Source organism: Crenobacter sp. CS_VA4 (assembly GCF_055597485.1).
Genome location: NZ_JBVMAE010000005.1, coordinates 1 through 56,206, shown reverse-complemented (window position 1 = coordinate 56,206; position 56,206 = coordinate 1). Strand labels below are relative to the sequence as shown.

Genomic DNA, 56,206 nt, shown 5'->3' with positions numbered 1-56,206 from the left:
ATCGCCGAGCGGGCCGGCGCCGAGGTGCGCCGGTTCGCCTGGTGTAACGATTTCGCCGCCGCGCGCAACGCGGCGCTCGACGCGGTGGCCGATTACGACTGGGTGCTGGTGCTCGACGCCGACGAAACGCTGATCGCCGGCGGCGAGACGCTGCGCCGCTTCATCACCGACAGTGCGCCCTGCCTGGGCCAGGTGGCGATTCACAGCACCTTCCGGCAGGACAACGGCGAGGTGCAGACCAGCGTCAGCCGCATCAGCCGCTTGTTGCCGCACGGGGTGCGCTACCGCGGGCGCATCCACGAGCAAGTCGTGGCCGAGCTGCCCTACCGCGACAGCGGCCTAGTGGTCCGCCATGCCGGCTACCTCGACACCGACAAGAGCGCGCGCAATATTCCGCTGCTGCAGGCCGAACTGGCCGCCGCGCCGCAAGATGCCGCCCTGCACTACCTGCTGGGGCGCGAATGGCAGGCGATCCGCCGACACGACGAGGCGCGCCGTCACTATGCCGACAGCTACCGCCTACGCCCCGGCCGTTATACCTGGGAGTCCGACCTGGTAGTGCGTTTCCTGCAAACCCTGAAAGCCTGCGAGGCGTTTGACGAAGCCTTGGTCCTCGCCGGCGCCGAGCAGGAGCGTCAACAGCACAGTGCCGATTTCTTCTTCGTGCTGGCCGACACCTTGCTTGAGCTGTTCATTCGCCAACCACCCGACAACCCTGCCGACGTGGCGACGGTCGAACAGTGCTGGCAGCGCTGCCTGGAGCTCGGCGACGGCTGCGCCGAGGTGCAGGGACGCGGCAGCTATCTGGCCGCCTACAATCTGGGGGTGTTTGCCGAGGTGTGGAACGATGCGAGCAAGGCTAGGCATTGGTACGGTGTGGCCGCGGCGCAGGGCTATGCGCCGGCCAGCGCGCGGCTGGCGGGGCTGACGGCCGCCGGCTGAGCGCGACGTCGGCAAAGCGATGGCCCTGTCCTTGCCCTTCATCGCCGGTATCATGACGGTATGAACGGCGCGCGTCCTACCGGCTGGTGCTACCCCGCCTCGGCTGGTAACGCGATCGGCCACCCGACGACCGCTCCGGGAACCCGCACATGAACTACCTCGCCCACCTGCACCTGGCTCCCGACGACGCCGAAGCGCGCGTCGGCAACCTGCTGGGCGACTTCGTCAAGCCGGCCAACGCGGGTCACCTGCCGCCGGGCATCGTCGCCGGGATGACGCTGCACCGCCAGATCGACCGCTATACCGACGCGCACCCGCTGTTTCGGGCGAGCAAGACCCATATCGCCGCCGAGCGGCACCGTTACGCCGGCATCCTGGTCGACATCTTCTACGACCATTTCCTCGCACGGCATTGGGACGAGTTTGCCGACCGGCCGCTGGCCGAGTTCACCCACCAGGTGTACGCCGAACTCGCCGCCCGCCACGCGCTGCTGCCACCACGACTGCTGGGCATCCTGCCGCGAATGACGGCGGACGACTGGCTGCTCAGTTACCGCGAGCTCGACGGCATCGCCGCGACCCTGCGGGGCTTCTCGCAGACCCGATTGTCGCGCCCCAACTCGGTGGCCGGCGGCATCGACGACCTGGTCGCCGCCTACCGGCAGCTCGACGCCGAATTTCTGGCGTTCTACCCGCAGCTGCAGGCCGACGTCGCACGCTTCCTTGCCGCTGCGGCCAACGATCCGGTTAACCACTGACACATCCCACAAAACGAACAAAGGCGGCACCGGGCCGCCTCTGCTCGCTCAACACCGCTCGCCTCAGCGCGGCACTAGGCTCTTCAGCTCGCCAACATGCAAGCGGTGCAACACCGCCGGTGCCGACAATGGGGCGGCACGCAACTGCAGGCGATTCCACGGCGCATGGTCGAGCGCGACCTTTAGGTCGTGCGCGCCGGCCTCGCGGCGGCGGGCGATCGACGAGCGCGAGAACTCGGCGTCGCTGAACGAGCTTTCCTCGGCGGTGGGCTGGTAGATGATGTGCACGATGTCGATCCGGCGCGGCGGCACGGCCAGCGCCTTGCCTTCCACCGCCTCGGTGGCGGCATCGGGCTCGATCGCGAGACCGTGCTGCACCAGGGTATGGCGCAGGTTGTGCACCCGGCACAGCGTTTCGACCTGACGGCTGCGGCTGGCGTACTGGATCTGCTTCTGGCGCCAGGCGACCTCGTCCATCGAGGTCGGCAGCGGGCCCTCGGCGTTCCACAGATCGATCATGAACACCAACAGGTCATCGCTGCCCTGGTCGTCGAGGATGGCGTTGAGCGGCGTGTTGGCCACGCAACCGCCGTCCCAGTAGTAGTGGCCGTCGACCTGGGTGGCCGGAAAGCCCGGCGGCAGCGAGCCGCTAGCCAGCACATGCTCGGGGCCGATTGCCTGCTCGGCCGAATCGAAAAACTCCAGCTCGCCGGTGTCGACCCGGGTAGCGCCTACGGACAGCCGGCCGTGGCCGGTTTTACTGAGGCCCTCGAAATTGACGTGGGTACGCAAGGTTTCCAGCATCGGCGAGGTATCGTAGAAGCTCGCCTGATCGGTCGGACTGGAGGACAGAACCAGCGGGCTGGGGAGGCGTGGACGCCAGAAATTGGGCTGACCGAGGGTCATCGCTTCGGCGACGCTGTACTGGTTGTACCAGCGCAGTAGCGAACCATACAGCACGCGACCGGTTTCGTCCGGGCGGGAAATCGCGTCCCAGAGATTATCGAGTGCGGCCAGTCGTTCGTCCGCCTTGTTGCCAGCGATCACCGCGGCGTTGATCGCGCCGATCGAAATGCCGGTCACCCAGTCCGGCTCGAAGCCGGCCTCGTGCAGCGCCTGATAGGCGCCGATGTGATAGGCCCCCAAGGCCCCACCGCCCTGCAACACCAGCACTACCTTGCGCTGGCTGCTGTGATCCGTTCCGTTCTTCTGTTGTCCCGCCATCGCTCGTCTCCTGTGGTCGACTGCAAGCGGCGCTGCTGCGCCGCAATATATTCATACAACATACAACATAGATGGCGAATGGTGGCTTGGCTTGAAATTTTCGTGACGGAGATGATGGACAGTCATATTCCAAATGATTTTCCCTATCCCCTCTTGCAAGCAAACGTCCTCGTCATTACATGTGGAGATATCAACCACCGTGACCATGAAAGTTAGAACCAATGAGCACACCCACCTCCCCGTCCCTGAATGACGTATTGGTACAGCACACCAGCACCCGCTCCTACCACAGCGATCCGATCTCGGCCGCGGTGCTCGAGCGCATCATCGAGGCCGGCTGGCGCGGCCCGACCTCAGTCAACGGCCAGCAGGTCTCGCTGGTGGTAGTGCAGGACCCGGCACGCCGCGCCGAGATCGCCAAAATCGCCGGCGGCCAGCCCTGGATCGCCCAGGGCCGGTGTTCATCACGATAGTGATGGACTTCAGCAAGACCGCCTTGGGGGTCGAGGCCGCCGGCAAGCAGCAGGTGATCCACGACAGCGTCGAAGGCGCGATGGTGGGCGCGGTGGATGCCGGTATCACGCTGGGGCGGCTGATGGCCGCGGCGCAGACAGAAGGCCTGGGGGTAGTGCCGATCGGCGGCATCCGCCGCGACCCGCGCGCGCTGATCGAACTGCTCGACCTGCCGCCGCTGACCTTCCCGCTGGTCGGCATGGCGCTCGGCTACCCGGCGGCCACGGCACCGCGCAAGCCGCGCCTGCCGCTGTCCACCTTCCGCCACGACGAGCGCTATCAGGCCGAAGGCATGGCCGCGGCGATCGCCGATTACGACCGTGAACTGCTCGACTACTGGCAGAGCATCGGCCGTACCGACGGCCAGCCGTGGGGCCAGAATACGGCCGAGTACTATCAGTCGGTGTACTTCCCGGATGTAGCGCCGGCGCTACGCGCCCAGGGCTTCGGCTTCGAGCGCTGAACGAGCTCGTATCGGTAAAGACAAGGGGCACCTGTATGAACAGGTGCCCCTTGTGCATGACGAACCGCCGCCGCCAAGCGTACCGCGTCGGCCTGTCCGCCTTACTTGGCCATCATCATATTGTTGATGACGTATTTCACCCCCGGCACCTTCTCGGCGATGAGCCCGGCCTTCAACATCTGCTGATCGTCGGTCATGTTGCCGTCGATGGTCACTTCGCTCTGCTTGCTGGTCACCTTCAGACCGAGCTTGCTCAGTTCCGGATCGCTGTCGAGCGCCGCTTTGACCTTGGCGGCCAGCTCCGCATCGGTAGTCTGCACGGCGGCAGCCTGATCAGCATGGACGAGCGGGCTGGTCAGCAGCGCCGGCGAGAGCAGCGCCATCAGGAATACGGCACGGGTGGTGAACGACTTCATGTGTTTCTCCATTCATTTTTACGAGCGACAACGATTCGGCCAACGTGACGGGCCATTCTGTACGGCCCGCCCCCCATCGTTTCGATATCTGTCGAATTGTATTGACCTCAGTCTTCAATTCGATAAACATGGAAATATGGAAACTAAGACCGCCGTCACATTATTGTCCGCCCTGGCGCAAGAAACGCGCCTGGCGATTTACCGTCTGCTGGTCGAGCAAGGTCCGGCGGGACTGCCGGTCGGCCGGATCGGCGAGCGACTCGACGTCGCCCCGGCCACCTTGTCCTTCCACTTGAAAGAACTGGCTCATGCCGGACTGATCACCGCCCGGCAGGAGGGTCGGTTTATTTTCTACTCGGCAAATTACAAGGAGATGAACGAGCTGCTCAGTTTTCTCACCGAGAACTGTTGCGGCGGCGAAACCTGCCTGCCCGCCGGCACGGCGACGGCTTGCGATGGTGGCTGCCGCTAACGATTGAACATCGGAGATCTAACGATGAAACGCTTTCACGTCCATGTCGCCGTCGACAACCTCAACGCCAGCATCCGCTTCTATTCGGCGCTGTTCAATGCCCAGCCCGCGGTGCTCAAGCCTGATTACGCCAAGTGGATGCTGGACGACCCGCGGCTGAATTTCGCGATCTCCAGTCGCGGCGCGCAAGCCGGGCTCGATCATCTGGGTTTTCAGGTCGACAGCGACGAAGAGCTGGCGCAGCTGCAAGGCCAGCTCCAGGCGGCCGACATCAGCATGGTCACGCAGACCGGGACCGCCTGCTGCTATGCCGAATCCAACAAGCACTGGGTGACCGACCCCTCTGGCATCGCCTGGGAGAGCTACCACACGCTGGCGTCGGTGCCGACCTTTAACGGCGGCGAGCCCGCTGCTGCGCCCGAAAGCAGCGTGTGCTGTGCGCCGGCAGCCCCTCGCATCAGGATCACGCCTAAGAACACCTGCACACCCGGCAGCGGCTGCTGCTGAACACATTCCAATGGGGAGCTTCATGAGCAAGAAGGTATTCAACGTCCTGTTTCTCTGCACCGCCAACTCGGCGCGCAGCGTGATGTCCGAAGGTTGGCTGAACACGCTGGGCCAGGGGCGTTTTCACGCGTTCAGCGCCGGCAGCCACCCGTCCGGACGCGTCAATCCGCATGCCATCGCCTTGCTGGACTCGATCGGTTACGACACGAGTAGCCTGCATTCGAAGTCGTGGGACGAGTTCGAGGGCCCGGATGCGCCGAAGATGGACATCGTGATCACCGTTTGCGACAACGCCAAGGGCGAGGCCTGCCCGATCTGGCCGGGCCATCCGCTGACCGCGCACTGGAGCTACGAAGATCCGCACGGCGACACCGAGGAAGCGCTGCAGGCGTCGTTCCGCAAGATCTTTACCCAGATCAAGCACCGTATCGAGCTGTTGGTCAGCCTGCCGGACGACAAGCTGGAACCACTGAGCCTCAAGACGACGCTGCAGGAAATCGGCGACACCAGGGTGGACTGAACCACCGAACCCGATCGCCCGCTCGATGTCGAGCGGGCTTGTGCATTGATAACGGAGCAATAAGCAATGGATTTGCGTCGTCGTTTGGTGGCGGAGTGGCTGGGCACAGCCTTGCTGCTGGCCACGGTAGTCGGTTCGGGCATCATGGCCGAGCGCTTGTCGGGCGGGAATGTCGGCCTGGCGTTGCTGGCCAACGCCATCGCCACCGGGGGCGGCCTGGTCGCGCTGATCCTGACCTTCGGCGGCATCTCGGGCGCCCACTTCAACCCGGCCGTGTCGTTGGCCGCGGCGATCCGCCGCGAGCTATCCGGCAGGGAGGCGACGCTGTACGTGCTGGTGCAGATCCTGGGAGCCTTCTGCGGCGTGGCGGCGGCCCACGGCATGTTCGGCGAGCCGCTGTTCTTCGCCTCGCAGCACATCCGTACCGGCCCGTCGCAATGGTGGAGCGAGTTTGTCGCCACCTTCGGCCTGCTGGCGGTGATCTTCGGCTGCTCGCGCAGCCGTCCCGAGACGGTGCCCTTTGCGGTGGCATCGTATATCGTCGGCGCCTACTGGTTCACCGCCTCGACCTCGTTTGCCAACCCGGCGGTCACGCTGGCGCGGGCGGCTACCGACACCTTCGCCGGGATCCGGCCGAGCGACACGCCCGGCTTCATCGTCGCGCAACTGCTCGGTGCGGTGACGGCGACGGTGCTATTCGGCTGGCTGCTGCGTGACAAGGCGCCGTTGTCGCTCGACTTGCTGGCCAGCGCCGGCGAGGACCGCGCGTTCAAGCCGCTACGCGACTAGGCTGCGCAGGCACGTTGGATTCAGTGCAGCTTGCCGAGCAGTGCGGCATTGTCGCGCACCAGCTCGCCGACCAGCGCGCTCGCCCCGTTCCACATGATCTGGATGCCCATGCACAGCAGGATGAACGCGGTCAGGCGCAGGAACACCACCGTGCCGGTGGAGCCGAGGTAGCGCAGCACCTTGTCCGAATGGCGATAGCACAGGTAGACGACGTAGCTGAGCGTCGCCACCGCCGCCAGGCTGGCCCCCGGCGCCACCGCCAGCTTCATCAGGCCCTTTTCGGTGCTGCTCAGCGAGGCGCCGATGGTGATCGCCACCGAGATCGAGCCCGGCCCCACCGTCAGCGGGAAGGTCAGCGGGAAGAACGCGCGCTGCTTCAACAGGTCACGCCCCACCGCCACCACTTCCATCGCCTCTTCGGCCGACGGCGGGTTGCTCTCGGCCGGGTTGTCGTTGAGCATCCGCCAGGCGGCGAAGGTCAGCAGCAGGCCGCCGCCCACCTGCACCACCGGCAGCGACACGCCGAAGATCTCCAGCACGAAGCTGCCGACGTACATGCTGGCGAGCAGCAGCACGAAGCAGTAAATGGCGATGCGGCGCGCCAGATAGGCGCGGTCGGCGGTGCTGTTCTGGCAGGTGAACGAATAGAAGATCGGCACCATGCCGGGCGGGTTCATGATCGGCAGCAGGCCGGCCACGATGAACAAGTACTTGCTGGTGAAATGCGTCAACAGTTCCGCCATGAAACGCTCCGGGCGCGGCCAGATGAATGGAGCGACGAGTTTACCATTGCCTCTGGAATATAGGCTTGCCTAACTGGATACAAGCTACGTTCTACGCGACCGCTATCCACGTCATCACCGATGCCCAATCCCCCTTGGCGTCTTTATGGCCTTTTTACGCGCCCCGCCAACATTTCTGCGGTTTCTTTACGGCGTGTTTCCTAGCATCAGGTGGCCGCCCACTCGGGCCAAGCCAACGCTACTGGAGTCGTCATGCCCCTGCTCGTCCCGCGCCACGTCCTTGTCTCCGCCCCTCGACAGCCGTACAGCCGGCAGCGTCACACCCTGGGCCATTATGTCCGGACCCTTCGCCGCCGGCTGATGCGGCTTAGCTACTGGCTCACCAAACTGGGCCACCCTTCCGGCCCGCCGCTGCGTTGCTGGGTGAACCGCCGCTGCCTGTCGCTGCAAAACGACTGCCGTTGCGGGCAGAAGCGCTAGCCGCGCGGATGATCGAATCGGGACCGACGCGACCGTGGACCACGCCTATGCTTGATCTGTCGGTTCACCGTGGCAAGGAGAAGAAGATGGTCAACTACGCGCTGTTCGTCCGACTGGAAGCCAAGCCGGGCAAGGAAAACGACGTCGCAGCGTTTCTCGCGACGGGCTTGACGTTGGCCGAACAGGAGCCGGCCACGCCGGTCTGGTTTGCGTTGCGGTTGGGGCCGAGCACCTTTGCGGTGTTCGACGCCTTCGCCGACGAAGCCGGCCGGCAGGCACACCTGAACGGCAAGATCGCTGCGGCGCTGATGGCGCAGGCGGACACGCTGTTCGCCACGCCGCCGGTGATTGAACGCATCGATGTGCTGGGGGCGAAGCTGCCGGGCTAGCCTAGCCGGGTGGGCGCTGACGAACGTCCGCCCAACACCGGCACCGCCCGGACAGCAGGGAAGGCTATCCAGCCAACCGGACCGGGACGTCGGCCGCAAGACCGCCCGCCCGGTTGCCCCCACTGTCGCACAGCTTGACTGAGCATGATTCGCCGGGAAGAGATGCCGCTCGATCAGCTGGTGGACTACCGCGCCTCACTTCCATGCCATCAACCACAGCCCCACCATGCTCAACACGACTCCGCCCATCCTGGCAAGCGACGGTTGTTCGCGAAACAGCAGATAGCCGAGCGGGAGTAGCACCAGGGTCGTCAGCAGGTTCGAGCTGAGTGCCGCCAGGCCAACGTTCCAGCCCGCCCGATAGGCCAGCAGAAAGCCCAGCTCAATCCCCAGAATCCCGACAGCCACTCCGGCTGTGCTCCAGTTCAGCGACGACACGCTCTTGCTACCCTCCGGATGCAGCGCGGTACCGACAAGGCAGAGCAGCAGCGCCGCACCATAACTCATCGCGAGCGAGAAAAAAGGGTTCAACGAAGAGGGCACCTGCTTGATCGACAGGTGGTAGACCACCGAGCCGGCCACCGCCAACAAAATCGCTGCGAGATACATGATGGTTTCCTTGTTGTCGTGCAGTGACATCATCGTAGCGACCGGTCTTGGCTATAGGTAGACTGACAATTACTATTCTTGTCATATGAATTGCTTATAACCATGGATCTGGACACCACTTTGCTACGGGCCTTTGTGACCGTGGTGCGCTCGGGCAGCATCAACCGTGCGGCCGCCCAGCTGGGACGCACGCAGCCCGCCCTGAGCTTGCAGGTGCGCAAACTGGAAGAACGGTTGGGCCAAGCCATCCTGCAGCGCTCGCCCCGTGGCATCACCTTGACCAAAGCGGGCGAGGCGCTTCTGCCGTACGCGGAGCGCATCGTCGCGCTGACCGATCAGGTGATCCCGGGAGTGAGCGGCCATGACCTCGAGCAGGAGCAGCAACGCCGCATCGGCCTGATGGAAGATTTCGTCGGCTCGCGGCTGCCCCGCGTGCTCGCCGACTTCGCCGCGGTGCACCCACGGCTCAAGCTGGACGTGCAGGTGGCGTCGGGGGTGCAAATGGCCGAAGCCTTCCGCCAGGGCCAACTCGACGTGCTGATCGCCGACCCGGCCACGGCCTCCGGGCTGAGTACTCCCCCACAATGGGTGGTGAACTGTCCGTTGGTGTGGGTCGGAAAGGACGCGCACTGGGGAATGAGTCCGCTACCCTTAGTGATGTTCTTCGCGCCCTGCTCGTGGCGCGATGCCACGCTGGCAGCGCTGAACCAGGCACAGATACCGTGGCGCATCGCGTTTGAAAGTACCTCGCTGCAGGCGGTATTGGCCGCCGTCGAGGCCGGTCTGGGTGTCGCCGCACTGCTGCCTGACGCGCTCCCCTACGGCGTCAAGCAGCTGCCGAACGACGCCTTGCCGGTGGTGCCACCGACCCGAGTCGGCCTGTTCTGCCGACCCGGCAACCAGAATGACGACGTCACCAAACAGCTGTGCCAGCTGTTCTACCGGGAGGTCAGCGTACTGGCCGTGGTGTAAGAGCCGAAAAACCCAGCGCAGAGGTTCCGCTTGGGCGCCCTGCCGGTTGCCCTCTGCCCGGCCTTGGCCTGATGCTTGTCGCATCGCCCTCCAGAAGGAACGCCCATGAAGTGGTTCGCCCTGCTGCCCGCCTTGATCGGCAGCGCCCTCGCCGCCCTGCCCGCCGGCGCGGCCACCGTCGACGACGTGATCCGGTCCGGCGTGCTGCGCGTCTGTACCCCCGGCGACTACAAGCCGTTCAGCTTCGCGACCGCACCCGGGGTCTACGAAGGGCTGGATATCGACCTGACCCAGTCGCTGGCCGCCTCGCTCGGCGCCAAGGTCCAGTACGTGCCGACCAGCTGGCCGACGTTGATGGCCGATTTCACCGCCGGCAAATGCGATATCGCCGCTGGCGGCATTTCGGTGTCGCTCGACCGTCAGAAGAAGGCCTGGTTCAGCGCCCCCTACATGGTCAACGGCAAGGCACCGCTGGTGCGCTGTGCCGACGTGAAGCGCTACCAGAGCGTGGCCGACATCGACAAGCCGGGCGTCAGGGTGATCGCCAACCCGGGCGGCAGCAACGAGCGCTACGCCCGCGCCAACTTCAAGCACGCCACGCTGACCCTGCACACGGAAAACCTGACGATCTTCGACGAGATCCTCGCCGACCGCGCCGACGTGTTCGTCACCGAGTCGGCCGAGGCGCGCGTGCAGCAGCGCCTGCGCCCGGGCCTGTGCGCGGTCAACCCGGACAAGCCGCTGCAGTACAGCGAAAACGCGCTGATGCTGCCGCGTGGCGATGTCGACACTAAGGCCTACGTCGACCAGTGGCTGCACCTGCTCAAGGCCGGGGGCGAGTACCAGAAGATCAGCAACCGCTGGTTGAATTAGCCGTACTCCAGACAAACAAAAGGTTGGCCGAACGCCGCGACGGCTTTCGGCCAACCTCATTGATGACGCTTTCAGCATGGCAGCGCAGCCCCCCTCACTCCGGCGGCGTCTTCCGGTCAACCAGAGGCAACAACTTAGAGATCAGATCTATCGGCAACGGAAACACAATGGTCGAGCTCTTGTCGCCGGCAATATTGGTGAGCGTCTGCAGATAGCGCAACTGCATCGCCTGCGGCTCCTTCGCCAGCGTCTGCGCCGCCTGCAGCAGGCGTTCCGCGGCCTGCATTTCGCCTTCGGCGTGGATGATCTTGGCGCGCCGCTCCCGTTCCGCCTCGGCCTGTTTGGCGATCGCGCTGACCATCGACTCGCGCAGGTCGACCTGCTTGATCTCGACATTGGACACCTTCAGCCCCCACGCGTCGGTCTGCGCGTCGAGCACCTTCTGGATGTCGAGATTGAGCCGCTCGCGCTCCGCGAGCAGTTCGTCCAACTCGTGCTTGCCCAATACCGAGCGCAGCGTGGTCTGCGACAGCTGGCTGGTGGCTTCGAGGAACTGGGCCACCTGGATGATCGCCCGTTCCGGGTCGATCACGCGGAAGTACACCACCGCGCTGACCGTCACCGAGACGTTGTCGCGCGTGATCAGGTCCTGCGGCGGCACGGCGAACACCACGGTGCGCAGGTCGACCCGTACCACCTGCTGCACCACCGGGATGATGATCACCAGCCCCGGCCCCTTCACCTTCCAGAAGCGGCCGAGCATGAACACCACGCCGCGTTCGTATTCGCGAAAGATGCGAAACGCCGAAACGAGCAGCAAAAAAAGCAGCAGGATCAGCACACCGCCGAATCCCAAGGTGAATTCCATCATCGCTGTTCTCCTTTTTTGTCGTTAAGCGGCATGACGATCAAGATCAGCCCGTTACGCCCGGTCACCCGTACCTGATTGCCGCGTTGCAGCGGCACCGTGCTGCGCACCCGCCAGCGCTCGCCGAGGACGCTCGCCCAGCCTTCCATTTCCCCGTCGCCGGATGGCAGGTCGTCGAGCATCACGCCGACGCTGCCGGCCAGCCTCTCGCCGCCGCTGACCACCGGGCGCTGCCGCGCCTTGATCGCGACGCCGGACACGCCGAACACGAACAGGCCGGTCACCGCCGCCAGTGCCGCGATCAGCGAGATCGGAATGCCGAGGCCCGGCACGTCGGTATCGATCAGCATCAGCGCGCCGATCGAGAACGCGACGATGCCCCCGACCCCGAGCGTGCCGAACGTGGGCAGGAACGCCTCGGCCAGCAGGCAGCCCAGGCCGAGCAGGATCAGCGCGAGACCGGTGTAGTTGATCGGCAACAGTTGCAGCGCATACAGGCCGACCAGCAGGCAGATCGCGCCGGCAAGGCCGGGGAGAACGTAGCCCGGGTTGGAGAACTCGAAAAACAGCCCGTACATGCCGATCATCATCAGGATCAGCGCCACGCTCGGGTCGGTGACGGCGGCGAGAAGGCGGTCACGCCAGCCCGGCTCAATCGTCACCACGGCGGCACCGGCGGTGTGCAGCACGCGCACACCACCGGTGGTGGTCACTTTGCGGCCATCGAGCTTATGCAGCAGATCCGGCACATCGCGCGCGGTCAGGTCGACCACTCGTTGCGCCAGCGCCTCGTCGGCCGACAGACTCACCGCCTCGCGCACCGCGCGCTCGGCCCACTGCACATTGCGGCCGCGCAGCTGCGCCAGCCCGCGGATATAGGCGGCGGCGTCGTTCACCTGCTTGCGCTCCATGGTGCTTTGCGACTGCTCGCCGCCCGACGCGGTCTTGGCGGACTTGTCCTCGTTCGGCGCCTTGCCGGGCGACGGCTCCGAACCACCCACGCCGATCTGCACCGGCGTGGCTGCACCCAGATTGGTGCCGGGCGCCATCGCGGCGATGTGGCTGGCGTAGAGGATGTAGGTGCCGGCGCTGGCGGCACGGGCGCCGCCCGGGGCGATGAAGGAGGCGACCGGCACCGGCGAGGCGAGAATCGCCTGGATGATCTGGCGCATCGACACATCGAGCCCGCCCGGCGTGTCCATCTGCAGCACGACTAACTGCGCCTGGTCCTTTTGCGCCTGCGCGAGGCTGCGGGTGAAAAAATCGGCGCGGACCGGGCCGATCGCGCCAGTCAGCGGGATGACGACGACGGGGGGCGCCGCTGCCGCAGCGCTGGCACTGCCCAGCCCCAGACAGAGCAGCAAGGCAACCTGCAGCAACAGCATTACGACGGTCGCCAACACGCGGCGAGCGCGGCGCAGGAGAGAGACGGGCTTCATGGCTACCGAGGTGGTTTGCTTCGGGTGGCCGATTGGGCCACCCGAGGTTCGCCAGCATGAAAGAAGATACTTCCAGCTTATGCCGACTTGGTTCTAATCGCTTGAACGGATAAAGATTTTCAGAAAAAACTCGCTCAAGCAAAGCTCGGCGAAATCAGGAGGACCGGTCACGGGTGGGCATCGCCTGTCGAGCCGGCACGTCGCGCCGCCTCCCACCCAAGCGGCGCCACAGCGCGCTCAGCTCGGCCGATCGACCTCTACACTCAGCCAGCCCCAGCCGGCAGAGGGTAAATGACGGCTTGCTGCCGACAGCCGCATTCCTGTGCTGAACCGACCGGAACGGCCCCGCTTATCTAGGTAGCTCCCGGGACTGCAGGTCGAACGGCACGTTGCGCGGCACCTTGGCGTCGTCGTGCGGCCCGCCACGATGGTCTCCAACACGGCACGGATGTGCACGTCGAGCTCAACCTGAACGACCGCGTGTACAACCCAGACGGCTATAGCGGTTTCAATTCACCGAGCACAGTGGGCAGCAACTCCGATACGGTCGGATGAATGTGAACTGCCCTCTGCACCACCGTGTACGGTGCCTTTGCATACATCGCGTCGAGCAGGCAATGAATCGCTTCGTCACCACCTACGCCGAGCGCCGCAGCACCCAGAATTTCCTTGGTGTCCGCGTCGACCGCGATCTTTATGAAGCCCTGGGTTTCGCCCTTTTCGACCGCGCGACTGACCCGGGTCATCGGGCGCTTGCCGACCAGCGCGTTGCGGCCAGAGCGGCGGATTTCGTCTTCGGTCATCCCGACGCGTCCGAGCGGGGGATCGATGAACAATCCGTAGGCGATGATGCGGTCGCGCACGCTGCGAGTATCACCGTTCAACAGGTTGTCGGCGACGATTTCGTAATCGTTGTACGCGGTGTGCGTAAAAGCGCCGCGCCCGTTGCAGTCGCCGAGCGCCCAGACCCCGGGCACATTGGTCCGCAACTGGTCGTCGACCGTGATGTAGCCGCGGCCATCAACGGCGACGCCCGCTTTGTCCAGGCCGAGGTCGTCGGTATTCGGGACGCGGCCAACCGCCAGCAGCAAATGGGAACCCTCGACTTCCCGCGTATTCCCGGTGCAATCGAGCCTGATGACGATCCGATCGCCGCGCTTTTCAACCGCCATGCACTCGGCGCCCGACTCGACGCGGACACCTTCGTCCCGAAGAATCCCGAGCACGCATTGCGACACGTCTTCATCTTCCCGGGAAATCAAACGCGGCCCCTTTTCGACGATCGTCACCTGGCTACCGAAACGGCGGTACATTTGTGCAAACTCCAGTCCGGTATAGCTGCCGCCGACGATCATCAAATGCTCAGGCAGAAAGTCGATCTCCATCATGCTCGAGTTGGTCAGGTAATCGACCTGATCCAACCCCGACAGCGGCGGCACTAGAGCCCGCCCGCCAACATTGACGAAAATATTGTCTGCGGCGAGCAGCTCGCCATTCACCCGCACTTCGTTCGGCGACTCGAACCGCGCTTGTCCCTCAAACACCGTGCAATTCGCAAGCCCCTTCATCCAGTTTTCGACGCCGCGGCTTGAGTTCCCCGCGATCTCGTCCTTGCGCGCCTTCACGCGCCCCATGTCGACCGCGACGGTGCCGCCTATGGTCACGCCGTAGTCGGCCGCACGCCGCGCGAGGTGTGCGGCGTAAGCGCTCGCGACCAGCGCCTTGGTCGGGGTGCAGCCGGTATTCACGCACGTGCCGCCAAATCGTTTGCGCTCGATGATCGCGACCTTCTGGCCGGCATCCGAGAGCCTTGCCGCGAGCGCCGGGCCGGCTTGGCCGGTGCCAATGATAATGGCGTCAAACCGCGTCTTCATGGTGACCTCCATGCCGGGGCAACGAGTTGATCTTAAAGGTAGACGAATCCACACTCATTACCGCTTAAGACCGTAGGTTGGGATGAGCTGATCGTCCGGATTCCTCCCAACTTGGCGCAACCCAATGTGGGCTGCGCCGCTGCGGCCTGCCGTTCACTCCGGCCATCGACTAGGCGATCCGGCGCCTAGCCGACGTGGTCGCGGCACAACAGCGCTGAGGACGGACAGGTTAGCCGAACAAAAAATGGGTGACGGTGTTACCGCCCTCACCCATCTATTCGCTATTTGTCTTGTCGCCACCACCGCCGCAGGCGCTTGTGTCGCTTACAAGGCGAACTGACGCACCACGCCGCCCAGCGTCTTGACCCAAGCCGCGGCTGATTGACCCAAGCCGCGGCTGACGCACCAAAGCCGGCACAAACCGGCCAACACCGCACTGCGCCGACGCTGGCTGGCACGCAACAACAAGCGGCTCGGCTGATCGGCCAAGGCACTCAGCCAGGCGCCGTCCTGCAGCGGGTAGACGCTGCCCGCCTCCAGCACCCGTACCGCCCTGACCGGCATCGTTTCCAGCCACTGCAGCGCCTCCACGCGCACCCGCCCCTGCTGCACATGCAACACCATGCCCGGCTTTGCACGCCACTGCAGCACCTGGCCCGCACCGAGCCCGATCTCCCTGTCGGCAAGCGTCATCGCCGTCCCCTTCGCTCTGGTCTCAGACCCACCCAGCTTATCGAGGCACTCCGGCCGCCAGTAGGCACAGCCGGCCCGACGACGATACGAAACAGCGCCGAAAAAACCGCTCTGTTACGATGCAAAACGCATGCTTCTGTATCTGTTACGGCCCATGGCCGGCAAGGATGATGGCTTATGGACTCGCTACCGCTCTATCGCCAGCTCGCTCGGCACTACCAACACGCCATCGCCTGCGGCACGCTGTCGCCCGGCGACCGGATGCCGTCGGTACGCGCGCTGATGCAGCGGCACGAGGTCAGCCTCTCGACCGCGCTGCAGGCCTGCCGTCAGCTGGAGCGCGACGGGCTGCTCGAGGCGCGGCCGCGGCTCGGCTATTTCGTCACCCCGCCGCGCCATCCGCTCCTCACCTCGGCTAGCGAGCCGGCCAGCCTGCGGGTCGATCCGGCCCAATACGTCGGCATCCACGAACGGGTGTCGTCGTTCCTGGCCCGCGGTCGGCACGCAACGGTCGAGGTCAACCTGGCCGGCGCCTGCGGCGCGCCCGAGCTGTACCCGACCGAAGCACTGCGCAGCGCCACGGTGCGGGCGCTGCGCCGCCAGCCGCTGCTGCTCGGCACCCCGGTCGACCCGGCCGGCCATGCCCCGTTTCGCGCCGCCCTCGCCAGGCACGCGCTGGCGGCGCGGGTGAACGTTTCGGCCGACGAGATCGTCATCACTCACGGCTGTACCGAGGCGCTGACACTGGCGCTGCGTGCGGTGGCGCAGCCCGGCGACGTGATCGCGGTCGAATCGCCCACCTATTACGGCCTGCTGCAGATTCTGGAAAGCCTGGGATTGCGTGCACTGGAAATCCCCACCAGCCCACACACCGGCATCTCGCTCGAGGCGCTGGAGCTGGCCGCGCAGAGTCAGCCCGGCATCAAGGCGCTGGTGGTGAGCCCGAACCTGCAGAACCCGCTGGGCAGCATCTTGCCGGACGCCCACAAGCAGCGGCTGGTCGAATGGTGCGAGGTGCAGCAGCTGGCGCTGATCGAGGACGACAGCTACACGGCGTTGGCCGACGGCGCTAGCCCCTTGGCGGCCGCCAAGGCCTGGGACCGCAGCGGCAACGTCATCCTCTGTTCCTCGCTGCACAAGATCCTGGCGCCCGGCCTGCGGCTGGGCTGGCTCACCGCCGGCAAGTGGCAGGCGCGGGTGGAGATGCTCAAGTACAGCCAGTCGCGCCCCAACGAGATGCTCGGCCAGATCGCCGTCGCCGATTTCATGGCCAGCGGCGCGCTGGAGCGCCACCTGGCGCGCTTCAAGACGCAGCTGCGCAGCCAGCGCTCCCGGATGGCCGACTCGATCGCCCAGCATTTCCCGGCCGGCACCCGCTTCAGCGAGCCGCGCGGCGGGCTGAACCTGTGGGTGCAGCTGCCGGACGGCGTGTCGTCGCAGGCGGTGTTCGACGCCGCGCTGCGGCAAGGCATCCGCGTCTCGCCCGGGCTGATGTTTTCCAACTCCAACCGTTTCGACGGCTATCTGCGCCTCAACTGCGGCCTGCCGTTCAGTCCTGCCATCGACCAGGCGGTGCGGCGTCTGGGTGAGGTGGTCGCGGCGCAGCAGCACTAAAGAGCCGCTAGTAAACCCCTCCCAGCGTTGTTGCTCTGCCTTGCCGTACTACTTGTACTGTCTGCGGCAGAGCGCCTAGCTGGGATTGCTGCGCTGGGTTTTGTTAGCGGCTCTCAGTCAAAACGTTGGCCGAAAAGTAAAGGGCGAAGACGCTCAGCGCCTTCGCCCTTGCTGTTCCTACAGCTGGACCCGGCTTATAGGGTGAACTGCCGCACCACGCCGCCGAGCGTCTTGGCGCGGTCGAGCAGACTGGAGACGCCGTGCAGCGAGTCCTCGGCCGCCAGGCGGTTGTTGTCGGCGGCGCTGCTGACCGACTCGACATTGCCGGCCAGCTGCTGCGAGGCGTTGGCCTGCTCGCGCACCGCCGACGAGATCTCGCCCATGCCGCGCACGATGCCTTGAATCTGCGTGGTGAAGCCGAGCAAGGTGGCCTGCGCGTCGCCGGCATGCTGGACGCTGGCATCGACCCGGCCCACCGCATCACGCATGCCCGCTGTGGCGAGAGCCGAGTCTTGTTGGATCGAGTCGATCATCGTGCCAATTTCCACCGTCGCGCTGGCGGTGCGCTCCGACAGCTTGCGCACCTCGTCGGCCACCACCGCAAAGCCGCGGCCCTGCTCGCCGGCGCGCGCCGCCTCGATCGCCGCGTTCAGCGCCAACAGGTTGGTCTGGTCGGCGATATCTTTGATCACGCCGACGATCTTGTTGATCTCGTTGGCGCGCGCGTCGAGCTGGTCGAGCTGGGTCGCCAGCTGCGTCACCTCCTGCTGCACCGAGTGCAGGCCGCCGACCGCGGTTTCGATGTGGCTCACCGTGGCCTGCGTCTGCCCCTCGAACGACTCCATCAGCTGGCTCGCGTCCTCGGCCACGTCGGAGACGTGCGCCACGCTGGTCGCCAGTTCCTCGATGGCGGCGGCGCTGCCGTGCACGTCCTCGGCCTGCGTACGCGAACGCTGCGCCACTCCGCCGACCAGCTCGTTCAACTGGTGCGATACGTCTTCCACCGCGGTCGATTCGCGCCGGATCTCCAGCAGACGCTCGCGCAGCGCCGCCATGAAGGTGTTGAACGACTCGGCGATTCGGCCGACCTCGTCATTACTCCTCACCGGCATCGAGCGCACCAGGTTCCAGTCGCCGCCCGCCAGCCGCTGCAGCGCCTCGTTCAGCTCGTTGATCGGCTTCACCGTGCGCGCCGCGACCAACGACGCCACCAGCAAGGACAGCAGCAACAGCACCAGGCCGACACCCAAGACCTGCCACAGCACGGTCGAGCGCAGCGCTTCGACCTTGGCCAGCGACACATCGACGCCGACCACATAGCGCACCCCGTTGGCGGCGTTGAACGGCACGAACACCGAGCGGAACAGGCCGTACTCGCCACGGTACTCCTCGAAGTGGATCCGGCCGTCCTGCAGCGCCGCCGCCAGCCCCTGCGGAACCTGCTTGTATTCGGCCAGATACCAGTGCTCGAACTTGCCGGCCTTTACCTCGTCCGGGCTGCCCGAAGAACTGGTGTAGAGCACCCGGCCATCGCGCTCGATGGTGGTGTAGACATACGCGAGTTCGGACACGTGGGTGAAATCGGTAAGCCTGCCGGTCTGCTCGACATCCCCGGGGTTGCTCTGCGGCAACTGGTTATGAAAGTCGGTCCCGACGAGGCGCTGGGTAGCATACGCGGCGGTCATCAGCCGTTGATCGACGCCGCGCATTTCCGCGCCGACGATCGCGTCATAGGCGTAGAAAGAATAGACCGCCACCATCAGCAAACTGACCAACCCGAAGGTTGCCGACAGCTTTGCCTTCAGACCCCAGCCCCGGTTCACCATAACCACCCTCTTCCTGTCATCCATTTCACTTGAAATGGGATGAGATTTAGAGCCGCTAACAAAACGAGGCTTAGCCTCGTTTTGTTAGCGGCTCTATTGCCATGAAAGCAGCGAACCAGCCGGATGGGCTGGAGTCGACTGCACGCGCTTCGTCGAAGACGTAGCCACCATGCCGTCGGGCACTATCTCGCTTGTGCCCGCCCTGTTGCAACGCAACGAAGCGGCCGAATTTATACCCGCCATTAAGATAACGGCAAGTCATAACGACAAAATTTATGCCGATTGGTGGCCGAAGTGCTATAAAAATGTCCCATATTTGATATTTGTCTAAATTTTTATGCCAATGTCACCAACCCGGAACCTGGCTGCATCGGCCTTCTGTGTGCCAACCCGTCTGCCAGCGCCGCCAGCCGCCACCAAAAAGCAGTTGGCCGAACCGCAATAACACGGTTCGGCCAACGCATGAGGCCACAGAAGCATGACTGTTGCTTACCTCAGGGCAACGCTCCGATCGTTTTTATCAGGGATGAAGACCACCTGACCCCATCAGGCCAATTACCCCAATAACGATCAGATAAATGGCGACGATGAAGTTCAGCAATCGCGGCATGATCAGAATCAGAATACCGGCGATGAGCGATATCAACGGAGTAAGACCCAAGTGAATATTCATAGTGTCATCCTTTGCTTAGAGGACGTAGCCTGGGTGGGCTGCCTTGCCGTACGCCTACAGTCTGCGGCAGCGTCGCTTCGCTGGGTTTTAGCTGCGCAGAAACTCGGGTTAGCGGCTCAAAGTACGTCTCAGATAAACGGCATCAGCCGCAGGTCCTGCGCCTTGGCCATGCGTATCAGCAATTGATAGCCGATATTCGCCGACCAGTTGAAGCTGTTCTGCAACACCACCACGGCAGCATGGTGCTTAGGGTCGAGCCCGATAAAGCTGGTATAGCCGGCGACGAGGCCGATCTGATAGAACATGCTCTGGCCGTCGACACTGTCCTCGACCCAGGCGACCGCCGCCGCTTCTTTGTCGCGCTGGTAATCCACTTGCAGCGTATCCGCCAGAGCCTTGCCCAACGGTGAATCACCATTCCTCATATAGGCGGCCGCGAAAGTGAGCAAGTCACGAGCGGTCGAATGCATCGCCGCCGACCCTTTCATCAGATCGGTGAATTGCCAATCTGGTACCGGCTGCCCTCGGGAAATGAACTTGGGCTGATCCCCCGCGTAACCGCGCGCATGATGAAGAGCAGCCTGTGCCTCGAGCCCGTAGCCGGTATGGGTCAGCCCGAGCGGAGTCAGAATCCGCTGTTGCAGCAAGCTGTCCAACGACTGCCCCGAGCGCAGCTCCACCACATAGCCGAGCAGACCGTAGCCGATATTGGAATAGCGCGGCTCGACCGTCGACGGGGCGCTGAAATTGGCAAGATACTGCATCGCGAATTTGCGGTCGAAGTGCCGATAGAAGCTCTTGCCGGTAAACAGGTACTGCACGAAATAACCGAGCGTCTGTTCGGTAAACGGCTGGCGTGGCAATCCCGAGGTGTGCGTCGCCAACTGCTGCACGGTGATCTTTTTGGCATCGGCGCTGAGCTGAACATCGGCCGGCAGAATATCACCCAGCGTGTCATCCCAAGAGAGGATGCCCTCGTTCACCAGCTGTGCGGTGATCACCCCCAGAAACCCTTTGCTGAGCGAGCCGATGGCAAACTGCATATCGGCATCGACCGGCACCCCGGTGCTCTTGTCGGCGACACCATAGCCATAGAAATGGGGCAGGCCGTCCGGGGTCAGCACGCCCACGACGATGCCGGGCGTAATACCCTCATCCACCAGCGGACGAGCGAGCGAGTCGACTTCGTATTGCAGATTGCCACTACGCGCATAGCGCGCCGCCTCGGCATTACTCGCATCGACCTGAAACTTGGATAGCGTCCCGCACCCCGATAACAGCAGGCACGCCACAAACACCATCTGCGGCCGGACAAAACGCCTAATGCACAATCCCCAACGCACCGAAGACAACAACAAGCCGTTCACCTACCGTCTCCATCACTCACAAAAAAAAGACTGAATCCGCTGCACCACCAGATTCAGTCTCGATGCCGTTACTACACGTCAGACTTATCGGCGTAAGGCCGTAAGCCGCAAAGCCTGCCAGACGAGGCGGGATCGACCACCGCGCGACGCCGCCGACGAAGCGTCGCGGCCAAGGGCGCCAAGCCGTCAGCAACGACGCTATCGCACCCAAGGTGCGCGGCCGACTGTATACCCGACGCCGAGGCAATGACAAGCCGCTATCGCTACTTTTATGTCAATGCAGGACGGCGATACCAAGAAAATGTCCGATATTTGATAACCGGTGTAGTTTTATGAAATTAACATATTGCTATGCCGATCTGGTAGGCCTGGGTTCTACCCCGTGTCACCGCGGTTCGGCCAACCTTGAGCATCGCTCCTATCCGTCGATGCGGATGAGCAGCCTGTCCGCCACAACATAGCCCTACTCTATAGCCCTACTCTGAAGCGGGTATAATGGCCGATTGCCCACACGCACCCGCAAGGACACAACATGGAAGTACGCGACAGCAACGGCACCCTGCTCAACAGCGGGGACACGGTACAGGTGATCAAGGACCTGAAGGTGAAAGGCTCCTCCACCGTGGTCAAGCGCGGCACGGTGTTCAAGAACATCCGCGTCACCGAGGATGACGACGAGCATGTCGAGTGCCGCAACAACAAGATCAAGGGCCTGATGCTGAAGACCTGCTTCCTGAAGAAGGCCTGAGCTTGCTCCCTCTGACCGCCGCGCTGCCCATCAGCCGGCGGCGCTAACCCGGGATCGGGACGCGCCGCCGTTTATCGGCCGTACTAGCCGCGCCTTCAGCGCAGCCAGTGCACCCTCAGCAGCTTCTGAGCGTCGTTGTAATGGAACTCCAGTTCGCCCTGGTAGGCGTGGTGCAGCGCCTCGCCCAGGTCGCGCGCGAGATGGATGTCGGTAGTGGTGATGAGTACGCCCTCCCCATCCGGCTCGATCTCGATGATGCGGGCCTGCGGGTGTTCCGCCTTGGCCCTTTCTTCGTGGTGGCGGATCAGCGCGGTCAGCTCATCGCGATGGTCGACGAAAAACTTGCCGCCGACATGGACGAAACCGGCGGGGAAACGGTCGCGGATACGGTGGCAGGTGGCACAGACCACTTCCGAGGCGCCGCTCGGCCGCTCGCCCCATTGCCAGCGGCCGGCGTGAAAGACGGCACCGCAATCGGGGCAGACGGCGGGCTCGGGCGGCTTGTGCTGGAGCTTGTAGCTATCGTGTTCGCGTTCCTGGCGTAGCTGGTCGCGGCGGACGGTCTGGAAACCGTTGGGGGGTGTTCGAGAGGTCATGTCTGCTCCTCCTCAATAGAAAAACACATCGCGTAACCGGAAACCCCGTTCGGGTGTCCGGAGCGGTTGCGCCAGGTTGACCACCGTCAACCCTTGCGCAGGTCAACCCCTTGGCGAACCCCCACAGCGCCGGCGAGACCTCGTCCGGGTAGTTGGCCGCGGCGTCGAAGCACCGGAACACCTGCTTGCACCTCGGCCAGGTGGCCTTGCCTTCCGACTGACGTCGGCAATGACGAGGGCATCCCCCGCCAGCAATCGAGTTTCCCGAACCGCTGACATCGAGACCTCCCTATTGGGAGCCGTTCTATGCTCATGTTAGCCAAACACCAGACGCAAGTTCGCGACGAAATGCGTGACGCCGTCGATCGTAAAGGTCGCCGACGGTCACAGCGCGGTCGGTCGTTAGAATCGCTAACAAACCTGCAGCCAATTCGGATGCTGAAGGGCCACCGCCTGTAGGCATTGAGTTTGCGGAAAACGCCCCCAATTGCTGACACATTAGCGCGTGCCGCCCATCGGCCGCGCCCCCTTCAACCGAACAGGACCCCTCATGGCCATCACCGTAAACGGCGTTGAAATTACCGAAGCCCAAGTACAAGCCGAACAGGCAAACCATACCGACACCCCGAGCCCGCGCGACGCCGCCGTCCAACAACTGGTACTGCACCAACTGCTGCTGCAAAAAGCCAAGGAAAACGGCATCGACACCAGCAACGAAGGCCAGGCCATCGGCGCCCTGCTCGACAAGGAACTGCAATTCACCCCGGTAGACGAAGCCGCCTGCCTGGAGTTCTACAATGCCTACCCGGAACAGTTCAGCCAGGGCGACAGCGCCGTGGCCAGCCACATCCTGTTCCCGCTGGGCAACGGCGACGAACTGTCCAACACCCTGGCCCGTGCCAAGGCCGAAGGCGTGCTGGCCGAAGTGCAAGCCAACCCGTCGCGCTTCGCCGAACTGGCCAGCGAACACTCCACCTGCCCGTCCGGCAAACAGGGCGGCGAACTGGGCCAGTTCGGCCGCGGCCAGATGGTGCCGGAATTCGAGCAGGCGGTGTACAGCACCGACGCCGGCCAGATCACCCCGCACCTGGTCGAAACCCAGTTCGGCTACCACATCATCCAGGTAAACGACCGCCAAGGCGGCGGCAAGCTCGGCTTTGAAGAAATCAAGGACCGCCTGCAGCAGCACCTGAACGAAATGGCCGGCCGCCAGGCGATGCACGAATACCTGTCGACGCTGGTGAAAGCCGCCAAGATCGAAGGCTTTGCGATGCCGGGGCTGTAATTCCCCTTGCAGCAAGCATAAAAAAACCGGGCCCTTGGTCCGGTTTTTTATTGTCTGGGCCGCGGATGGCCGTGCACTGCCGTATCAAGCGCCAAACGGCTCGATCAGACAAGCTGAAACCGGGTGCCTAGCCGGCTCTTTGATGCTTTCGGCCAACCTTGATAGGCACCCTCGGGCCACGGCCGCGCAATCCGCCCCGGGCAGCACACTACCCCGCGGGCTACCATGACCCTATCACGCCGAGCGAGAGGAACCGCGATGCGCCTACCGTCCCCCGAGGAACGCCGCCCGCTCCTGCTGGCGCTCCGCAACCAGAAGATGGCGCGTTCGCCGCACGCCTATATGCGGGGCAATACCGTGCAATACTACGACTGGCTGCACAGCCAGCGCGGCCACGCGCTGCCGCACGGGCCGGCGGTGTGGATCTGCGGCGACTGCCATCTGGGCAACCTGGGGCCACTGGGCCACGCTGACGGCAAGGTGGTGGTGCAGATCCGCGACCTCGACCAGACGGTGATCGGCAACCCGGCCCACGACCTGGTGCGCCTGGCGCTGTCGCTGGCCACCGCCGCGCGCGGCAGCAGCCTGCCCGGCGTGATCACCGCACAGATGCTGGAACAGATGGTTCAGGGCTATGAGCTCGCGTTCAAAGGCCCGGACAGGCAACACAAGCAACGCCCCGAGGTGATCGACAGCCTGCTGCACGATTCCAAAGCGCGACGCTGGAAGCAGCTGGCCCGCGAGCGCATCGACAACCCCAAGCCCAAGATTCCACTCGGCAAACGCTTCTGGCCGCTCAGCGACGAAGAGCAGCAAGCCATGCACGAGCTGTTCCACACCGGAGGCCTGCGCCAACTCGCCACCCGGCTGAAGTCGCGCGACGACGATGCCAGGGTGGAACTGCTCGATGCCGCCTACTGGGTGAAGGGCTGCAGCTCGCTCGGCCTGCTGCGCTACGCGGCGCTGTTGGGCATCGACAACGGCGAGGAGCGCGACTACTGCCTGATCGACATCAAGGAGGCCACCCGCGCCGCCGCGCCGCGCCATGCCCGCTCCAAGATGCCGCGCGACAACGCCCAGCGCGTGCTGGTCGGCACCCAGAATCTGTCGCTCGCGCTGGGCGAACGGATGCTGGCCGCGCGCTTTCTCGACCGCGGCGTGTTCATTCGCGAACTGCTGCCGCAGGACCTGGCACTGCAGATCGAGCAGCTCGAGCCCGAGCAGGCAATGTGGATCGCCCGCTACCTGGCCTGGGTGGTCGGCACCGCCCATGCCCGACAGATGGACGAGGCCACCTGCAAAGCCTGGCTATCCGAGCTGAAACAGCAGCGTAGCAAAACGCTGGATGCCCCGTCGTGGCTGTGGCAGAGCGTGGTGCAGCTGGTGGCGAGCCACGAGCAGGGTTATCTGGAGCACTGCCGCAAGTATGCGTTGAGCCTGGAAAAGTCGTCCTGACTGACAGTGCTGCCATTGCCAGTCGCAACAAGGCGCAGCCAACGGCTGTCCAAGAAAAAACCGGGCAATGCCCGGTTTTTTCTTGATCGCCAATCGCGCTATCGATTCGGCCAACCTTAGCCAAGTTGGCCGAATCCCTGTCATCACCACTATTGCACGCATAGCCACTGCGACGATCCAGCCCTGTTACACCTTGCCGCAGCGCGTGCTCATCTCGAACAGCATGGTGCGGCCGCTATTGCTTTTCGCATAGCCGACCACCTTGGCACCACGCGCAATCGGCGCGGCCTTGATCTACACCGGATCCGCCACGGAGCCGATCACTTCCAATTATTTTGCGTCACATGCTCATGAGGCGGCGCTGAATGCACCGTCCAGTGAAGCTTTACGACAGTCGATGCCCAATAATCATATCGCGAATACGTCATCGCTTCGCTCTTCACGAGCACAAAAAAAGGCCGCCATCACTGGCGGCCTTTCGTTTGATTTAGAAGCAATTAACCCAACTTCGCCAACTGCCCCTTCAGCTTCTCCAGCTTGTCGCTGAATTCGGCCAGTTGCGCACGATCGCGCTCGACCAGATGCGCCGGCGCCTTGTCGGTGTAACCCGGCTTCTCCAGCTTGGCGGTGATCTTGGCCAGATCCGCCTCGACCTTGCCGATTTCCTTGCTCAGGCGCGCGGTTTCGGCGGCCTTGTCGATTTCGACCTTCAGCATCAGGTGGGCGTCGCCGCAGATCGCGACCGGGGCGTCGCCTTCCGGCAGCTTGGCGACGATGGAGGCGTCCGACAGGCGCGCCAGCAGCTTCAGGTACGGCAGGAAGTCGGCGTTGGCGGCGTCGCCCTGGACGAACAGCGGCGCCTTCACCGCCGGGCCCAGGCCCATTTCGCCGCGCAGGTTGCGCACCGCGTTGACCATGTCCTTGAAGACGTCCATCCGCGCGTTGGCGGCGGCATCGATCTTTGCCGGGACGGCTACCGGCCAGGCGGCCAGCATGATCGAGTCGGTCTTCTTAGCGTTGGCCAAGGGAGCCACGGTCTGCCACAGCTCTTCGGTGATGAACGGCATGATCGGATGGGCCAGGCGCAGCGCCACTTCCAGCACGCGCACCAGGGTCCGGCGGGTGGCACGTTGCTGCGCGTCGCTGCCGTTTTGCAGCTGCACCTTGGCGAGCTCCACGTACCAGTCGCAGTACTCGTTCCAGACGAATTCGTAGATGGCCTGGGCGGCGATGTCGAAGCGGTAGGTGTCGAACGCTTCGGTGACGGCAGCTTCGACCTGCTGCAGGCGGCCGATCAGCCACTGATCGACAAAACTGAACGCCAGCGGCAGCGATTCATCCTGGCCGCAGTCCTTGCCCTCGACGTTCATCATCACGAAGCGGGTGGCGTTCCACAGCTTGTTGCAGAAGTTGCGGTAGCCTTCGGCGCGCTTGAAGTCGAAGTTGACCGAACGGCCGAGCGTGGCGTAGCTGGCCATGGTGAAGCGCAGCGCGTCACTACCGTAGGCCGGGATGCCTTCCGGGAACAGTTTTTCGGTGGCCTTGGCGACATGCGGGGCCTTTTCCGGGCGGCGCAGGCCGGTGGTGCGCTTGGCGACCAGTTCGTCGAGCGCGATGCCGTCGATCAGGTCGACCGGGTCGATCACGTTGCCCTCGGACTTGGACATCTTCTTGCCTTCGTGGTCGCGCACCATGCCGTGGATGTACACGTCCTTGAACGGCACCTTGCCGGTGAAGTGCGTGGTCATCATGATCATCCGGGCGACCCAGAAGAAGATGATTTCGTAGCCGGTCACCAGCACGGTCGACGGCACGAAGGCACGCAGTTCGGCGGTGTCGTTCGGCCAACCCAGCGTGCTGAACGGCACCAGCGCTGAGCTGAACCAGGTGTCGAGCACGTCGTCGTCGCGACGCAGCGTCTTGCCCGGCGCCTTGGCCTGCGCTTCCGCCTCGCTACGGGCGACGTAGACCTTGCCATCCTCGTCGTACCAGGCCGGGATCTGATGGCCCCACCACAGCTGGCGGCTGATGCACCAGTCCTGGATGTTGTTCATCCACTGGTTGTAGGTGTTGACCCAGTTTTCCGGGATGAAGCGCACCTGGCCCGATTCGACCGCGTCGATCGCCTTCTGGGTGATGCTCTTACCGGTGGCGTCGCCGTCGGCGACCTTGGTCATCGCGACGAACCACTGGTCGGTCAGCAGCGGCTCGATCACCGAGCCGGTACGGTCGCCGCGCGGCACCATCAGCTTGTGCGGCTTGACCTCGACCAGCAGGCCGGCGGCCTCCAGATCGGCGACCATCTCCGCGCGCGCCTGCGCGGTGCTCAGGCCGGCGTACGCGGCCGGCAGGTCGATGCTGCCCTGCACCGAGCCGTCGAAGCCGAACACCTGCGCCTGGTCGAGGATGGTCGCGTCCAGCGTCATCACGTTGATCAGCTGGGTGCCGTGGCGCTTGCCGACCTGGTAGTCGTTGAAGTCGTGCGCCGGGGTGATCTTGACGAAGCCGGTACCGAAGGCGGCGTCGACATAGTCGTCGGCGATCACCGGAATCTGGCGGCCGGTCAGCGGCAGCTCGAGCATCTTGCCCAAGAGGTGCTGGTAGCGTTCGTCGTTCGGGTTGATCGCCACCGCGACGTCGCCCAGCAGCGTTTCCGGACGGGTGGTGGCGACGACGACCGCTTCGTCGCTGCCGACCACCGGGTAGCGGATGAGCCACATCTTGCCGTCTTCTTCCTCGGAGATCACTTCGAGGTCGGACACGGCGGTGCCCAGTTTCGGGTCCCAGTTCACCAGGCGCTTGCCGCGGTAGATCAGGCCCTGTTCGAACAGGCGCACGAACACTTCGCTGACGATCTCGGCGCGTGTGTCGTCCATGGTGAAGTATTCACGGCTCCAGTCCACCGAGCAGCCGACGCGGCGCATCTGGCTGGTGATGGTGCCGCCGGACACGTCCTTCCACTCCCACACCTTCTTGATGAAGGCGTCGCGGCCCAGGTCGTGGCGCGACACGCCCTGCTCGCCCAGCTGACGTTCGACGACGATCTGGGTGGCGATGCCGGCATGGTCGGTGCCCGGGATCCAGACGGTGTTGTCGCCCTTCATGCGGTAGTAGCGGGTCAGACCGTCCATGATGGTCTGGTTGAAGGCGTGGCCCATGTGCAGCGTGCCGGTCACGTTCGGCGGCGGCAGCTGAATCGCGAAGGACGGACGGCTCTCGTCCATATTCGGCTGGAAGTAGCCGGCCTGTTCCCACTGGTCGTACCAGCGACGTTCGATATTGCCCGGTTCGAAGCTTTTCTCGAGTTCCATTGTGCGCCTTGGAAATATGCTTTTTAGAGCCGCTAACAAAACGAGGCTTTGCCGAGTTTTGTTAGCGGCTCTTAGTTCAGATAAAGAAAATCTACTAACCGGCGGATCCAGTCCACCGGCCAAGAATGCGGATCGTGTGCATTGTATCAGCAGCCGCCCATACAGGCACCGTGCCCGGTCCTTGGCGGCTTGAGCGATGCGGGGCGCCAACTGTCTTGGCGACTAGCCGTGCCTGCGCACCCCGAGCCGCTTTCGACCCCGCCGAGCGCCCTTCCCCCGGACCTCTTCGCCGTGGCGCGTAGCGCAACCTGCGCGCTTGGTCGGCCGGCGCCAACCGAGCGGCTCCGCCGTCCTCACCACCCGAATCACTACCCCTCGTTGATCGCCGACTCGAGATCTCGCAACAACAATAACTTGCATAAGTAGCGATTACTATCTATCTTAATAGTGTTGACACCATCCAAGTCGAAGGTGAACGCCATGCTTATCCCAACTGCCAACACCGTCGTTACCTCGATCACTTCGCAACGCCAGCCCTGCGAAACCCAGGATCTCTACGGTGACGAGATGTTCACCCCAGAGGCGGCACGCCTGAACATGGTGGAACGCGCCCTGCAGCTGTATCGCGACCATCGCCTCGAGATGAGTTACATGGTCGACCACGTCGGTGTCACCGGTGACCGTGACATCGCGCGTGACGCGGTGTCCGAGGACGGCAGCCTCCATTACGTGGTGCTCAATGTGTTCGAAGCGACGCTGCGGGTCTACGACGAATCGGCCACGCTCTGCGACGTGCTGAACATCGAAGTGGCCGAGCTCACCCCCGAGGCGACCTAAGGACGGCTATCTGTCGTTGTTCCCGCCCTCGTTCCTGGCGCTGGATAAGCCGTGGACGGCGCTGTCGGGGGTGGAGGCCGGCCGGGTCGTAACCGACGCGCTGCTGCTGGTAATGGCCATCCTGGCATTGCTGTTAACTGGCTGGCTGCTGTATTTCCTGCTGAAAGACCTGGATTGAGACCACCGTGCCGCTACCTGGCCTGCCCTCCTCGGCCTGGACTTCGCCATGATCACGCTAGTGATCTTCGATGCCTGTCGGATGACGGCCGACGATCCGGAAAGATGACGATGCGCCGTCCGAACACCAGCCGACACTTACGCAAGTGCCAAAAACGCCCAGCCGGCGAAGCCTTGTCAGGCAAGGCTTGAGACGAATCGCTATCACCTGCAGTAGCTAACGAATGGGAACTTGTCGGCGCCACCAGGGGTCTAGCCTAAACGGGTCGGGTCAACCGCAAGCGGTTCCCGGCGAGCACTCTGGATTGTCCAGCAACCTGAAATTAAGGAGAGGACACCGATGACTCCAACCCATCTCAGCAGGACCCTGCTCACCACCATCGTCACCAGCCTGATGCTGGCGTCGCCGATCTTTGCCGCCGACCTGCCTTCGGTGCAGCAGTCAGGAACCATCGAATACCTGACCGGCGGTATCGGTAGCGACGAGTCGGACGCGATGAAGGCCGAAGCGCGCCACTACCCGCTGGCGATCGAAATGGCCCGCGCGTCGAAAGACGGCGGTAAGTTCGTCGCTGACGTCGATGTGACGATCCACACCATCAAGGGTAAACCAGTGTTCGAGGCCAAGAGCACCGGCCCGTTCATGCTAGTGAAGCTGCCTCCGGGCAACTACATGGTGAAAGCGACGCTCGACGGCGTGACCAAGCAGCAAAAGGTCAGCGTCGGCGCCAAGGGCAGCAAACATATTTCCATCATCTGGCCGGCAACCCCTGAGTTATAAGTCAGGTCAGCTGGACCATCCGACCGCCACCTTGCGTGGCGGTCTTTTCATGCAGACCGGTTCGGCCTAGCTAGCCTCATCCGCCGCCGACGTCATCAGCCTGTCGAGCAGCGCCTGCATCCGCTGCCAGTGCGAGCCTTCCCAGAACACCCGCCGGCAGACGTCGCAGGTGATAAAGCGCGCCTGCTGCGCGAACACCCCCGGCGGCACCCGTCCGGCCACCTGCTCCTTGGCGATTTCGCGCAGCGGCGCGTTGCACTCCATGCACAGCGTGAACGGCCGGACACTGCCGGCCAGATCGAGCCGGACGAACAGCTCGCGCAGCTGCGCCTCGGGCCGCAATGCCCGTACGTAACAGCCGTGGCTGATGCTGCGTCGTTTCAGCAGCTCGCGGTCGCGGGTCAGCACGATGCGGTGCTCGCGCGCCGCGATCGCCTCGATGTCCTCGTCCGGATAACCGTTGTCGTACAGCGTATCGAAACCGGCCATGCGCAGTTTGTGCGCCAGCCCGCCGAGGTGGGCGTCGGCGATGAAGCGCGGCTGGCGCAGCGGCGCCTCGCGTACCCGCAACACCGGGGTGACGTCGAGCGCCTCGAACACCGGGTAGACCGCCACCTGGTCGCCGTCCTGCAGCAGTCTGTCGAAGCCGACCGACTCGCCGTTGACCAGGATCAGCTCGACCTCGGTGTGCGGCACACCGAGCGCCTCGATGGTGTGCTTCACCGTCGCATCCACCGCGCAGACACGGGCGACCCCGCGCTGGCGCTGGTCCGGCGCGAGGAAGTCGTTGAGCTCGGCGTAGAAGCGGAAAGTGGCGGTGATCATGAGCACAGTATCGCGCATAAGGTTGGCCGAAGCAGGAAGGCTGATGACGGCAACGAATGTCCGCTAATCGATCCCGGCTAGACGCCCTGCCACACCAATAGTCAAGACAGCACTCCGAGCTCAGGGGCGGCCGCGCAGAAACCCCCATTGCATTCAGCGACACAGAGCAGCAGACGCGCAATGTTATGATGTATGAATTATTAGATATTGCGCAGAGCAAAGGAAGCACGGATGAAAACCATCCTGTATTTCTTGGTGGGGACTGTACTCTGGCTGAGCAGCGGAGTAACACAAGCCTCCGGAGTTGCCGCCTTCAGCCCGCAAGGCGAGGTGCGCAGCCCAAGCCAGGTGCGGGTCAGCTTCGACAGCCCGATGATCCGCCTGGGCAACAGCGAGGCCCCGGCGCCGGTGCAGTGGTCGTGCGCCCTGCAGGGCAAGGCACACTGGGTCGACGACAAGACCTGGGTGCTCGACATCAAGAACGCCCCGCCCGCCAATACCCAGTGCCGCTTCGCCCTCAAACCCGGTCTAAAAGACGTACAAGGCAGCCCGCTGTCCGCCGCCAGCTACGCCTTCACCACCGGCGCGCCCGCCATCGTCACCAGCTGGCCCTCCGACGGCGAGCTGATCGAGGAAGACCAGGCCTTCGTGCTGCGCGTCAACGCCCGCCCCGCCGCCCTGCCCGGCCTCTATTGCCAGTCGGCCAGCCTGCCCGAGCGCATCCCGGTCACGCCGCTGGCCGCCACCGAGCGCAAGCTGCTGATCCGCCACCTGAAGCTCGACAAGGACGCCGACAGCATCCTGGCCGTGCGCTGCGGCCAACGTCTGCCGCCGGACAGCAAACTGACCCTGGTCAACCCGCGTGGCCGCGGCACGCCGGATCGGATCGAGTACAAGGTACGCCCGCCGTTTACCGCCACCTTGAGCTGCAGCCGCGAAAACGCCCAGGGCGCCTGCATCCCGTTCAAGCCGCTGGTGCTGAACTTCTCCACCCCGGTGCCGGCCAAGCTGGCCGCCGCCGTGCGGCTGAAGGTGGCCGGAGCCGAGCGCCAGCCCGCTGCGCAGGGCGACAACCGCGGCCGGCCGGTGGACAGCATCAGCTTCGCCCCGCCGTTTCCGCCGCGCGAGACGCTGACGCTCAGCCTGCCGGCCGACTTCAAGGACGAGGTGGACCGGCCGCTGACCAATGCCGGCAAGTTTCCGCTGGCGATCCGACTGGCCGACTTCCCGCCGCTGGCCAAGTTCGCCGCCGCGCCGTTTGGCATCATCGAGGCCGGCCCGGACGCGTCGCTGCCGATCACGCTGCGCGGCGTCGAGGCCCAGCTGCCGATCAAGGCGGTGCAACTGGGCGGCCAGCGCCTGCGAGTCACCGACGACCGGCAGATGCTCGCTTGGCTCGGCAAGATCGCCCGTTACCACGAGAGCAGCATCGACGTCGGCCGCGGCAAGATGATGGAGAGCCGCCGCCTGTCGCTGCTCAACCGGACAAGGGCGCCCGCCGCCTGACGCTGCCGGTGCAGCCGGACGCCAAGGGCAAGTGGCCGTTCGAGGTGGTCGGCATTCCGCTCGCGCAACCGGGCCTCTATATCGTCGAGGTGGAATCGCGGCTGCTCGGCCAGTCGCTGCTCGGCGGCAACACGCCGATGTACGTGCGCACCGCCGCGCTGGTCACCAATATGGCAGTGCACTTCAAGCGCTCGCCGGAAAACGCCGCGGTGTGGGTCACCAGCCTCGACAAGGCGCGCCCCGTCACCAATGCCGAGATTCACGTCTACGACTGCAAGGGCCAGCCGCTGTGGCAGGGCCGCACCGACCCGCAAGGGGTGGCGCGCATCAGCAGCCGGCTGAACGAAGCCAGTTGCGACAACGACGAGTTGTCCGGCTTCTTCATCACCGCGCGCAGCAAGGATGCCGCCGGCCACGAGGACGTGTCGTTCGCCCGCTCGACCTGGAACCGCGGCATCGAGGCCTGGCGCTTCCCCTTCCCGACCGGCAGCGGCGACAGCCCGGCGATCATCGCGCACACGGTGATGGACCGCACCCTGCTGCGTCCCGGCGAAACCGTGTCGATGAAGCATTTCCTGCGCGTGCAGAACGGCCAGGGCCTGGCCCTGCTCAAGGCCGGCCAGTTACCCGAACAGGCCCGGCTGGTGCACCAGGGCAGCAACGACGAGTTCACCCTGCCGCTTGTCTGGCGCCAGGGCCGCTACGCCGAATCGAGCTTCGCCCTGCCCGCCGTCGCCAAGCTCGGCGAATACAGCATCTACCTGGAGCGCAAGGGCAAGCGCGGTTCGGCCGACAGCGCACTGCCGGCCAGCCCGGAACTGGACGGCTATTCGCTGGAGAGCGGCAGCTTCCGGGTCGAGGAATTCCGCCTGCCGACGATGACCGGCCGGATCAGCGCGCCGCCCGGTGCCGGCATCGCCGCCCGCGACCTGCCCTTGAACGTGTCGCTGGCCTGGGGCAATGGCGGCCCGGCCAAGGGCTGGCCGGTCGAGGTCAGCGCGATGCTGGAGCAAAGCTATTCCAGCCTGCAAGGCTACGAAGCCTTCAGCTTCAACCCGCCTGACCAGCCCTCCGGCGAAAACCAGGCCACGCTGGACGGCAAGGTGGTGCTCGACAAGGCGGCGCTACGCCTGGACGACAACGGCAACGGCAAGACCACCATCAAGGGACTGCCCAAGCTCGATCGCCGCTACGACCTGGTCAGCGAGGTGGCCTACCGCGACCCGAACGGCGAGGTGCAGACGCTGTCGCGGCGCATCGCGCTGCTGCCTTCGGCGGTATTTGTCGGCATCAACGTCGACAGCTGGGTATCGGTAGGCAGAACCCTGAACCTGAAGACCGTGCTGCTCGACATCCGCGGCAAGCCGCTCGCCAACAAGCCGGTGACGGTCAAGATGGTCGAGCACCGCTACCTGTCGACCCGCAAGCGCCTGGTCGGCGGCTTCTACGCCTGGGAGCACGACGAGGAAACCGCCGCCAAGGGTCAGGTGTGCCAGGGCAAGACCGACGCGCGAGGCCTGCTGCTGTGCGATGTGGCGCTGAAGGACGAAGGCAGCATGGAGCTGATCGCCGAGGCGCAGGACGACAAGGGCAACGCCGTGCAAAGCGCCCAGCGCATCTGGGTCAGCCGCCACGACGAGCTGTGGTTCGACGTCGACAACAACGACCGCATCGACGTGCTGCCGGAAAAAACCAGCTACGCCCCCGGCGAGACCGCCCGTTTCCAGGTGCGCATGCCGTTTCGCAAGGCCACCGCCTGGGTGGCGATCGAGCGCGAAGGCATTCTCGACACCCGGGTCGTCGAGATCGAAGGCAAGCACCCGGTGATCGAGGTGAAGGTGGAGCCGGGCTGGACGCCGAACGTCTACGTCTCGGTGCTGGCGGTGCGCGGCAGACTAAGGGAAGTACCGTGGTACTCGTTCTTCACCTGGGGCTGGAAGACCCCGCGCGACTGGTGGGACGCGTTCTGGAACGAGGGCGGCGATTACACCGCGCCGACCGCGCTGGTCGACCTGTCGCGCCCGGCGTTCAAATACGGCGTGGCCGAGATCAAAGTCGACGACAAGATCAACCACCTGAGCGTCGAGGTCAGCCCCGAGCACAGCAAGTACGGCATCCGCGAGACCGCCCACGTGCGGGTACGGGTGCGTCTGCCGGACGGCAAGCCCGCCCCGGCCGGCACCGAGGTGGCGTTCGCCGCGGTCGACGAGGCGCTCTTGGAGCTGCAGCCCAACCGCAGCTGGGAGCTGCTGGAAGCGATGCAGCAGCGCCACAGCTACGGCGTGGAGACCGCCACCGCCCAGCTCGAGGTAGTCGGCAAGCGCCATTACGGCCGCAAGGCGCTGCCGCCCGGCGGCGGGGGCGGCAAGGCGCCGACCCGCGAACTGCTGGAGACGCTGTTGACCTGGCAGCCGCGCGTGGTATTGGGCGCCGACGGCACCGCCACGGTCGCGGTGCCGATCAACGACGCGCTGACCCGCTTCCGCCTGGTGGCAGTGGCCGACGTCGGTCGGCAGCAATTCGGCAGCGGCAGCAACAGCATCACCGTCAGCCAGGATCTGCAGATCAGCTCGGGGATACCGCCGTTGGTGCGCGAGGGCGACCAGCTGAGCGCCGCGGTGACGCTGCACAACGGCAGCGAACGGCCGCTGACCGTCAGCGTGAGCGCGGCGGCGCCCGGCCTGCCGACCCTACCGGCCCGCACCCTGACCATCCCGGTCGGCGAAGCGCGCGAAGCCAGTTGGCCGATCACGGTGCCGAACGGCCTCGCCGAGTTGAAGTGGACCTTTGCGGCGCATGAAGCCGCCGGCAAGGCCGCCGACCGACTGGCGATCCGGCAGCAGGTCGACCCGGCCGTGCCGGTGACGGTGCAGCAAGCCACACTGGTGCAGCTGGAGCCGAGCCAGGCTATCCCGGTCGGACTGCCCGCCGATGCGCTGCCGCAGCGCGGCGGCCTGCGCGTCAGCCTGCAGGCCAAGCTCGGCGATTCACTGCCCGGGGTACGACGCTGGTTCGAGGCCTATCCCTATGTCTGCCTGGAGCAGCGCACCTCGGTGGCGCTGGGGCTGCATGACAGGGCGCGCTGGGACAAGCTGATGGGCGAGCTGTCGCTGTACCAGGACAGCAGCGGTCTTGCCGCCTACTTCCCGCTCGGCGAGGGCGACGGCGATCGTGGCAGCGACGTGCTGACCAGCTACCTGCTGGCGGTAGCGCACGAGTCCGGCCAAGCGATTCCGGAGCCCCCCCGCCAACGCCTGCTCGACGGCCTGACGGCCTTTGTCGAAGGACGGCTCAAGCGCGAGCTGCCGCTGTCGCGCCAGGATCTGGACGCCCGCCGCCTGACGGCGATGGAGGCGCTATCGCGCTACGGCCGCTTCACCCCGCGCATGCTCGACGCGCTGAACCTGCAGCCGCAATCGTGGAGCACCGCGATGCTGATCGACTGGGCAAGCCTGCTGGGCCGCGTGCCGACCATCCCCAACCGCCCAGCCAGGTTGGCCGAAGCCGGCAATCTACTGCGCAGCCGGCTCAGTTATCAGGGCACACGCCTCGCCTTCAGCACCGAGCGCGACGATGCCGCCTGGTGGCTGATGGGCAACGGCGACGTCAACGCCGCGCGACTGCTCCTGGCGGCGCACGCCCTGCCCGACTGGCGCGCCGACCTGCCGCGCCTGTTGACCGGCCTGTTGGGCCGCCAGGACAAAGGTCACTGGCAGACCACCACCGCCAACCTGTGGGGCACGCTGGCGGTCGCGCAGTTCTCGCGCCAGTTCGAGACCGTGCCGGTCGGCGGCAACACCAGCGTCTCGCTCGGCGAGCAGCGCAAGAGCGTCGCCTGGCAGGGCGACAAGACCGCGGCGCTGCCGCTACTGCCTTGGCCCGCCGGCGGCAGCGGTACGCTGCAACTGAGTCACCAGGGCACAGGCGCGCCGTGGGCGACGGTGCAGGCAGAGGCGGCGGTGAAGCTGCGCGCACCCCGTTCGGCCGGCTACACGGTGCGGAAGACCCTAAGCCCGGTCAGCCAGAAGACCGCCGGCCAATACCAGCCGGGCGACGTGGTGGAGGTGACGCTGGACGTGGACGCCCAGGCCGAGATGAGCTGGGTGGTGGTCGACGACCCGATCCCGGCCGGCGCCAGCCTGCTCGGCAGCGGCCTCGGCCGCGACTCGGCCATCGCCAACGCAGGCACCGCCCGCGACAACGACGAGGCCGATTATGTCGAGCGGCGCTTCTCGGGCTACCGCGCCTACTACGGCTATGTGCCGCGCGGCCGGCTGAAACTGCAGTACCGCATGCGCCTGAACAACCCGGGCAGCTTCCAGCTGCCGCCGACCCGGGTGGAGGCGTTGTACGCGCCGAGCGTGTTCGGCCAACTGCCCAACCCGGTGTTCAAGGTCGTCGATGCCAAATAGACCGCTCTGGCGCTGGCACCTGTTCGCCCTGCTGCTGGCGGCGCTGCCCGCCACCTGCCACGCCCTGCCGAGCTTCGCCGAGGTCAAGGCGGCCTGGCGGCCGTCCGACGTGATCGTGCTCGACCGCTTCGGCCAACCTTTGCAACGGCTGCGGGTCGACAAGCAGGCGCGCCGGCTCGACTGGGTGACGCTGTCGGATACCTCGCCGGCTTTGCGCCATGCGCTGCTGCTGTCCGAAGACAAGCGCTTCTACGAGCACAGCGGCGTCGACTGGGCCGGTGTCGCCGCGGCCGCCTGGGGCAATCTGTGGAACACCCGCACCCGTGGCGCCTCGACGCTGACCATGCAGCTGACCGGCCTGCTCGACGCCGACCTGAAAGCCGGGCGCAACGGCCGGGACGTCTGGCAGAAGGTCGGCCAGAGCTGGTCGGCCACTTGGCTGGAAACGCATTGGAGCAAGGCGCAGATCCTCGAGGCCTACCTGAACCTGGTCGGATTCCGCGGCGAGCTGGTCGGCCTGTCGGCGCTGTCGGCCACGCTGTTCGGCAAACTGCCCAGCGGCCTCGACAACGAAGAATCGGCCATCGCCGTCGCGCTGATCCGCGCACCGAACGCCCCGGCCGACCGGGTGGCCGAGCGCGCCTGCCGGCTGCTCAAGGACCTGCAGGCCGGTCGGGCCGACTGCACCGGGCTGGCGATCCGCACCCGCCAGGCGATGGCGCGCAAGGACGCCCCCGACCCGTTCGCCAGCCAGCTGGCGCCGCACTTTGCCCGCAAGCTGCTGGCGCGCCAGCCTATAGCCGCCGGCACCCGGGTCACCAGCACGCTGGACGCCGGGCTGCAGCGCTACGCCAGCAGCGTGCTCAAGCGCCACCTCGCCGCACTGGCGCAGCGCAATGTCCAGGATGGAGCACTGCTCGTGCTCGACAACCAGAGCGGCGACATCCTCGCCTGGATCGGCTCGAGTGGTCTGCTGTCGGCGGCGGGCGAGGTGGACGGCGTCACCGCGCTGCGCCAGGCCGGCTCGACGCTGAAACCGTTTCTCTATCAACTGGCGCTGCAGGGCCACTGGCTGAGCGCCGCATCCTTGCTCGACGATAGCCCGCTCGACCTGCAGACCGCCTCGGGCCTGTACGCGCCTCAGAACTACGCCAAGGATTTCAAGGGTCTGGTGTCGGTGCGCACCGCGCTGGCCTCGTCGCTGAACGTGCCGGCGGTGCGCACCATCGAGATCGTCTCGCCGAGCCGACTGCGCGACCGGCTGTTCGACTTGGGGCTGAGCAGCCTGGTGCAGGATGGCGACTATTACGGCTACAGCCTGGCACTGGGCGCCGCCGACATCCGCCTGATCGATCTCGCCAATGCCTACCGCACCCTCGCCAACCAGGGGATGTACAGCGCGCCGAACTGGACACTCGGCACCCGCCGCCTCGCGCCGCAACGCAAGCTAGATGCCGCCAGCAGCTTCATCGTCGCCGACATCCTGTCCGACCGCACCGCGCGGGCGCGTACCTTCGGGCTGGAGAGCGCGCTGTCGACCCGCTACTGGAGCGCGGTGAAGACCGGCACCAGCAAGGACATGCGCGACAACTGGGCGGTGGGGTTTTCGCGCCGCTACACGGTGGCGGTGTGGGTGGGTAACGCCAGCGGCGCGCCGATGTGGGACGTGTCGGGCATGCACGGTGCCGCCCCGGTGTGGCTGGCGGTAATGGACCGGCTGCAACAGGCGGCCCCACCGTCGTCGCCCCCGGCGGCGCCGGCCGGGGTGGTACGACGCAACGTGCACTACGCCGGCAATGTCGAGGCGCCCCGGCAGGAGTGGTTCCTTGCCGGCACCGAGCGCACCCTGATCGTGCCGGAACGCGACCGGCAGGCCAACCAGCCCCCCGGCATCGTCGCGCCGCTCGACGGCAGCCTGTTCGCGCTCGATCCGGACGTCCCACCGGCCAACCAACGCATGGTGTTGCGCGCCCACGGCGTCCTGCGCGCCCAGTGGTGGATGGACGGCCGGGTCATCGGCCACGGCGCGACGCTGGCCTGGTTTCCCTTCCCCGGCCGCCATCGCCTGGAGCTGCGCGACGACAAGGGCAGGACGATCGACCGGGTCGGCTTCGCCGTGCGCGGCGCCAGCGCGATAGCCCGGCCGAACGGCCCGCCGCGTCCATAGCGCCAGCCCGGCAAAAACAGATTGAAAGGCTGGGCGAAGAAAAGCCCGCCACAATGGTCGCGGTGGATCGGAATCAGGCGGCGCGGCGCAGCAGCGCGTCGAGCGCGCGGCTCGACAGCAGCCGCTTCAGGTACCAGAACACTTTGGTCGGGGTGGTGATGCGGTAGCGCGCGGCCGGGTGGGAGGCGTTGAGCGCCTTGATGCAGGCGGCGAGGCAAGCCTCCGGACCGAGCGTGAACGGTGCGGCGGCGCCCTCTTTCTTCAAGCGCTCCAGTTGGTCCTGGTAGGCCTCGCGATGGACGCTGTGCTCGATGTCGACGTTGGCGAGGAACTTCTCGAGGGCGTTGGGGCGGAAGCGGCTGCGGATCGGGCCGGGCTCGATCAGCGACACGTGGATACCGCTGCCGTGCAGCTCCTGGCGCAGCGTGTCGCACAGCCCTTCCATCGCGTATTTGCTGGCGTTGTAGGCACCGCGCCACTTCATCGCGGCAAAGCCGAGGATCGAGCTATTGAAGATGATCCGGCCGTGACCCTGGCGGCGCATCAGCGGCAGCACCTTGTTGGCCAGCTCCCAGGCGCCGAACAGATTGGTCTCGAACTGGGCGCGCATCGCACTGCGCGAAATATCCTCGGCGGCGCCGGGCTGGCCGTAGCCGGCGTTGTTGAACAGCGCGTCGAGCCGGCCGCCGGTGCGGGCTGCCAGTTCGGCCAAGGCCGCGTCGATGCTAGCGCTGTCGTCGACGTCGAGCTGCAGCGCCTCCAGGCCGGCAGCGGCGAGTCGCTGCACATCGGCCGGCTTGCGGCAGGTGGCGAATACCCGCCAGCCGCGTTTGGCCAAGCCGTGGGCCACGCACTCGCCGATGCCGCTGGAGCAGCCGGTGATCAGAATGGTTTTTTGCGTCACGCGATGAACCCCGTTCAGGTGAAGTCGTCATAATGGACGGCCTGCACCCTACACCAGATGGGCAACCATTGAAAACCGGTCGCACCGGCCCCAGCTGGACAGGTCGGCCGAAACAATAAATAGAGTCGGCATCGGCCGGCGGGCACGGGCAAGGCGTCCGGACGCAACGACGGTCAATACGGGACTGGCGTGCGTCCCCGGCAGCGCCGCCCGCCGCAACTGCCCGACCCCATAACAACGGCGCCGACCACGGCGCCATACCGTCATCATCCAACCGATTGGAGACTGTCAATAATGCAGGAATCCTTGCCGTCCGTGGGTAGCCCACTGTTTTACGGCGTATTTTTCGTGGCCGTGATGGTCATGCTGGCGATCGATATCGTCGCACTCAACAAGAAAGGTTCACACAAGGTCAGCGCCAAGGAGGCGCTCGGCTGGTCGCTGGTCTGGGTGGCCGTGTCGGTGGCGTTTGCCGGCTGGCTGTACTGGACGCTGGCCGGTGACCCGAGCTACGGCCCGGCGGTCGCCAAGGACAAGGCGCTGGAGTTCTTCACCGGCTACGTGATCGAAAAAGCGCTGGCGGTGGACAACATCTTCGTGTTCCTGATGATCTTCGCCTTCTTCAAGGTGCCGGTCGAGTTCCAGCGCCGCGTGCTCGTGTACGGTGTGTTCGGCGCGATCGTGCTGCGCGCGCTGATGGTCGGCGTCGGCGCGGTGCTGGTGGCCGAGTTCGCCTGGGTCCTCTACGTGTTCGGCGCCTTCCTGATCTTCACCGGCATCAAGATGATGATGCCGGAAAAGGACGAAGAGGCGGATCTGACCGATAATCCGATCCTGCGCTTCGTGCGCGGCCATATGCGCGTCACCGATGAGTTCCACGGCGAGAAGTTCTTCGTGGTGAAGAATGGCCTGCGCTTTGCCACGCCGATGTTCCTGGTGCTGGTGATGATCGAGTTGTCGGACGTGATCTTCGCGGTCGACAGCATCCCGGCGATCTTCGCAGTGACCACCGACCCGTTCATCGTGCTGACCTCGAACATCTTCGCCATCCTCGGATTGCGCGCGATGTACTTCCTGCTTGCCGACGTGGCCGACCGCTTCCACCTGCTTAAGTACGGTCTGGCGATCGTGCTGACCTTCATCGGCATGAAGATGCTGATCGTGAAGATCGTCCACATCCCTGTGTCGATCTCGCTCGGCGTAGTATTCACGGTGATCATCGGCTCGGTGATCGCGTCGCTGCTGATGCCGAAGAAGGTGGCGCAACAGTCGTAAACATTATTATTTTAAAGAGCGCGGATGGGCCCGGCTGTACGATGGCGACCGGCTTCATCCGCGCGCTTTTCCCTCGCTGGCAGGCATCACGCAAAACGCCTAGAATGGCCGCCAGCCAAATACCAGCAAGACACAAGGACACCCCATGGCCAAAGCGCCGAAGGCTCCCGCCAGTTTCGAAACCGCTCTCTCCCAGCTGGAAGAACTGATCCAGGCGATGGAGAGCGGCGACATGCCGCTGGAAAGCGCGCTGGCTTCGTACAAACAGGGCATCGAGCTGATCAAGCTCTGCCAGGGCAAGCTCGCCGACGCCGAGCAGCAGCTGAAAATGCTGGAAAACGACGAACTCAAACCGCTGGACCTGCCGAATGTCTGATACCGCCTTCATCGGCTGGATGACCAGCATCCAGCAACGCATGGAAACCGCACTGGCCGCCGCGCTGCCGGCGAGCCATATCGCACCGGAATCGCTGCACGACGCGATGCGCTACGTCACGCTCGAAGGCGGCAAGCGAGTGCGCCCGCTCTTGGCGTTTGCCGCCGGCGAGCTGGTCGGCGCCGATTCAGCCAACGTCGAGCGGGCCGCCTGTGCGGTCGAGATGATCCACGTATACTCGCTGGTGCACGACGACATGCCGTGCATGGACGACGACGTGCTGCGCCGCGGCAAGGCGACCTGTCACGTCGCCTATGACGAGCCGACCGCCCTCTTGGTCGGCGACGCGCTGCAGACACTGGCGTTCGAGCAGCTGGCGCGACCGATGGACGGCGTAGCAGCCCCTGCGCAGCTGAAGATGGTACTGAGGTTGGCCGAAGCGGCCGGCCACGGCGGCATGGCCGGCGGCCAGGCGATCGATCTGGCCAGCGTCGGTCAGCAGCTGAGCCTGGCCGAGCTCGAATACATGCACCTCTTGAAGACCGGCGCGTTGATCCGCGCCGCGGTCTGGCTGGGAGCACTGGCCGGTCGCGAGCTGTCTAACGAAGAGGCAGAGCGACTCGACCACTTCGCCAAGCGCATTGGCCTGGCGTTCCAGGTGGTCGACGACGTGCTCGACTGCGAGGCCGATACCGCCACACTCGGCAAGACCGCCGGCAAGGACGCCGCCAACAACAAGCCAACCTACGTCAGCCTGATGGGCCTGTCCGAGGCCAAACGCTTCGCCCGCGAGCTGCGCGACGAAGCGTTCGCCACGCTCGAGCCGTTCGGCCCGGCCGCCGACCGCCTGAAGGCACTGGCCGACTACATCGTCGCCCGCTCGTTCTGAGGCCGAAAGATTTATGTACCCACTACTCGACACCATCGCCTACCCGGCCGACCTGCGCGAGCTCGACCGCAAGCAGTTGCCGCAACTGGCGAACGAACTGCGCGACTTCCTGGTCGAGTCGGTCAGCAATACCGGCGGCCACTTCGCGTCCAACCTGGGCAGCATCGAGCTGACCATTGCGCTGCACTATGTGTTCAACACCCCGGACGACCGCCTGGTGTGGGATGTCGGCCACCAGACCTATCCGCACAAGATCCTGACCGGCCGCCGCGAGCGGATGGGCACGATGCGCCAGAAGGGTGGCCTGGCCGGCTTCCCGAAGCGCGAGGAATCCGACTACGACACCTTCGGCGTCGGCCACTCGTCGACCAGCATCGGCGCGGCGCTCGGCATGGCCTGCGCGGCCAAGGCGCAGGGGCTCGACCGCAAGGCGGTCGCGATCATCGGCGACGGCGCGATGACCGCCGGCCAGGCCTTCGAGGCGCTGAACAACGCCGGCGCGATGGACGTCGACCTGTTAGTGATCCTCAACGACAACGAGATGTCGATCTCGCCGAACGTCGGCGCGCTGACCAACTACCTGTCTCAAGTGCTCTCCAGCCGCTTCTACAACGCGGTGCGCGACGGCACCAGCAAGGCGCTGGGCATCCTGCCGCCGGTGCGCGACATCGCCGGCAAAGTCGAAGAGCACATGCGCGGCCTGCTGACCGGCGGCACGCTGTTCGAGGAGTTCGGTTTCAACTACATCGGCCCGATCGACGGCCACGACCTCGACGCGCTGGTCAGCACGCTGAAGAACATCCGCACGCTGAAGGGCCCGCAGTTCCTGCACGTGGTCACCAAGAAGGGCCAGGGCTACAAGTTGGCCGAAAACGACCCGGTGGCCTACCACGCCGTGTCCAAGTTCGACCCGGCCAATGGGACGGCGGGCAAGTCCGGCGGCAAACCGACCTACACGCAGGTGTTCGGCGACTGGCTGTGCGACATGGCCAAGCAGGACCCGCGTCTGGTCGGCGTCACCCCGGCGATGCGCGAGGGCTCCGGCCTGGTGCGCTTCGAGCAGGAACACCCGGACCGCTACTTCGATGTCGGCATCGCCGAGCAGCACTCGGTGACCTTCGCCGCCGGCCTGGCCTGCGACGGCATGAAGCCGGTGGTGGCGATCTACTCGACCTTCCTGCAGCGCGCCTACGACCAGCTGATCCACGACGTGACGATCCAGAACCTGCCGGTGCTGTTCGCGATCGACCGCGCGGGCCTGGTCGGCGCCGACGGCCCGACCCACGCCGGCGCGTTCGACATCAGCTACCTGCGCTGCATCCCGAACATGATCATCGCGACCCCGTCCGACGAGAACGAGTGCCGCCAGCTGCTCTATACCGCCTACCAGCACCACGGCCCGAGCGCGGTGCGCTACCCGCGCGGTACCGGCCCAGGCGCGGCAATCGAGGAACAGATGACCGCGCTGCCGCTAGGCAAGGGACGGATCCGCCGTGAGGGCTCGAAGAAACAGGTCGCGATCCTGGCGTTCGGCAGCATGGTGACGCCGGCGCTGGCGGTGGCCGAGGCGTTCGACGCCACCGTCGCCGACATGCGCTGGGTCAAGCCGCTCGACGAGAAGCTGGTGGCGCAGCTGGCCGACAGCTACGAGCTCTTGGTCACGGTGGAAGAGAACGCCATCATGGGCGGTGCCGGTTCGGCGGTGCTGGAATATCTGCAGAGTACAGGCCGCCAGGTGCCGGTGCTGCAGCTGGGCCTGCCAGACGCTTACGGCGAGCACGGCGACCCGGCGCTGCTGCTGGCCGACGCGGGCCTGAACGCGCAGGGAATCGAGGCGGCAATCCGTGCTAGGCTGAATCCATAAGGAAGCTCTAAACCGTCGCGCGCGGCGCGCAGGCGAAGCGATAGACGCGCAGAAACCTGAATGGACTGTTGTCCATGAGGATTTCTGATCGCTGGGCGAATCCCAGATTCGTACGCAGACCGCCCAACGCAGCATCCGCATTACGCAGCAGATTAAGGCTTCACCTCGACGGAGGCCGACATGAACGGCGTGGACCTGGCAATGTTTTTCAACTTGCAGGACACGCCGTTCGCTTTTCTGCCGCGCTTCATGGTGGCGCTGGCGATCGGCCTGCTGATCGGGATCGAACGCGAGCGCAAGCGCCATGCGCTGGCCGGCATCCGCACCTTTCCGCTCACCGCGCTGCTCGGCTGCCTGACCGGCATGTTGGCCGGCCTGGCCAATACCCCGCTCCTCGCCGTCGTCGGCCTGCTGGCGGTGGCCGCCTTCGGCTTTTTGCCGCACAGTCACCTCCACGGCGGTGGCGACGACGCCGTGCCGGTCGCCGAACCACACACCACCACGCTGATCGCCCTCTTGGTCACCTACGCACTCGGCCTGCTGATCTGGCACGGTGGCGCCTCGCTGGCGGTGGCGCTCGGCGTGGTCACCGCCGCGCTGCTCTATCTCAAGCCGGAACTGACCGGCATGCTCCAAAAGTTCACCCGCCACGACTTCTTGTCACTGCTGCAGTTTGTCGCGCTGTCGTTCATCGTGCTGCCTATCCTGCCCAACCGCAGTTTCGGTCCCTACCACGCGTTCAACCCCTACGTGGTGTGGCTGATGGTGGTGTTGATCGTCGGTGTCAGCCTGTCCGGCTATCTGCTGGTGCGGCTCTTGGGCGAGCGCGCCAGCGGACCGCTCTTGGGCATCCTCGGCGGCCTCGCCTCCAGCACCGCTACCAGCTTCGTCTACTCGCGCGAGGTGCACGCCAACCCGGTCAGCGCGCCGCTCGCCAAGTCGGTGATCCTACTCGCCAACTTGGTGTTGTTTGCGCGGCTGATCGTGCTGGCGCTGGTGGTCGCCCCGACCGCGGCACGGCTGGTGGCGCTGATGCTGCTGCCCGGCCTGGCTCTCGGGCTTCTCACCATGCTGCCGCGCTGGGCGCACACGCGCAACGCCAACGCCGAACAACCGGCCATGGCGCTGTCCAACCCGACCGAGCTGAAGCTGGCGTTCGGTTTCGGCGCGGTGTTTGCGCTGGTGATGTTCTGTGCCGCCTGGCTCAACGCCGAGTTCGGCGACAAGGGCGTCTACGCAGTGGCGCTGATTTCCGGCATCTACGAACTGGACGCGATCTCGCTGACGGTGTTCAACCTGTTCGGCGACCAACGCATCGCCGCCTCGGCGATGCTGACCGCGCTGGCGCTGGCGGTGGCCGCCAACACCGCCTTCAAGTTCGGCGTGATCCTGACCCTCGGTGGTGTACCACTGGCGCGACAGTGCCTGCCCACGCTTGCCGCCTCGCTAATCGGAATGGTTGGCGGTGGTTGGCTTGCCATGCTAATCGCCTGATAACGCATCGATTTCCGACAACTTTACTCGACTATTTTGCTGGCGCTATACTTGACCCGTCCAACCACCGTGACCACAAAGCGCATGAAAGACACCGCCATCCCTGACGTGCAAAGCTCGCACGACAGTCGCAATCTGCCGATCAACAAGGTTGGCATCAAGGGCATCCGCCATCCGGTAAGGGTTGCCGAGCGTACGAACGGCGTGCAACACACTATCGGCCTCTTCAACATGACCGTGCATCTGCCTGCCCATTTCAAGGGCACGCACATGTCGCGTTTCGTTGAAATCCTGCAGACGCAGGAGCGCGAGATCTCGGTGAGCGAGTTCGAGAATATCGTGCGGCAGATGGTGGGGCGCCTCGAAGCCCAGTCCGGCTACATCGAGATGAGCTTCCCCTACTTCGTCAACAAGACCGCACCGGTGTCGGGCGTGCAGAGCCTGCTCGACTACGAGGTACAGTACATCGGCGCGGTGGAACACGGTGAGTACACCTTCACCATGAAGGTGCTGGTCCCGGTCACCAGCCTGTGCCCGTGCTCCAAGCAAATCTCGCAATACGGCGCGCACAACCAGCGCTCGCACGTGACGGTCACCGCGACCACCACAGACTTCGTCTGGATCGAAGAGCTGATCGACATCGTCGAGCAGCAGGCGTCGTGCGAGCTGTACGGCCTGTTGAAGCGGCCGGACGAGAAGTACGTGACCGAGCGCGCCTACGAGAACCCGAAGTTCGTCGAGGACATGGTGCGCGACGTGGCGGCCAAGCTCAACGACGACGCGCGGGTCGTGTCGTACGTGGTCGAATCGGAAAACTTCGAGTCGATCCACAACCACTCGGCGTACGCGTTGATCGAACGCGACAAGCGCCAGGGCTGATTGTCGGCATAACCGGCATGAAAAAGGCGACTCACGGGTCGCCTTTCGTACGTTGGCCGAAGCGACTCAGCGCGTCAGCGCCGGAATCAGCTCGAGGATCTTGCGCGCGGTCTCCTGCGGATGCTCCAGCGGAAACAGGTGCGAGCCGCTCTGGTGCAGCACCCGCATGCCGAAGTGGCGCTGCATATAGCGCAGGTCGGCCGGCTTGATCACATTGCTGTGTGTGCCGGCGACGAACGCCGCCGGCACCTTGAGCCGGCCGCTGTAGCGCGGGAAGTTGTGCGGCAGGTGGCGGAAGATCGCGTGCTCGATCGCCGGGCGGAACTTGAGCAGCCGCTGCCCCCGGCCGTCGTCGACGGTGCCGAACTCGGCATAGTCGGTCAGACAGTCCGGGTCCCAGCGCGCAAACATCGGCTTGCGGCCGAAATAGTCGCGCACCTCGGCGACGCTGCCCCAGCCGTCGCGGCGCCGCACCGCCTTGCCGCCCGGCGTCATCCGGTCGATCAGGCCGAATTTCTTCGACAGCCAGATGCCGCGCGAGCGCAGCGGCCCCATCAAGGGCGAGTCGAGGATCACCAGGCTGCGGAACAGCTCGGGCCGGCGGATCGCGGCGAAGAACAGCAGGAAGCCCCCGAGCGAGTGGCCGACGCCGACCACCGGCTCCGCATAGTGGCTCTCGATATAGCCGATGGTCTCGTCGACCAGGTGCGGCCAACAGTCGGTGACCGGAAAGCGCGGGTCGTGACCGATCAGGTCCTTGTAGCCGACCTCGTGCTCGCTCGCCAGCGTGGCGAGCATCTTGCGGTACACGCTCGCCGGAAAGCTGTTGGCGTGCGCGAAGTAAATCGTTTCTCGCATGGTGTGTTAAAGCCCCTTCGTGATTTGCTTGCGGCCTGACCTGTCGGTCGGTCGCTTTTTTGATTCGCCGGACGAACCGGCTGCCACTATCGTAGCGCAACGGCCAAGCAGGCTGTCAGATTTGCCGCCGTCGCCCGACAATGATAGCGTGAGCGCCGCAGCGGGAACCCGCCCGTTCCGCGGCGGTCAATCCTCACGACAAAACCGATAAATCGAGACAATGCTGCCATCCCTGTTCCCATCCCGCCTGTGGCGCAGCCTCGGCGCCGCGCTCTTGATGCTGGCCCCGCTGCTGGCGCACGCGCTGTCGCCGGACGACCTGCTGCCGCCGGAAAAGGCGTTCGCCGCCAGCGTCGAACAAACCGGTCAGCAACTGACCGTGCGCTTCAAGATCGCCGACGGCTACTACCTGTACCGCGACCGGATGTCGTTCGCGAGCGTGCCGGCCGGTCTGGTCGGAAAACCGGCGTTCCCGACCGGAGAGCAAAAGCACGACGCCTTCTTCGGCCAACAGACCATCTTCAAACACGAGGCGGTGATCACCTTTCCGGTCAGCGCCGGCGCACCGACGCGTTTCACGCTGAAGGCCACCTACCAGGGCTGTGCCGACGTCGGCGTGTGCTACCCGCCGCAGACCAAACTGCTCGAGGTCGGCGCGCCGGCCGGCGGCAAGCTCAACCCGCTCGAATGGCTGGAAGGCGGTAACCGCGCCAACGCGCCGCCGGCAGGCAGCACCGAGGCCACGCTGTCCCGCGCCTCGATCGGCGCGACGCTCGGCACCTTCTTCGTCGCCGGCTTGGCGCTCGCTTTCACCGCCTGCATGTACCCGCTCTTGCCCATCCTGTCGTCGCTGATCGCCGGGCAAGGGCACACGCTGACCCATCGCCGCGGTTTCCTGCTGGCGCTCGCCTACGTGCAGGGCCTGGCACTCAGCTACACCGCAGTCGGCGTCGTCGCAGGAATGACCGGCGCACTGTTGACCGTCTGGCTGCAGCAGCCGGTGGTGATTCTGACCGCCGCCGTACTGATGGTGGTGTTCGCGCTGGCGATGTTCGACGTGTTCTCGATCCAATTGCCGAACGCCCTGCAATCCCGCCTGGCCGATGTCAGCAACCGCCTGCCCGGCGGCCATTACGTGACCGTGTTCGCGATGGGCGCGCTGTCGGCGCTGATCGTCGGCCCCTGCGTCGCGCCGCCGCTGGCGCTGGCGCTCGGCTATATCGGCAGCACCGGTGACGCGCTGCTCGGCGGTGTGGCGCTGTATATGATGGCGCTCGGCCTCGGCCTGCCCTTGCTGCTGATCGGCACCTTCGGCGGCGCCGTGCTGCCGCGCGCCGGCAGCTGGATGAAAACCGTCAAGGCGGGCTTCGGCGTGCTGATGCTGGCACTGGCGATCTATCTCGCCAGCCCGTTCCTGCCTTTGTGGCTAGCAATGCTCGGCTGGGCGACGCTGGCGATCGGCAGTGCGGTGTTCCTGAAGGCGTTCGAACCCTTGCACGGCAACGCCACCGTCTGGCACAAGCTCGGCAAGGCGCTCGGTGTGCTGTTGCTGTTGGCTGGCGCCGCGCAACTGGTCGGCGCGCTCTCCGGCAGCGCCGACCCGCGCCAGCCGCTGAAGGGCCTGTTCGGTGGCAGCGTCGCCAGCTCGGCCGAAGCATTGCCGTTCCAGCCTGTCCGCAGTGTGGCCGAGCTCGACGCCGCGATCGCTGCCAGCGCGGGCAAGCTGGTGCTGCTCGACTTCTACGCCGACTGGTGCGTCTCGTGCAAGGAACTGGAAACCGATACCTTCACCGACCCGGCCGTGGCCGCCAAGCTGCGGGGCATGACGCTGCTGCGCGCCGACGTCACCGCCAACAACGCGGCCGATCAGGCACTGTTGAAGCGCTTCGGCCTGTTCGGTCCGCCCGGGCTGATTCTGTTCGGCGCCGACGGCCGTGAGGCCGAACGGGTGATCGGCTTCGTGCCGGCCAAGGCCTTCCTGCCAACGCTAGCCAAGGTCGCGGTGCAGTGATCGTCACTGGGCACTGACCCCCTCTCGAGGTTGGCCGAACGGTTCGGCCAACCTTGCCCGTCAGACCACGCCTCCCTCCTCCAGCGCCCGCGCGATCAGCATCTTCTGGATGTCGCTGGTGCCTTCGTAGATCTGCGCCACCCGCACGTCGCGATAGATCTTCTCGATGCCGTAATCGGCGAGATAACCGTAGCCACCGAGCGTCTGCAAGGCCGCCGACACCACCGTCTCGGCGGTTTCCGACGCGAACAGCTTGGCCATCGCCGCCTCGGTCAGGCACGGCAGGCCGGCGTCGCGCAGCCCGGCCGCGTGCCAGAGCAGCTGCCGCGCCGCCTCGAGTCGGGTCGCCGCGTCGGCCAGCCGGAACCCCACCGCCTGATGGCTGATGATCGCCTGGCCGAAACTGCACCGTTCGCCGGCGTAGCGGGTGGCGATCGCCAGCGCGGCGCGTGCCATACCGAGGCACTGTGCGGCGATGCCGATGCGGCCCGACTCGAGATTCGCCAGCGCGATCTTGTAGCCCTCGCCCTCGGCGCCGAGCCGGTGGCTGGCCGGCACCCGCACGCCGTCGAACGCCAGCTGGCAGGTGTCGGAGGCGTGCTGGCCCATCTTGTCCTCGGTGCGCACCACCCGGTAACCGGGCGTGGCGGTCGGCACCAGGAAGGCCGAGATGCCCTTCTTGCCGGCGGCCGGGTCGGTGACCGCGAACACGATCGCGAGGTCGGCGTGCCGGCCGTTGGTGATGAACTGCTTCACGCCGTCGATCACGTAGTCGTCGCCGTCGCGCCGCGCCCTGCAGCGCAACGCTGCCGCGTCGGAGCCGGCCTCCGGCTCGCTCAGGCAGAACGCCGACAGCCACTGCCCGCTGGCGATCGGGCGCAGGAAGGCCTCTTTCTGCCAGTCGTTGCCGAAGCGCTCGATCGGCCCGCAGCCGACCGAGTTGATCACCGAGATGATCGTCGACAGCGCGCCGTCGCCGGCGGCGATTTCCTCGATCACCGCGGCGGCGGTCAGCGTATCGAGGCCGGCGCCGCCCCACTCCGGCGCCACCGTCAGGCCGAAGCAGCCGAGCTCGGCGAGACCCTGCAAGGCCTCGCGCGGGAAGCTGTGGTCGCGGTCCCATTGCGCCGCACGCGGCACCACCTGCTCGGCGACGAAGCGCCGTACCGCGTCGCGGATCTGTTCCTGCTCTGCCGTCAGTCGCATCGCGCCGCCCTCACAGCCGTTCGATCGCGACCGCGGTCGCTTCGCCGCCGCCGATGCACAGGCTGGCCACGCCGCGGCGCAGGCCGTACTGCTCGAGCGCTGCCAACAGCGTCACCACGATGCGCGCGCCCGACGCGCCGATCGGGTGGCCGAGTGCGCAGGCGCCGCCGTGCACGTTGACGCGGTCGTGCGGCAGCGCCAGCTCGTGCATCGCCGCCATCGTCACCACCGCGAACGCTTCGTTGATTTCGTACAGGTCGACCTCCTGCGCGTCCCAGCCGACCTTGCCGAGTAGCTTCTTGATCGCACCGACCGGCGCGGTGGTGAACCAGTCGGGCGCCTGCGCGTGCGTCGCATGGCCGACGATGCGCGCCAGCGGCGTCAGGCCCTGCGCGCGCGCGTCCGACTCGCGCATCAGCACCAGCGCCGCGGCGCCGTCGGAGATCGAGCTGGAGTTGGCGGCGGTGACGGTGCCGTCGCGCTGGAACGCCGGTTTCAGGGTCGGGATCTTGGCCGGGTTGGCCGCCAGCGGCTGCTCGTCGGTATCGACCGTGTGGCTGTCGCCCTTGCGGCCGGCCACCGTCACCGGTGCGATCTCGCGGGCGAACCGGCCACCGTTGATCGCCGCCTGCGCGCGGCTCAGCGACGCCAGCGCGAACTCGTCCTGCTGCTGGCGGGTGAAGCCGTAGTGGCTGGCACAGCGCTCGGCGAACACACCCATCAGCGTGCCGGTCTCGTAGGCGTCTTCCAGGCCGTCGAGGAACAGATGGTCCTTCAGCTCGCCGTGGCCGAGCCGCAACCCGCCACGCGCCTTCGGGATCAGGTATGGCGCGTTGCTCATGCTCTCCATGCCGCCCGTCACCACCCGGTCGGCCGAACCGGCGAGCAGTCGGTCGTGGCCGAGGATCAGCGCTTCCATGCCCGAACCGCACATCTTGTTGACGGTGGTCGCCGCCGCCGACACCGGCAAGCCCCCTTTCAACGCCGCCTGGCGTGCCGGCGCCTGGCCTTGACCCGCCGGCAGCACGCAGCCCATCAGCACCGTGTCGATGCTGTCCGCCGTCACCTTGCCGCGCTCCAGCGCCGCGCGGATCGCCACCGCGCCGAGTTCGCTGGCGCTACACGCCGCCAGCGCCCCCTGAAAGCCTCCCATCGGCGTGCGTGCCATGCCGACCACTACCACATTGTCCTGTGTTGCCTGCGTCATCGTGCTGTCTCCGTTTGCTTGTTGCTACACCACAACCAGTTAACGTTTACGTTAACGTAATATTAGGCTGACAGTGAAACGTTACCAACGCACAATGGCGGAAATGAGGCGCCGAGTGCGTCCGCTACCACAACTGGAGACGATATGAGCGAAGCCCCCGTCCTGTTCGACACCCGCCGCAGCGCCAACGGCGCACAGATCGGCGTCGCCACGCTCAACGCGCCGGCGGCGCTGAACGCGCTCAATCTGGCGATGATCCGCCTGCTCGACGCGCAGTTGGCCGAATGGGCGGCCGCGCCCGAGATCGCCCTGGTGGTGTTGCACGGCGCCGGCGACAAGGCGTTCTGCGCCGGTGGCGACGTGAAGGGGCTGCGCGCCGCGCTGCTCGCCGAACCGGCCCCCGCCCCTCACCCGGCCGCGGTAACGTTCTTCACCGAGGAATACCGGCTCGACTACCGCCTGCACAGCTATCCGAAACCCTTGCTGGTCTGGGGCAGCGGCATCGTGATGGGCGGCGGCATGGGGCTGCTGCAGGGGGCCAGCGCGCGCATCGTCACCGACAGCAGCCGACTGGCGATGCCGGAAGTGAGCATCGGGCTGTATCCAGACGTCGGCGGCAGTTGGTTCCTGTCCCGCCTGCCCGGCCGGCTCGGCCGCTTCCTGGCCATGACCGGCGCCCCGTTGAACGCGCACGACACGCTGCTGCTCGGTCTCGCCGACCGCACGCTGCCGAGCGACAGCCTGCCGGCACTGCTCGACGCGCTAGGCACCGGCGATTGGCATCAACATGCGGCGGCCAACCAGGCAGAACTCGACCGCGTGCTCGACCGCTTTACCGCCGCGCATCCGGTGACGCTGCCTGCGTCGCCGATCGCGCGGCATCAGCTGGCCTTGCAGGCGGCGCTGCAGGCGGGCGATATCCAGGACGTCGCGGCCAGGCTGATCGCGCAGGGCAACGCGTCGGACGACCCGTGGCTGTCCCGCGCCGCCCAGACGCTGGCGCACGGCTCACCGAGCACCGTGGCGGTCGGCTGGGCGATCCAGGAGCGGCTGGCGGCGGCGTCGCTCGCCGACGCGTTCCGCGCCGAGCTGGCGCTATCGGTCAACTTCTGTGCCCGACCGGATTTTCTGGAAGGTGTACGCGCCCGACTGATCGACAAGGACCAGGCGCCGCGCTGGCAGCCGGCGACCCTGGCCGACGTGGATCAGGACTGGATCGACGGCCATTTCGCCGAGCACTGGTCGGCCGAAGCGCATCCGCTGCGCGAGCTGTAAACAGCGAAGAGGGGCGACAAAAATGGCGGCCGCTGGCCGCCATTGGCATTGGGTTCGGTAAGCATTCAACGGCTAGATGGCTCGACCCCATGATCGACCGGACGCGGCTGTAACGCCGCCACCATCGCCAAATGTCCGTCGCCGAGCAGATTGCGCAGCTTGCGGTAGGCGAGGAACAGCCCGCCGCCGACCAGCGCCACGCTGGCCGCCAGCTGTGCCCACAGCACCGCCAGCCAGCGCTGCTCCACAGCCTTGGCCTGTTGCACCGCGGCGGCGGTACGCCCTTCGAACAACACGTAGAAGTCGTCGAGCGGCCGCATGATCTGCGCCTTGTAGCGGTGGTATTGCGCGTCGTTCAACAGCCTGCACGCCAGCTCGCGGTCGGGTGCACCATACCGAGTGAACTGACCGTGACCATCCTCGAAGCGCCCCTTCACCGCGTTGAGCGCGACGAGCTCGATGCGCATCAGCGCATCGGACTTGGCCTGCGCCTCGTTCAGGCGGGCGAATTCCTGCCGGGTGAAGCCGATGCGCTGCATCAATTGCCGCAGCGATACCGGCGGGCCATCCGGGCGCGGCTTGGCCTGACCGTCGGCGACGAAGTCCCAGTAGATACGGTGATAGGCCTGCGGCCGCGGCGACTCGCCGTTGCGGATGGCGGCAATGTCCCAATAGAGCTTCTCGAAGCGAGGGTCGCCGGTTTCGGCGTAGCTACGGGCAAACCGCGTCATGTCGTCCGAGCTATGGCGCAGCTCGGCGGCATAGAGATAGCTCTGCAAACGCACGCCCTCGGCGGCAGTCGTCGCGTTTGCCGCGGCGTAGAGGCGAAATCCGGTCTCGCCCAACAGCAACATCGCCGCCAGACTGAGGATGGCCGGCTTGAGGAAGATTCGTCGTAGGGTCATGCCTTACACCTTGATCACCGATTCGTGCATACGATTCTTCACTGCGAGCAATCTTACCTTAAACCAGAACAGCGTTATCAACGTATTCGCTATCTTAGCCAAATGCAATACAAATGATTCTCAAGCATTTGCTTGAAATCAAAAAAGACCAGGGCCACCGGAAACGGTGGCCCTGGTCGGGTCAACAACGGGAAAACAGAATCAGGCTAGCGGATAACCACGCGCCTCGAGCGCCTTGCGCAATTCGCCGAGCGCAATCTCGACCAGCGCCGGCGCCCCGCTGAAGCCGAACTCGATGTGCCCGGGCACGTCGGCGCGCGCGAACGACGGCAAGCTCGAGAAACGCAGCGTCGGGTAACGGGCGACGAAGTCCTGCATCAGTTCGATCAGGTCGCCCTCGCGGGCGCCGATCGCCTTGAGCGAACGCTCCACGTCCGGCTGGTCATTCTTCAACTGCGAATATCGGGTGTCGAGCACCCACTCGATCATCGGCCACGCCATAGCCGGGAAGCCCGGTACGCAGTGCAGGTCGCCGATGCTGAAGCCGGGAATCTGGTTGACCGGATTGGGGATGATCCCGCTGCCGGCGGGAAACTCACCCATACGAATCCGGTGCGGATAGGCATCGGCACCGAAGCGCCCCTCGATCAGCGCGCGGGCCTCCGGGTGCACCACCAGTTCGACCCCCGCGGCGGTGGCGACGGCCTGGCGGGTGTGATCGTCCGGCGTCGCGCCGATGCCGCCGAAGCTGAACACCAGATCGCCCGAGGCCAGCGCCCGGCGCATCGCGTCCTCGATTCGTACCGGCACGTCGCCCAGATACTCGGCCCACGCCAGCTTCATGCCACGCGCGGCCAGAATCCGGATCAGCGCGGCCAGGTGCTTGTCCTGCCGCTTGCCTGACAACAACTCGTCGCCGATGATCAATGCGCCCACGTTCATACGCCTGCCCTCTTACGCCTGCCCTCTAATGAGTCGCTAACAAAACCTCCCGGCGTTGTTGCCCGGCCTTGCCGTACGCCTTGTACTGTCTGCGGCCGGGGCGCCTAGCCGGGAGCGCTTCGCTGGGCTTTGTTAGCGACTCTAATCAATAATGACGCAAGGCATAGTAGCCGATCCCAATCAGCTCGCGCAGCGCCGTATGGCACTCCTGCATCGCGCGGCCCTGCGGCAGCCACAGCCGCGCGCCGTCGATCTCGTAGCGCACATAGCCGGTCGGCGCAGGCGCTACCTGCAGTCCCTGCTCGGCAAAGGCCGGTACCGCCCGGGCCAGGTGCCAGCCCTGCGACACCAGCGCGATCCGCTGCACCCCGTCACGGTGCAATACCTTGGCCGAAAGCCGGGCGTTGTCGGCAGTGGTGTCCGAACCGTCCTCGACCCAGCGCGCCGTGACGCCGAAGTCGTTGCGCAAGCTGGCGGCCATCACCTGCCCTTCCGGTGTGCCGCCATTCGGCGCGCCGCCGCTGACCAGTACCGGCTTGCCGCTCGCGCGTGCCAAGTGCGCCGCGTAGCGCAGCCGGATCAGCGTGTCCGCCGCCGGCTGGTCGCGACCGTATTCGGGCGCCGGCCGCTTGCCGCCGCCGAGCACGACGATCGCGTCGACCTCGGCGAGCTTTGCCGCCGATAGTGGCGGGTATCGTTCTAACAGGCCGTTCAGCCACAAGGAGCACGCCGGCGTGGCGAGCAGGTAGAACAGCACGGCGCTGGTCAGAAGCAGGCTTCGGCCCAGCTTGACCCAGCCTCGTCGCCCCAGCCAGTAGCCGAACATCGCCAGCAGCAGCAGGCTCAACGGCGGCAAAAAAACAGCCCCGACGAGCTGGTGAACCAGCACGTCGGGGCTTGCGATGACGCTCATATACGCTTATTCGCCGAGGTAGGCGTTACGCACGCGGTCGTCGTTGAGCAGGTCCTGCGCCGGACCGCTGATGCTGATGCGGCC

General features: G+C 65.5%; 50 protein-coding genes (1 of these 50 cut by a window edge). 29 read left to right on the top strand and 21 right to left on the bottom strand.

Going from position 1 to position 56,206, the window contains the following annotated elements:
• On the top strand, positions 1-942 hold the 3' portion of the coding sequence (locus ACZ2IA_RS06275; RefSeq protein ID WP_470291725.1) for a glycosyltransferase. 138 nt of this gene lie to the left of the window's left edge; only the last 942 of its 1,080 coding nucleotides appear in the window; the start codon falls outside the window, past its left edge; its stop codon occupies positions 940-942.
• A 149-nt stretch (positions 943-1,091) separates the two neighbouring features.
• Positions 1,092-1,700, top strand: coding sequence for an acyl carrier protein phosphodiesterase (locus ACZ2IA_RS06270; RefSeq protein WP_470291724.1), 609 nt, complete (start codon positions 1,092-1,094; stop codon positions 1,698-1,700).
• Between the two features lie 63 nt (positions 1,701-1,763).
• On the opposite strand, the gene ACZ2IA_RS06265 is transcribed toward ACZ2IA_RS06270, so the two are convergent.
• Positions 1,764-2,924 carry a patatin-like phospholipase family protein gene (locus ACZ2IA_RS06265; RefSeq protein ID WP_470291723.1) on the bottom strand — a complete coding sequence of 387 codons (1,161 nt, stop codon included), beginning with the start codon at positions 2,922-2,924 and terminating at the stop codon, positions 1,764-1,766.
• A gap of 221 nt (positions 2,925-3,145) precedes the next feature.
• On the opposite strand from ACZ2IA_RS06265, the gene ACZ2IA_RS06260 reads away from it, so the two are divergent.
• Together ACZ2IA_RS06260 and ACZ2IA_RS06255 are read left to right on the top strand one after the other, a co-directional pair.
• On the top strand, positions 3,146-3,397 hold the full coding sequence (locus tag ACZ2IA_RS06260; RefSeq protein WP_470291722.1) for a nitroreductase family protein: 252 nt from the start codon (positions 3,146-3,148) through the stop codon (positions 3,395-3,397).
• The gene (locus ACZ2IA_RS06255; RefSeq protein ID WP_470291721.1) at positions 3,382-3,900 is read left to right on the top strand and encodes a nitroreductase family protein; all 519 of its coding nucleotides are present in this window, start codon (positions 3,382-3,384) and stop codon (positions 3,898-3,900) included. The genes ACZ2IA_RS06260 and ACZ2IA_RS06255 overlap by 16 nt, the downstream gene beginning before the upstream one ends.
• Before the next feature lie 101 nt (positions 3,901-4,001).
• On the opposite strand, the gene ACZ2IA_RS06250 is transcribed toward ACZ2IA_RS06255, so the two are convergent.
• Entirely contained in the window at positions 4,002-4,316 is a 315-nt protein-coding gene (locus tag ACZ2IA_RS06250) for a BON domain-containing protein (protein WP_470291720.1), read from the bottom strand.
• Between the two features lie 136 nt (positions 4,317-4,452).
• On the opposite strand from ACZ2IA_RS06250, the gene ACZ2IA_RS06245 reads away from it, so the two are divergent.
• The 4 genes from ACZ2IA_RS06245 to ACZ2IA_RS06230 all read left to right on the top strand — a co-directional run bounded on the left by ACZ2IA_RS06245 (position 4,453) and on the right by ACZ2IA_RS06230 (position 6,604).
• Positions 4,453-4,788 (top strand): ArsR/SmtB family transcription factor, encoded by a 336-nt coding sequence (locus ACZ2IA_RS06245; RefSeq protein ID WP_470291719.1) that lies wholly within the window; start codon positions 4,453-4,455, stop codon positions 4,786-4,788.
• Between the two features lie 24 nt (positions 4,789-4,812).
• Entirely contained in the window at positions 4,813-5,295 is a 483-nt protein-coding gene (locus ACZ2IA_RS06240) for an ArsI/CadI family heavy metal resistance metalloenzyme (protein ID WP_470291718.1), read from the top strand.
• A gap of 22 nt (positions 5,296-5,317) precedes the next feature.
• On the top strand, positions 5,318-5,815 hold the full coding sequence (locus ACZ2IA_RS06235; RefSeq protein WP_470291717.1) for an arsenate reductase ArsC: 498 nt from the start codon (positions 5,318-5,320) through the stop codon (positions 5,813-5,815).
• A gap of 66 nt (positions 5,816-5,881) precedes the next feature.
• Positions 5,882-6,604 (top strand): MIP/aquaporin family protein, encoded by a 723-nt coding sequence (locus ACZ2IA_RS06230; RefSeq protein ID WP_470291716.1) that lies wholly within the window; start codon positions 5,882-5,884, stop codon positions 6,602-6,604.
• Between the two features lie 20 nt (positions 6,605-6,624).
• Here ACZ2IA_RS06230 and ACZ2IA_RS06225 read toward each other — a convergent pair whose 3' ends face one another.
• Positions 6,625-7,347 carry a MarC family protein gene (locus tag ACZ2IA_RS06225; protein WP_470291715.1) on the bottom strand — a complete coding sequence of 241 codons (723 nt, stop codon included), beginning with the start codon at positions 7,345-7,347 and terminating at the stop codon, positions 6,625-6,627.
• A gap of 527 nt (positions 7,348-7,874) precedes the next feature.
• On the opposite strand from ACZ2IA_RS06225, the gene ACZ2IA_RS06220 reads away from it, so the two are divergent.
• Positions 7,875-8,216, top strand: coding sequence for a putative quinol monooxygenase (locus tag ACZ2IA_RS06220; protein WP_470291714.1), 342 nt, complete (start codon positions 7,875-7,877; stop codon positions 8,214-8,216).
• 195 nt (positions 8,217-8,411) lie between these two features.
• Here the strand turns inward: ACZ2IA_RS06220 and ACZ2IA_RS06215 are convergent, their stop codons facing one another.
• Positions 8,412-8,858, bottom strand: a complete 447-nt coding sequence (locus tag ACZ2IA_RS06215; protein ID WP_470291713.1) for an EamA family transporter — start codon at positions 8,856-8,858, stop codon at positions 8,412-8,414.
• A gap of 69 nt (positions 8,859-8,927) precedes the next feature.
• Between ACZ2IA_RS06215 and ACZ2IA_RS06210 the strand changes: the two genes are divergently transcribed.
• Both ACZ2IA_RS06210 and ACZ2IA_RS06205 read left to right on the top strand, forming a co-directional pair.
• Positions 8,928-9,797, top strand: a complete 870-nt coding sequence (locus tag ACZ2IA_RS06210; protein ID WP_470291712.1) for a LysR substrate-binding domain-containing protein — start codon at positions 8,928-8,930, stop codon at positions 9,795-9,797.
• A 105-nt stretch (positions 9,798-9,902) separates the two neighbouring features.
• Entirely contained in the window at positions 9,903-10,670 is a 768-nt protein-coding gene (locus ACZ2IA_RS06205) for a transporter substrate-binding domain-containing protein (RefSeq protein WP_470291711.1), read from the top strand.
• A gap of 94 nt (positions 10,671-10,764) precedes the next feature.
• On the opposite strand, the gene ACZ2IA_RS06200 is transcribed toward ACZ2IA_RS06205, so the two are convergent.
• From ACZ2IA_RS06200 to ACZ2IA_RS06185, 4 genes are all read right to left on the bottom strand, one after another.
• A complete protein-coding gene (locus tag ACZ2IA_RS06200; protein ID WP_470291710.1) occupies positions 10,765-11,541 on the bottom strand; it encodes a slipin family protein in 777 nt (258 codons plus the stop codon).
• Positions 11,538-12,977: an NfeD family protein gene (locus ACZ2IA_RS06195; RefSeq protein WP_470291709.1), complete on the bottom strand. Its 1,440-nt coding sequence runs from the start codon at positions 12,975-12,977 to the stop codon at positions 11,538-11,540. The genes ACZ2IA_RS06200 and ACZ2IA_RS06195 overlap by 4 nt, the downstream gene beginning before the upstream one ends.
• A gap of 497 nt (positions 12,978-13,474) precedes the next feature.
• Positions 13,475-14,851 (bottom strand): FAD-containing oxidoreductase, encoded by a 1,377-nt coding sequence (locus tag ACZ2IA_RS06190; protein ID WP_470291708.1) that lies wholly within the window; start codon positions 14,849-14,851, stop codon positions 13,475-13,477.
• Positions 14,852-15,175: 324 nt separating this feature from the next.
• Positions 15,176-15,544, bottom strand: coding sequence for a hypothetical protein (locus tag ACZ2IA_RS06185; protein ID WP_470291707.1), 369 nt, complete (start codon positions 15,542-15,544; stop codon positions 15,176-15,178).
• Positions 15,545-15,721: 177 nt separating this feature from the next.
• Between ACZ2IA_RS06185 and ACZ2IA_RS06180 the strand changes: the two genes are divergently transcribed.
• The gene (locus tag ACZ2IA_RS06180) at positions 15,722-17,158 is read left to right on the top strand and encodes an aminotransferase-like domain-containing protein (protein WP_470291706.1); all 1,437 of its coding nucleotides are present in this window, start codon (positions 15,722-15,724) and stop codon (positions 17,156-17,158) included.
• A 194-nt stretch (positions 17,159-17,352) separates the two neighbouring features.
• On the opposite strand, the gene ACZ2IA_RS06175 is transcribed toward ACZ2IA_RS06180, so the two are convergent.
• The 3 genes from ACZ2IA_RS06175 to ACZ2IA_RS06165 all read right to left on the bottom strand — a co-directional run bounded on the left by ACZ2IA_RS06175 (position 17,353) and on the right by ACZ2IA_RS06165 (position 21,024).
• The gene (locus ACZ2IA_RS06175; RefSeq protein WP_470291705.1) at positions 17,353-18,984 is read right to left on the bottom strand and encodes a methyl-accepting chemotaxis protein; all 1,632 of its coding nucleotides are present in this window, start codon (positions 18,982-18,984) and stop codon (positions 17,353-17,355) included.
• Between the two features lie 520 nt (positions 18,985-19,504).
• Positions 19,505-19,657: a DUF3096 domain-containing protein gene (locus ACZ2IA_RS06170; protein ID WP_470291704.1), complete on the bottom strand. Its 153-nt coding sequence runs from the start codon at positions 19,655-19,657 to the stop codon at positions 19,505-19,507.
• A 128-nt stretch (positions 19,658-19,785) separates the two neighbouring features.
• Positions 19,786-21,024: a serine hydrolase domain-containing protein gene (locus ACZ2IA_RS06165; RefSeq protein WP_470291703.1), complete on the bottom strand. Its 1,239-nt coding sequence runs from the start codon at positions 21,022-21,024 to the stop codon at positions 19,786-19,788.
• A 532-nt stretch (positions 21,025-21,556) separates the two neighbouring features.
• On the opposite strand from ACZ2IA_RS06165, the gene ACZ2IA_RS06160 reads away from it, so the two are divergent.
• A complete protein-coding gene (locus ACZ2IA_RS06160) occupies positions 21,557-21,772 on the top strand; it encodes an alkylphosphonate utilization protein (RefSeq protein WP_470291702.1) in 216 nt (71 codons plus the stop codon).
• Between the two features lie 95 nt (positions 21,773-21,867).
• Here the strand turns inward: ACZ2IA_RS06160 and ACZ2IA_RS06155 are convergent, their stop codons facing one another.
• Entirely contained in the window at positions 21,868-22,368 is a 501-nt protein-coding gene (locus ACZ2IA_RS06155) for a BCAM0308 family protein (protein WP_470291701.1), read from the bottom strand.
• 550 nt (positions 22,369-22,918) lie between these two features.
• On the opposite strand from ACZ2IA_RS06155, the gene ACZ2IA_RS06150 reads away from it, so the two are divergent.
• Together ACZ2IA_RS06150 and ACZ2IA_RS06145 are read left to right on the top strand one after the other, a co-directional pair.
• The gene (locus ACZ2IA_RS06150; protein WP_470291700.1) at positions 22,919-23,653 is read left to right on the top strand and encodes a peptidylprolyl isomerase; all 735 of its coding nucleotides are present in this window, start codon (positions 22,919-22,921) and stop codon (positions 23,651-23,653) included.
• Positions 23,654-23,911: 258 nt separating this feature from the next.
• Complete coding sequence (locus ACZ2IA_RS06145; protein ID WP_470291699.1) at positions 23,912-25,108, top strand: DUF2252 domain-containing protein; 1,197 nt, start codon at positions 23,912-23,914, stop codon at positions 25,106-25,108.
• A gap of 497 nt (positions 25,109-25,605) precedes the next feature.
• Here the strand turns inward: ACZ2IA_RS06145 and ACZ2IA_RS06140 are convergent, their stop codons facing one another.
• A complete protein-coding gene (locus tag ACZ2IA_RS06140) occupies positions 25,606-28,419 on the bottom strand; it encodes a valine--tRNA ligase (protein ID WP_470291698.1) in 2,814 nt (937 codons plus the stop codon).
• A 480-nt stretch (positions 28,420-28,899) separates the two neighbouring features.
• Between ACZ2IA_RS06140 and ACZ2IA_RS06135 the strand changes: the two genes are divergently transcribed.
• The 3 genes from ACZ2IA_RS06135 (at position 28,900) to ACZ2IA_RS06125 (ending at position 30,214) form a co-directional block, all read left to right on the top strand.
• A complete protein-coding gene (locus ACZ2IA_RS06135; RefSeq protein ID WP_470291697.1) occupies positions 28,900-29,256 on the top strand; it encodes a hypothetical protein in 357 nt (118 codons plus the stop codon).
• Between the two features lie 16 nt (positions 29,257-29,272).
• Complete coding sequence (locus tag ACZ2IA_RS06130) at positions 29,273-29,434, top strand: hypothetical protein (RefSeq protein ID WP_470291696.1); 162 nt, start codon at positions 29,273-29,275, stop codon at positions 29,432-29,434.
• A gap of 339 nt (positions 29,435-29,773) precedes the next feature.
• Entirely contained in the window at positions 29,774-30,214 is a 441-nt protein-coding gene (locus ACZ2IA_RS06125; protein WP_470291695.1) for a T9SS type A sorting domain-containing protein, read from the top strand.
• A gap of 66 nt (positions 30,215-30,280) precedes the next feature.
• Here ACZ2IA_RS06125 and ACZ2IA_RS06120 read toward each other — a convergent pair whose 3' ends face one another.
• Complete coding sequence (locus ACZ2IA_RS06120; protein ID WP_470291694.1) at positions 30,281-31,039, bottom strand: Mut7-C RNAse domain-containing protein; 759 nt, start codon at positions 31,037-31,039, stop codon at positions 30,281-30,283.
• A 231-nt stretch (positions 31,040-31,270) separates the two neighbouring features.
• Here ACZ2IA_RS06120 and ACZ2IA_RS06115 point away from each other — a divergent pair, with 231 nt between their 5' ends.
• The 3 genes from ACZ2IA_RS06115 to pbpC are packed head-to-tail and all read left to right on the top strand — an operon-like array spanning position 31,271 to position 39,124.
• Complete coding sequence (locus ACZ2IA_RS06115; protein WP_470291693.1) at positions 31,271-32,545, top strand: Ig-like domain-containing domain; 1,275 nt, start codon at positions 31,271-31,273, stop codon at positions 32,543-32,545.
• 8 nt (positions 32,546-32,553) lie between these two features.
• Positions 32,554-36,957, top strand: a complete 4,404-nt coding sequence (locus ACZ2IA_RS06110; RefSeq protein ID WP_470291692.1) for an alpha-2-macroglobulin family protein — start codon at positions 32,554-32,556, stop codon at positions 36,955-36,957.
• Complete coding sequence (pbpC, locus tag ACZ2IA_RS06105) at positions 36,947-39,124, top strand: penicillin-binding protein 1C (RefSeq protein WP_470291691.1); 2,178 nt, start codon at positions 36,947-36,949, stop codon at positions 39,122-39,124. Before ACZ2IA_RS06110 ends, pbpC begins: the two co-directional genes overlap by 11 nt.
• A 73-nt stretch (positions 39,125-39,197) precedes the next feature.
• On the opposite strand, the gene ACZ2IA_RS06100 is transcribed toward pbpC, so the two are convergent.
• Positions 39,198-40,028: an SDR family oxidoreductase gene (locus tag ACZ2IA_RS06100; RefSeq protein WP_470291690.1), complete on the bottom strand. Its 831-nt coding sequence runs from the start codon at positions 40,026-40,028 to the stop codon at positions 39,198-39,200.
• A 294-nt stretch (positions 40,029-40,322) separates the two neighbouring features.
• Between ACZ2IA_RS06100 and ACZ2IA_RS06095 the strand changes: the two genes are divergently transcribed.
• The 6 genes from ACZ2IA_RS06095 to folE2 all read left to right on the top strand — a co-directional run bounded on the left by ACZ2IA_RS06095 (position 40,323) and on the right by folE2 (position 46,805).
• A complete protein-coding gene (locus tag ACZ2IA_RS06095; protein ID WP_470291689.1) occupies positions 40,323-41,303 on the top strand; it encodes a TerC family protein in 981 nt (326 codons plus the stop codon).
• A gap of 145 nt (positions 41,304-41,448) precedes the next feature.
• Positions 41,449-41,679, top strand: coding sequence for an exodeoxyribonuclease VII small subunit (locus ACZ2IA_RS06090; RefSeq protein WP_470291688.1), 231 nt, complete (start codon positions 41,449-41,451; stop codon positions 41,677-41,679).
• Positions 41,672-42,568, top strand: a complete 897-nt coding sequence (locus ACZ2IA_RS06085) for a polyprenyl synthetase family protein (protein ID WP_470291687.1) — start codon at positions 41,672-41,674, stop codon at positions 42,566-42,568. The genes ACZ2IA_RS06090 and ACZ2IA_RS06085 overlap by 8 nt, the downstream gene beginning before the upstream one ends.
• A 13-nt stretch (positions 42,569-42,581) precedes the next feature.
• Positions 42,582-44,432: a 1-deoxy-D-xylulose-5-phosphate synthase gene (dxs, locus tag ACZ2IA_RS06080; protein WP_470291686.1), complete on the top strand. Its 1,851-nt coding sequence runs from the start codon at positions 42,582-42,584 to the stop codon at positions 44,430-44,432.
• Positions 44,433-44,612: 180 nt separating this feature from the next.
• Positions 44,613-45,926, top strand: a complete 1,314-nt coding sequence (locus tag ACZ2IA_RS06075; protein WP_470291685.1) for an MgtC/SapB family protein — start codon at positions 44,613-44,615, stop codon at positions 45,924-45,926.
• A gap of 84 nt (positions 45,927-46,010) precedes the next feature.
• Positions 46,011-46,805, top strand: coding sequence for a GTP cyclohydrolase FolE2 (gene folE2, locus ACZ2IA_RS06070; RefSeq protein WP_470291684.1), 795 nt, complete (start codon positions 46,011-46,013; stop codon positions 46,803-46,805).
• A 66-nt stretch (positions 46,806-46,871) separates the two neighbouring features.
• Here the strand turns inward: folE2 and ACZ2IA_RS06065 are convergent, their stop codons facing one another.
• Positions 46,872-47,663, bottom strand: coding sequence for an alpha/beta fold hydrolase (locus ACZ2IA_RS06065; RefSeq protein ID WP_470291683.1), 792 nt, complete (start codon positions 47,661-47,663; stop codon positions 46,872-46,874).
• Between the two features lie 220 nt (positions 47,664-47,883).
• Here ACZ2IA_RS06065 and dsbD point away from each other — a divergent pair, with 220 nt between their 5' ends.
• Positions 47,884-49,674: a protein-disulfide reductase DsbD gene (dsbD, locus tag ACZ2IA_RS06060; RefSeq protein ID WP_470291682.1), complete on the top strand. Its 1,791-nt coding sequence runs from the start codon at positions 47,884-47,886 to the stop codon at positions 49,672-49,674.
• Between the two features lie 60 nt (positions 49,675-49,734).
• Here the strand turns inward: dsbD and ACZ2IA_RS06055 are convergent, their stop codons facing one another.
• A complete protein-coding gene (locus ACZ2IA_RS06055; RefSeq protein ID WP_470291681.1) occupies positions 49,735-50,880 on the bottom strand; it encodes an acyl-CoA dehydrogenase family protein in 1,146 nt (381 codons plus the stop codon).
• A 10-nt stretch (positions 50,881-50,890) separates the two neighbouring features.
• Complete coding sequence (locus ACZ2IA_RS06050) at positions 50,891-52,087, bottom strand: acetyl-CoA C-acyltransferase (RefSeq protein WP_470291680.1); 1,197 nt, start codon at positions 52,085-52,087, stop codon at positions 50,891-50,893.
• A 144-nt stretch (positions 52,088-52,231) separates the two neighbouring features.
• On the opposite strand from ACZ2IA_RS06050, the gene ACZ2IA_RS06045 reads away from it, so the two are divergent.
• Complete coding sequence (locus ACZ2IA_RS06045; RefSeq protein WP_470291679.1) at positions 52,232-53,362, top strand: enoyl-CoA hydratase/isomerase family protein; 1,131 nt, start codon at positions 52,232-52,234, stop codon at positions 53,360-53,362.
• Positions 53,363-53,427: 65 nt separating this feature from the next.
• Here ACZ2IA_RS06045 and ACZ2IA_RS06040 read toward each other — a convergent pair whose 3' ends face one another.
• From ACZ2IA_RS06040 to ACZ2IA_RS06030, 3 genes are all read right to left on the bottom strand, one after another.
• The gene (locus ACZ2IA_RS06040; RefSeq protein ID WP_470291678.1) at positions 53,428-54,267 is read right to left on the bottom strand and encodes a hypothetical protein; all 840 of its coding nucleotides are present in this window, start codon (positions 54,265-54,267) and stop codon (positions 53,428-53,430) included.
• Between the two features lie 201 nt (positions 54,268-54,468).
• Entirely contained in the window at positions 54,469-55,209 is a 741-nt protein-coding gene (locus ACZ2IA_RS06035) for a competence/damage-inducible protein A (RefSeq protein WP_470291677.1), read from the bottom strand.
• A gap of 145 nt (positions 55,210-55,354) precedes the next feature.
• The gene (locus ACZ2IA_RS06030; RefSeq protein ID WP_470291676.1) at positions 55,355-56,122 is read right to left on the bottom strand and encodes a YdcF family protein; all 768 of its coding nucleotides are present in this window, start codon (positions 56,120-56,122) and stop codon (positions 55,355-55,357) included.
• Positions 56,123-56,206: the final 84 nt, after the last annotated feature.

Bases quoted from the DNA above. Each gene is read 5' to 3' on its own strand.
- ACZ2IA_RS06270 (WP_470291724.1), top strand. From the start codon at position 1,092: ATGAACTACCTCGCCCACCTGCACCTGGCTCCCGACGACGCCGAAGCG.
- ACZ2IA_RS06265 (WP_470291723.1), bottom strand. From the start codon at position 2,924: ATGGCGGGACAACAGAAGAACGGAACGGATCACAGCAGCCAGCGCAAG.
- ACZ2IA_RS06260 (WP_470291722.1), top strand. From the start codon at position 3,146: ATGAGCACACCCACCTCCCCGTCCCTGAATGACGTATTGGTACAGCAC.
- ACZ2IA_RS06250 (WP_470291720.1), bottom strand. From the start codon at position 4,316: ATGAAGTCGTTCACCACCCGTGCCGTATTCCTGATGGCGCTGCTCTCG.
- ACZ2IA_RS06245 (WP_470291719.1), top strand. From the start codon at position 4,453: ATGGAAACTAAGACCGCCGTCACATTATTGTCCGCCCTGGCGCAAGAA.
- ACZ2IA_RS06240 (WP_470291718.1), top strand. From the start codon at position 4,813: ATGAAACGCTTTCACGTCCATGTCGCCGTCGACAACCTCAACGCCAGC.
- ACZ2IA_RS06235 (WP_470291717.1), top strand. From the start codon at position 5,318: ATGAGCAAGAAGGTATTCAACGTCCTGTTTCTCTGCACCGCCAACTCG.
- ACZ2IA_RS06230 (WP_470291716.1), top strand. From the start codon at position 5,882: ATGGATTTGCGTCGTCGTTTGGTGGCGGAGTGGCTGGGCACAGCCTTG.
- ACZ2IA_RS06225 (WP_470291715.1), bottom strand. From the start codon at position 7,347: ATGGCGGAACTGTTGACGCATTTCACCAGCAAGTACTTGTTCATCGTG.
- ACZ2IA_RS06220 (WP_470291714.1), top strand. From the start codon at position 7,875: ATGCTTGATCTGTCGGTTCACCGTGGCAAGGAGAAGAAGATGGTCAAC.
- ACZ2IA_RS06215 (WP_470291713.1), bottom strand. From the start codon at position 8,858: ATGATGTCACTGCACGACAACAAGGAAACCATCATGTATCTCGCAGCG.
- ACZ2IA_RS06210 (WP_470291712.1), top strand. From the start codon at position 8,928: ATGGATCTGGACACCACTTTGCTACGGGCCTTTGTGACCGTGGTGCGC.
- ACZ2IA_RS06205 (WP_470291711.1), top strand. From the start codon at position 9,903: ATGAAGTGGTTCGCCCTGCTGCCCGCCTTGATCGGCAGCGCCCTCGCC.
- ACZ2IA_RS06200 (WP_470291710.1), bottom strand. From the start codon at position 11,541: ATGATGGAATTCACCTTGGGATTCGGCGGTGTGCTGATCCTGCTGCTT.
- ACZ2IA_RS06195 (WP_470291709.1), bottom strand. From the start codon at position 12,977: ATGAAGCCCGTCTCTCTCCTGCGCCGCGCTCGCCGCGTGTTGGCGACC.
- ACZ2IA_RS06190 (WP_470291708.1), bottom strand. From the start codon at position 14,851: ATGAAGACGCGGTTTGACGCCATTATCATTGGCACCGGCCAAGCCGGC.
- ACZ2IA_RS06185 (WP_470291707.1), bottom strand. From the start codon at position 15,544: ATGACGCTTGCCGACAGGGAGATCGGGCTCGGTGCGGGCCAGGTGCTG.
- ACZ2IA_RS06180 (WP_470291706.1), top strand. From the start codon at position 15,722: ATGGACTCGCTACCGCTCTATCGCCAGCTCGCTCGGCACTACCAACAC.
- ACZ2IA_RS06175 (WP_470291705.1), bottom strand. From the start codon at position 18,984: ATGGTGAACCGGGGCTGGGGTCTGAAGGCAAAGCTGTCGGCAACCTTC.
- ACZ2IA_RS06170 (WP_470291704.1), bottom strand. From the start codon at position 19,657: ATGAATATTCACTTGGGTCTTACTCCGTTGATATCGCTCATCGCCGGT.
- ACZ2IA_RS06160 (WP_470291702.1), top strand. From the start codon at position 21,557: ATGGAAGTACGCGACAGCAACGGCACCCTGCTCAACAGCGGGGACACG.
- ACZ2IA_RS06155 (WP_470291701.1), bottom strand. From the start codon at position 22,368: ATGACCTCTCGAACACCCCCCAACGGTTTCCAGACCGTCCGCCGCGAC.
- ACZ2IA_RS06150 (WP_470291700.1), top strand. From the start codon at position 22,919: ATGGCCATCACCGTAAACGGCGTTGAAATTACCGAAGCCCAAGTACAA.
- ACZ2IA_RS06145 (WP_470291699.1), top strand. From the start codon at position 23,912: ATGCGCCTACCGTCCCCCGAGGAACGCCGCCCGCTCCTGCTGGCGCTC.
- ACZ2IA_RS06140 (WP_470291698.1), bottom strand. From the start codon at position 28,419: ATGGAACTCGAGAAAAGCTTCGAACCGGGCAATATCGAACGTCGCTGG.
- ACZ2IA_RS06135 (WP_470291697.1), top strand. From the start codon at position 28,900: ATGCTTATCCCAACTGCCAACACCGTCGTTACCTCGATCACTTCGCAA.
- ACZ2IA_RS06125 (WP_470291695.1), top strand. From the start codon at position 29,774: ATGACTCCAACCCATCTCAGCAGGACCCTGCTCACCACCATCGTCACC.
- ACZ2IA_RS06120 (WP_470291694.1), bottom strand. From the start codon at position 31,039: ATGATCACCGCCACTTTCCGCTTCTACGCCGAGCTCAACGACTTCCTC.
- ACZ2IA_RS06115 (WP_470291693.1), top strand. From the start codon at position 31,271: ATGAAAACCATCCTGTATTTCTTGGTGGGGACTGTACTCTGGCTGAGC.
- pbpC (WP_470291691.1), top strand. From the start codon at position 36,947: ATGCCAAATAGACCGCTCTGGCGCTGGCACCTGTTCGCCCTGCTGCTG.
- ACZ2IA_RS06095 (WP_470291689.1), top strand. From the start codon at position 40,323: ATGCAGGAATCCTTGCCGTCCGTGGGTAGCCCACTGTTTTACGGCGTA.
- ACZ2IA_RS06090 (WP_470291688.1), top strand. From the start codon at position 41,449: ATGGCCAAAGCGCCGAAGGCTCCCGCCAGTTTCGAAACCGCTCTCTCC.
- ACZ2IA_RS06085 (WP_470291687.1), top strand. From the start codon at position 41,672: ATGTCTGATACCGCCTTCATCGGCTGGATGACCAGCATCCAGCAACGC.
- dxs (WP_470291686.1), top strand. From the start codon at position 42,582: ATGTACCCACTACTCGACACCATCGCCTACCCGGCCGACCTGCGCGAG.
- ACZ2IA_RS06075 (WP_470291685.1), top strand. From the start codon at position 44,613: ATGAACGGCGTGGACCTGGCAATGTTTTTCAACTTGCAGGACACGCCG.
- folE2 (WP_470291684.1), top strand. From the start codon at position 46,011: ATGAAAGACACCGCCATCCCTGACGTGCAAAGCTCGCACGACAGTCGC.
- ACZ2IA_RS06065 (WP_470291683.1), bottom strand. From the start codon at position 47,663: ATGCGAGAAACGATTTACTTCGCGCACGCCAACAGCTTTCCGGCGAGC.
- dsbD (WP_470291682.1), top strand. From the start codon at position 47,884: ATGCTGCCATCCCTGTTCCCATCCCGCCTGTGGCGCAGCCTCGGCGCC.
- ACZ2IA_RS06055 (WP_470291681.1), bottom strand. From the start codon at position 50,880: ATGCGACTGACGGCAGAGCAGGAACAGATCCGCGACGCGGTACGGCGC.
- ACZ2IA_RS06050 (WP_470291680.1), bottom strand. From the start codon at position 52,087: ATGACGCAGGCAACACAGGACAATGTGGTAGTGGTCGGCATGGCACGC.
- ACZ2IA_RS06045 (WP_470291679.1), top strand. From the start codon at position 52,232: ATGAGCGAAGCCCCCGTCCTGTTCGACACCCGCCGCAGCGCCAACGGC.
- ACZ2IA_RS06040 (WP_470291678.1), bottom strand. From the start codon at position 54,267: ATGACCCTACGACGAATCTTCCTCAAGCCGGCCATCCTCAGTCTGGCG.
- ACZ2IA_RS06035 (WP_470291677.1), bottom strand. From the start codon at position 55,209: ATGAACGTGGGCGCATTGATCATCGGCGACGAGTTGTTGTCAGGCAAG.
- ACZ2IA_RS06030 (WP_470291676.1), bottom strand. From the start codon at position 56,122: ATGAGCGTCATCGCAAGCCCCGACGTGCTGGTTCACCAGCTCGTCGGG.